The 57671-nt window shown below is 70.5% G+C and carries 48 protein-coding genes and 1 tRNA gene (1 of these 49 running past the window's edge); 27 read left to right on the top strand and 22 right to left on the bottom strand.

Annotation, left to right across the window (positions count from 1 at the left end; genetic code table 11):
- Positions 1-205: 205 nt before the first annotated feature.
- Positions 206-1588 carry an NADP-specific glutamate dehydrogenase gene (gene gdhA, locus JD276_RS01685; RefSeq protein ID WP_200113132.1) on the bottom strand — a complete coding sequence of 461 codons (1383 nt, stop codon included), beginning with the start codon at positions 1586-1588 and terminating at the stop codon, positions 206-208.
- A 54-nt stretch (positions 1589-1642) separates the two neighbouring features.
- The gene (locus JD276_RS01680) at positions 1643-2335 is read right to left on the bottom strand and encodes an iron-dependent transcriptional repressor DtxR (RefSeq protein WP_200113123.1); all 693 of its coding nucleotides are present in this window, start codon (positions 2333-2335) and stop codon (positions 1643-1645) included.
- 160 nt (positions 2336-2495) lie between these two features.
- Between JD276_RS01680 and serC the strand changes: the two genes are divergently transcribed.
- Positions 2496-3614 carry a phosphoserine transaminase gene (gene serC, locus JD276_RS01675; protein ID WP_200113121.1) on the top strand — a complete coding sequence of 373 codons (1119 nt, stop codon included), beginning with the start codon at positions 2496-2498 and terminating at the stop codon, positions 3612-3614.
- On the opposite strand, the gene JD276_RS01670 is transcribed toward serC, so the two are convergent.
- The 5 genes from JD276_RS01670 to JD276_RS01650 all read right to left on the bottom strand — a co-directional run bounded on the left by JD276_RS01670 (position 3611) and on the right by JD276_RS01650 (position 10580).
- A complete protein-coding gene (locus JD276_RS01670; RefSeq protein WP_233615164.1) occupies positions 3611-4579 on the bottom strand; it encodes a class C sortase in 969 nt (322 codons plus the stop codon). The two genes, serC and JD276_RS01670, sit on opposite strands and share 4 nt — an antisense overlap.
- Positions 4580-4584: 5 nt before the next feature.
- Entirely contained in the window at positions 4585-6021 is a 1437-nt protein-coding gene (locus JD276_RS01665; protein ID WP_200113119.1) for a SpaH/EbpB family LPXTG-anchored major pilin, read from the bottom strand.
- A gap of 130 nt (positions 6022-6151) precedes the next feature.
- On the bottom strand, positions 6152-9187 hold the full coding sequence (locus JD276_RS16275; RefSeq protein ID WP_200113117.1) for a SpaA isopeptide-forming pilin-related protein: 3036 nt from the start codon (positions 9185-9187) through the stop codon (positions 6152-6154).
- 297 nt (positions 9188-9484) lie between these two features.
- Positions 9485-10210 carry a DUF3027 domain-containing protein gene (locus tag JD276_RS01655; protein ID WP_200113115.1) on the bottom strand — a complete coding sequence of 242 codons (726 nt, stop codon included), beginning with the start codon at positions 10208-10210 and terminating at the stop codon, positions 9485-9487.
- Positions 10203-10580: a cold-shock protein gene (locus JD276_RS01650; RefSeq protein ID WP_200113113.1), complete on the bottom strand. Its 378-nt coding sequence runs from the start codon at positions 10578-10580 to the stop codon at positions 10203-10205. Before JD276_RS01650 ends, JD276_RS01655 begins: the two co-directional genes overlap by 8 nt.
- A 148-nt stretch (positions 10581-10728) precedes the next feature.
- Here JD276_RS01650 and JD276_RS01645 point away from each other — a divergent pair, with 148 nt between their 5' ends.
- Complete coding sequence (locus JD276_RS01645) at positions 10729-11007, top strand: hypothetical protein (protein WP_200113111.1); 279 nt, start codon at positions 10729-10731, stop codon at positions 11005-11007.
- A 15-nt stretch (positions 11008-11022) separates the two neighbouring features.
- Entirely contained in the window at positions 11023-12975 is a 1953-nt protein-coding gene (locus JD276_RS16270) for a helicase-associated domain-containing protein (RefSeq protein ID WP_200113108.1), read from the top strand.
- 7 nt (positions 12976-12982) lie between these two features.
- Here JD276_RS16270 and JD276_RS01635 read toward each other — a convergent pair whose 3' ends face one another.
- On the bottom strand, positions 12983-13942 hold the full coding sequence (locus JD276_RS01635) for a DUF2510 domain-containing protein (RefSeq protein ID WP_200113106.1): 960 nt from the start codon (positions 13940-13942) through the stop codon (positions 12983-12985).
- 279 nt (positions 13943-14221) lie between these two features.
- Here JD276_RS01635 and JD276_RS01630 point away from each other — a divergent pair, with 279 nt between their 5' ends.
- The 11 genes from JD276_RS01630 (at position 14222) to JD276_RS01580 (ending at position 27437) form a co-directional block, all read left to right on the top strand.
- A complete protein-coding gene (locus JD276_RS01630; RefSeq protein ID WP_200113104.1) occupies positions 14222-15892 on the top strand; it encodes a DNA repair helicase XPB in 1671 nt (556 codons plus the stop codon).
- A 119-nt stretch (positions 15893-16011) separates the two neighbouring features.
- Complete coding sequence (locus JD276_RS01625) at positions 16012-16764, top strand: DeoR/GlpR family DNA-binding transcription regulator (protein ID WP_200113102.1); 753 nt, start codon at positions 16012-16014, stop codon at positions 16762-16764.
- Positions 16765-16946: 182 nt separating this feature from the next.
- A complete protein-coding gene (locus tag JD276_RS01620; protein WP_200113100.1) occupies positions 16947-18473 on the top strand; it encodes a sugar ABC transporter ATP-binding protein in 1527 nt (508 codons plus the stop codon).
- Positions 18470-19525: an ABC transporter permease gene (locus JD276_RS01615; RefSeq protein WP_200113098.1), complete on the top strand. Its 1056-nt coding sequence runs from the start codon at positions 18470-18472 to the stop codon at positions 19523-19525. Before JD276_RS01620 ends, JD276_RS01615 begins: the two co-directional genes overlap by 4 nt.
- Positions 19526-19569: 44 nt before the next feature.
- Entirely contained in the window at positions 19570-20541 is a 972-nt protein-coding gene (locus JD276_RS01610) for a sugar ABC transporter substrate-binding protein (protein WP_200113096.1), read from the top strand.
- Between the two features lie 90 nt (positions 20542-20631).
- Positions 20632-21699, top strand: a complete 1068-nt coding sequence (locus JD276_RS01605) for a 2-hydroxyacid dehydrogenase (RefSeq protein ID WP_200113094.1) — start codon at positions 20632-20634, stop codon at positions 21697-21699.
- A 3-nt stretch (positions 21700-21702) separates the two neighbouring features.
- The gene (locus tag JD276_RS16265; protein ID WP_200113092.1) at positions 21703-23139 is read left to right on the top strand and encodes a xylulokinase; all 1437 of its coding nucleotides are present in this window, start codon (positions 21703-21705) and stop codon (positions 23137-23139) included.
- Positions 23140-23148: 9 nt separating this feature from the next.
- A complete protein-coding gene (locus JD276_RS01595) occupies positions 23149-23829 on the top strand; it encodes a FadR/GntR family transcriptional regulator (protein ID WP_200113090.1) in 681 nt (226 codons plus the stop codon).
- 93 nt (positions 23830-23922) lie between these two features.
- Complete coding sequence (locus tag JD276_RS01590) at positions 23923-25203, top strand: alpha-hydroxy acid oxidase (protein WP_200113088.1); 1281 nt, start codon at positions 23923-23925, stop codon at positions 25201-25203.
- A 47-nt stretch (positions 25204-25250) separates the two neighbouring features.
- Positions 25251-25952, top strand: a complete 702-nt coding sequence (locus tag JD276_RS01585; RefSeq protein ID WP_200113086.1) for a response regulator transcription factor — start codon at positions 25251-25253, stop codon at positions 25950-25952.
- A gap of 6 nt (positions 25953-25958) precedes the next feature.
- Positions 25959-27437: a sensor histidine kinase gene (locus tag JD276_RS01580; RefSeq protein WP_200113084.1), complete on the top strand. Its 1479-nt coding sequence runs from the start codon at positions 25959-25961 to the stop codon at positions 27435-27437.
- A 25-nt stretch (positions 27438-27462) separates the two neighbouring features.
- Here the strand turns inward: JD276_RS01580 and JD276_RS01575 are convergent, their stop codons facing one another.
- Positions 27463-28101, bottom strand: a complete 639-nt coding sequence (locus tag JD276_RS01575; RefSeq protein WP_200113082.1) for a TetR/AcrR family transcriptional regulator — start codon at positions 28099-28101, stop codon at positions 27463-27465.
- A 97-nt stretch (positions 28102-28198) separates the two neighbouring features.
- On the opposite strand from JD276_RS01575, the gene JD276_RS01570 reads away from it, so the two are divergent.
- The gene (locus tag JD276_RS01570) at positions 28199-28990 is read left to right on the top strand and encodes an SDR family NAD(P)-dependent oxidoreductase (protein WP_200113080.1); all 792 of its coding nucleotides are present in this window, start codon (positions 28199-28201) and stop codon (positions 28988-28990) included.
- A gap of 100 nt (positions 28991-29090) precedes the next feature.
- A complete protein-coding gene (locus JD276_RS01565; protein WP_200113078.1) occupies positions 29091-30146 on the top strand; it encodes a 2,3-butanediol dehydrogenase in 1056 nt (351 codons plus the stop codon).
- 21 nt (positions 30147-30167) lie between these two features.
- On the opposite strand, the gene JD276_RS01560 is transcribed toward JD276_RS01565, so the two are convergent.
- Positions 30168-30809 (bottom strand): response regulator, encoded by a 642-nt coding sequence (locus tag JD276_RS01560; RefSeq protein WP_200113076.1) that lies wholly within the window; start codon positions 30807-30809, stop codon positions 30168-30170.
- On the bottom strand, positions 30806-32140 hold the full coding sequence (locus tag JD276_RS01555; protein WP_233615162.1) for a sensor histidine kinase: 1335 nt from the start codon (positions 32138-32140) through the stop codon (positions 30806-30808). Before JD276_RS01555 ends, JD276_RS01560 begins: the two co-directional genes overlap by 4 nt.
- A gap of 111 nt (positions 32141-32251) precedes the next feature.
- Between JD276_RS01555 and JD276_RS01550 the strand changes: the two genes are divergently transcribed.
- Complete coding sequence (locus JD276_RS01550) at positions 32252-33034, top strand: ABC transporter ATP-binding protein (protein WP_200113074.1); 783 nt, start codon at positions 32252-32254, stop codon at positions 33032-33034.
- On the top strand, positions 33031-33918 hold the full coding sequence (locus JD276_RS01545) for an ABC transporter permease (protein ID WP_200113072.1): 888 nt from the start codon (positions 33031-33033) through the stop codon (positions 33916-33918). Before JD276_RS01550 ends, JD276_RS01545 begins: the two co-directional genes overlap by 4 nt.
- Before the next feature lie 225 nt (positions 33919-34143).
- On the opposite strand, the gene groL is transcribed toward JD276_RS01545, so the two are convergent.
- The 3 genes from groL to JD276_RS01530 form a co-directional block, all read right to left on the bottom strand.
- Positions 34144-35763, bottom strand: coding sequence for a chaperonin GroEL (groL, locus tag JD276_RS01540; protein ID WP_200113070.1), 1620 nt, complete (start codon positions 35761-35763; stop codon positions 34144-34146).
- Positions 35764-35958: 195 nt separating this feature from the next.
- On the bottom strand, positions 35959-36666 hold the full coding sequence (locus JD276_RS01535) for a LytR C-terminal domain-containing protein (protein WP_200113068.1): 708 nt from the start codon (positions 36664-36666) through the stop codon (positions 35959-35961).
- A 142-nt stretch (positions 36667-36808) separates the two neighbouring features.
- Positions 36809-37930, bottom strand: a complete 1122-nt coding sequence (locus tag JD276_RS01530; RefSeq protein ID WP_200113066.1) for a heme/hemin ABC transporter substrate-binding protein — start codon at positions 37928-37930, stop codon at positions 36809-36811.
- A 131-nt stretch (positions 37931-38061) separates the two neighbouring features.
- On the opposite strand from JD276_RS01530, the gene JD276_RS01525 reads away from it, so the two are divergent.
- Positions 38062-39129 (top strand): FecCD family ABC transporter permease, encoded by a 1068-nt coding sequence (locus tag JD276_RS01525; protein ID WP_200113064.1) that lies wholly within the window; start codon positions 38062-38064, stop codon positions 39127-39129.
- Positions 39129-39947, top strand: coding sequence for a heme ABC transporter ATP-binding protein (locus JD276_RS01520; protein ID WP_200113062.1), 819 nt, complete (start codon positions 39129-39131; stop codon positions 39945-39947). Before JD276_RS01525 ends, JD276_RS01520 begins: the two co-directional genes overlap by 1 nt.
- Positions 39948-40078: 131 nt before the next feature.
- Here JD276_RS01520 and JD276_RS01515 read toward each other — a convergent pair whose 3' ends face one another.
- Positions 40079-40987: an HtaA domain-containing protein gene (locus JD276_RS01515; RefSeq protein ID WP_307866385.1), complete on the bottom strand. Its 909-nt coding sequence runs from the start codon at positions 40985-40987 to the stop codon at positions 40079-40081.
- 185 nt (positions 40988-41172) lie between these two features.
- Entirely contained in the window at positions 41173-44784 is a 3612-nt protein-coding gene (locus JD276_RS01510) for an HtaA domain-containing protein (RefSeq protein ID WP_200113047.1), read from the bottom strand.
- A gap of 390 nt (positions 44785-45174) precedes the next feature.
- On the opposite strand from JD276_RS01510, the gene msrB reads away from it, so the two are divergent.
- Together msrB and JD276_RS01500 are read left to right on the top strand one after the other, a co-directional pair.
- A complete protein-coding gene (gene msrB, locus JD276_RS01505) occupies positions 45175-45690 on the top strand; it encodes a peptide-methionine (R)-S-oxide reductase MsrB (protein ID WP_200113045.1) in 516 nt (171 codons plus the stop codon).
- Positions 45687-46292, top strand: a complete 606-nt coding sequence (locus tag JD276_RS01500; RefSeq protein WP_200113043.1) for a nitroreductase family protein — start codon at positions 45687-45689, stop codon at positions 46290-46292. The genes msrB and JD276_RS01500 overlap by 4 nt, the downstream gene beginning before the upstream one ends.
- Before the next feature lie 15 nt (positions 46293-46307).
- Here JD276_RS01500 and JD276_RS01495 read toward each other — a convergent pair whose 3' ends face one another.
- On the bottom strand, positions 46308-47270 hold the full coding sequence (locus JD276_RS01495; protein WP_307866384.1) for a DMT family transporter: 963 nt from the start codon (positions 47268-47270) through the stop codon (positions 46308-46310).
- Positions 47271-47618: 348 nt separating this feature from the next.
- On the opposite strand from JD276_RS01495, the gene JD276_RS01490 reads away from it, so the two are divergent.
- Together JD276_RS01490 and JD276_RS01485 are read left to right on the top strand one after the other, a co-directional pair.
- Positions 47619-48269: an FMN-dependent NADH-azoreductase gene (locus JD276_RS01490; protein ID WP_200113041.1), complete on the top strand. Its 651-nt coding sequence runs from the start codon at positions 47619-47621 to the stop codon at positions 48267-48269.
- 67 nt (positions 48270-48336) lie between these two features.
- The gene (locus tag JD276_RS01485) at positions 48337-49368 is read left to right on the top strand and encodes an intradiol ring-cleavage dioxygenase (RefSeq protein WP_200113039.1); all 1032 of its coding nucleotides are present in this window, start codon (positions 48337-48339) and stop codon (positions 49366-49368) included.
- A gap of 11 nt (positions 49369-49379) precedes the next feature.
- Here the strand turns inward: JD276_RS01485 and JD276_RS01480 are convergent.
- The 3 genes from JD276_RS01480 to secA form a co-directional block, all read right to left on the bottom strand.
- Positions 49380-49455, bottom strand: a tRNA-Thr gene (locus JD276_RS01480).
- A gap of 33 nt (positions 49456-49488) precedes the next feature.
- Positions 49489-50454 carry a DsbA family protein gene (locus JD276_RS01475; protein WP_200113037.1) on the bottom strand — a complete coding sequence of 322 codons (966 nt, stop codon included), beginning with the start codon at positions 50452-50454 and terminating at the stop codon, positions 49489-49491.
- 73 nt (positions 50455-50527) lie between these two features.
- On the bottom strand, positions 50528-53344 hold the full coding sequence (secA, locus tag JD276_RS01470) for a preprotein translocase subunit SecA (RefSeq protein WP_200113035.1): 2817 nt from the start codon (positions 53342-53344) through the stop codon (positions 50528-50530).
- Positions 53345-53533: 189 nt separating this feature from the next.
- Here secA and JD276_RS01465 point away from each other — a divergent pair, with 189 nt between their 5' ends.
- Together JD276_RS01465 and JD276_RS01460 are read left to right on the top strand one after the other, a co-directional pair.
- Positions 53534-54016, top strand: coding sequence for a Fur family transcriptional regulator (locus JD276_RS01465; RefSeq protein ID WP_200113033.1), 483 nt, complete (start codon positions 53534-53536; stop codon positions 54014-54016).
- A 59-nt stretch (positions 54017-54075) separates the two neighbouring features.
- The gene (locus tag JD276_RS01460; protein ID WP_200113031.1) at positions 54076-55575 is read left to right on the top strand and encodes a catalase; all 1500 of its coding nucleotides are present in this window, start codon (positions 54076-54078) and stop codon (positions 55573-55575) included.
- Between the two features lie 92 nt (positions 55576-55667).
- On the opposite strand, the gene hpf is transcribed toward JD276_RS01460, so the two are convergent.
- Positions 55668-56300, bottom strand: a complete 633-nt coding sequence (gene hpf, locus JD276_RS01455) for a ribosome hibernation-promoting factor, HPF/YfiA family (protein ID WP_200113029.1) — start codon at positions 56298-56300, stop codon at positions 55668-55670.
- Positions 56301-56408: 108 nt separating this feature from the next.
- Complete coding sequence (locus JD276_RS16260; protein ID WP_200113027.1) at positions 56409-57176, bottom strand: ComF family protein; 768 nt, start codon at positions 57174-57176, stop codon at positions 56409-56411.
- 156 nt (positions 57177-57332) lie between these two features.
- Between JD276_RS16260 and JD276_RS01445 the strand changes: the two genes are divergently transcribed.
- A protein-coding gene (locus JD276_RS01445) for a lipase family protein (RefSeq protein ID WP_200113025.1) crosses the window boundary here: on the top strand, positions 57333-57671 show its start. The gene runs 924 nt beyond the window's last position; 339 of the gene's 1263 nt are visible here — the first part of the coding sequence; it begins with the start codon at positions 57333-57335; its stop codon lies beyond the right edge, outside the window.

Raw genomic sequence — 57671 nt, 5'->3', positions numbered from 1 at the left:
TTCGTTCTTCGTGTGCGAGGAACGGCCCGTCTGGACCTAAAACCTCCACCAGCGTAACCGAAGATTACGGAATTGTCACGCTGAGGTCACAAATGGGTCGCGAGTCGCAAAGATCGGCGGAAAGTCAACGCTCTTCGGGCTCTTCATCGCTCGATGTCAAGAGAAGATTGAACCTTTGGGAGCCCCGCCCGAGCCTCTCGCGGGCCTAGATCACGCCCTGCTCGAGCATGGCCTGCGCGACGGTCACGAACGCGGCCGAGTTCGCGCCGAGCACGTAGTCGCCGGGGCGCCCGTACCGCTCCGAGGCCTCGTAGGCGGCGTCATGGACGTCGCGCATGATCCGGTGCAGCCGCAGCTCGCTCGTGTCGAAGTCCCAGCGATCCCGCGCGGCGTTCTGGCTCATCTCGAGCGCAGAGGTCGCAACGCCGCCGGCGTTCGCCGCCTTGCCGGGCGCGAAGAGCACGCCGGCCTGCTGGAAGAGCTCGACGGCCTCGGGGGTGGTCGGCATGTTGGCGCCCTCGGCCACGGCGCGGACGCCGTTCGCGATGAGTGTGCGGGCCGCGGCCTCAGGCAGTTCGTTCTGCGTGGCGCAGGGGAACGCGAGCTCGCCGGGCGCGTCCCAGACGCTGCCCTCCGCGACGAAGCGCGCACCCGGGCGCCGCTCCGCGTACTCCGAGATGCGCCCGCGCTCGGTCTCCTTGATCTGCTTCAGCAGAGCCACGTCGATGCCCGCCTCGTCGACGACGTAGCCCGAGGAGTCGGATGCGGTGATCGCCCGGCCGCCGAGCTGCGCGACCTTCTCGATGGCGTAGATCGCGACGTTGCCCGATCCGGAGACGACCGCGCGGCGGCCCTCGATGCCCTCGCCCGCGCGGGCCAGCATCTCCTGCGCGAAGAACACGGCGCCGTAGCCGGTCGCCTCCGTGCGCACCTCGGCGCCGCCCCAGCCCTTGCCCTTGCCCGTGAGCACGCCGGACTCGTGCTGCTGGGTGAGCTTGCGGTACTGGCCGAAGAGGTAGCCGATCTCGCGGGCGCCCACGCCGATGTCACCGGCCGGCACGTCCGTGTGCTCGCCGATGTGGTGCGCGAGCTCGGTCATGAAGCTCTGGCAGAACCGCATGACCTCGGCGTCGCTCTTGCCGCGCGGATCGAAGTCGGAGCCGCCCTTGCCGCCGCCGATCCGCTGCCGGGTGAGCGCGTTCTTGAAGATCTGCTCGAAGCCGAGGAACTTGATGACCGAGAGGTTCACGCTGGGGTGGAACCGCAGGCCACCCTTGTAGGGCCCGAGCGCCGAGTTGAACTGCACGCGGAAGCCGCGGTTGACCTGCACCCCGTTGCTGTCGTCGAGCCACGGCACGCGGAAGATGATCTGCCGCTCGGGCTCCACCATCCGCTCGAGGACCCCGCCCTCCACGAACTCGGGATGCTCGGCGAGCACCGGGGTGAGCGTGTCGAGCACCTCGTGCACCGCCTGCAGGAACTCGATCTCGCCGGGGCTGCGCTGCTCGACGGTCTCGGCGACCGCCCGGATATACGCTTCGGGGGTGGGGTTGCTCAACGGTGACTCCTCAGAACTATCAAACTCCATCGTGCGCGCCCGCGGCAGGCGCGGACGGTGACATCGCTGCTCTCAGCGGAACAGCTACAAAGAAACAAAAATATGCGACGCGACCTCAATGGGCAGGTCGACCGCCTCTTCGATTCCCGTGACCTTGACGCGGACGAACCCGCCGTTCCGCGAGAATGCTGCGGTGTTGCCGGGGACGATCCCGGATTCCGCGAGCTGGCGCAGGAGCTCGGGATCCACCTGCGCCGATTCGGCAAGACGCCGGATGCGCGCGGTGAGGGTGTCGCCGCCGTCATCCAGCAGGGTGTCGAGGCCCACGACACCTGACTGGAACGATCCGGCCTGGGCCGAACCGAGTTCATCGAGCCCCGGAATGGGATTGCCGTACGGCGACTCGGTGGGGTGGTCGAGGATGTCGAGCAGCTTCCGCTCGACGCGCTCGCTCATCACGTGCTCCCAGCGGCAGGCCTCGTCGTGGACGTACTCCCACTCCAGGCCGATGACGTCGGCGAGCAGGCGCTCGGCGAGACGGTGCTTGCGCATCACGTGCACGGCCTTGCTGCGGCCGTCCTCGGTGAACTCGAGGCGCCGATCGTCGGTGACGACGACGAGGCCGTCGCGCTCCATGCGCCCGACGGTCTGGGACACCGTGGGGCCGGAGTGGCCGAGCCGCTCCGAGATGCGCGCGCGCAGCGGGACGATGCCCTCTTCCTCGAGCTCGAGGATCGTGCGGAGATACATCTCCGTCGTATCGATCAGATCCGTCATCGCCGCCTCTCAGCCGTCTGTGCCGTGCTCCAGCTTATCGCGATCCCGGAGCGGTCGTCGCGCGGGCCGTGGCCGGACCCCGGATCCGTACGCCGCCGACGGCGGATCAGCGCGGGGCCGCCGACGGATCCGGCTCGACGCGCGGATAGAATCGGTATCCATGGCCGACATCACCATCCCAGAGAACCTCCTGCCCGCCGACGGTCGTTTCGGATGCGGCCCCTCGAAAGTCCGCAGCGAGCAGCTCGAGTTCCTGAGCTCTCTGCAGCCGGGCGTGCTCGGCACCTCGCATCGGCAGGCGCCGGTGAAGAACCTCGTCGGCAGCGTCCGCGCGGGGCTCTCGGAGCTCTTCCGCGCACCGGAGGGCTACGAGATCCTGCTCGCGAACGGCGGGGCGACGACGTTCTGGGATTCAGCGGTGCACTCGCTGATCGAGCGCCGCAGCCAGCACCTCACCTTCGGGGAGTTCGGCGCGAAGTTCGCGAAGGCCGCCTCCGCCGCCCCCTTCCTCGAGGACCCCGACGTGCGCGCCGCGGAGCCGGGTTCGCGCTCGACCGCGGAGGCGGTCGCCGGCGTCGACGTCTACGCCTACCCGCACAACGAGACCTCCACCGGTGTCATGGCGCCCGTGCGGCGGATCCGCGGCGACGAGGGCGCGCTGACCGTCGTCGACGCGACGAGCGGCGCGGGCGGCATCGACTTCGACGCGAACGAGGTCGACGTCTACTACTTCTCGCCCCAGAAGAACTTCGCCTCGGACGGGGGCCTGTGGTTCGCGCTCGTCTCCCCCGCCGCGATCGAGCGCATCGAGCGCGTGGCCTCCTCGGGCAGGTACATCCCGGAGACGCTGAACCTCGCGGGCGCGATCGAGAACTCGCGCAAGGATCAGACCCTCAACACCCCCGCACTCGCGACGCTCGCGCTCATGGACGAGCAGGTGCGGTGGATCAACGCGCGGGGGGGTCTCTCCTGGGCCGCCGCCCGCACCGCGGAGTCGTCGGGCGTGCTCTACGACTGGGCCGAGGCGACGCCGGTCGCCACGCCGTTCGTGTCGGATCCGGACCACCGTTCCCAGGTCGTCGTCACGATCGACTTCGACGACTCGGTCGATGCGTCGGCGATCTCGAAGGCGCTGCGCGCGAACGGCGTCGTGGACACCGAGCCCTACCGCAAGCTCGGCCGCAACCAGCTGCGCGTCGCGACCTTCACGGCCATCGACCCCGACGACGTGCGGGCGCTCACCGCGTCGATCGACTACGTGCTCGAGCGCCTGAGCTAGGGCCTCCCGACCCACTCGACGGTCGGGGCGGGGTCGCTCGATTCCTCGGGATCGACGGCCGGCGTCGTGCGCCTCACGGCCGACCGACCCATCCACCAGACGTACGCGGCGAGCAGCACGACCGCCGCGGCGAGACCCACGGCCCACCACGGGAAGCCCGGGATCTCCGGCGACCTGCCCGCGTTCTCGATGTCGGCGATGGGGGTCGGGGTGACCCGCTCCCCCGTCACCAGGATGCGGTGGCTGTTGACGCCGAGCGGGGTGCAGGTGACGAGCGTCACGAGGTCGCGGCCGTACTCGGGTGTGAGGGCCTCGGTCTCATCGGGGTCGACGACCCTGGTGTCGACGACGCGGTAGGTGAGCACCTCGCCGAAGACCTCGATCGTGAAGGTGTCGCCCTCCTCGACCCGGTCGAGGCGGGTGAACAGGTCGGCGCTCGGCAGGCCGCGGTGGGCGGTGAGCACCGAGTGCCGGCTCTCGCCTCCGACGGGCAGCGCCGTGCCCTCGAGGTGCCCCACGCCCTTCGCGAGCGTCGCGTCGTCGGTGCCGTGGTAGATCGGCAGGTCCGCCTCGATGGCCGGGATCTTGAGCCGTCCCATGATCCCCGTGTCGGTGGCGTTGAGCAGCGAAGAGTAGTCGAACTCCGAGGGCGCGCCGCCGTCGCTGCTCGGCACATTCGCGCCCGCCGCGACGAGCGCGCCGCCCGTGAGCGCGTCGTTGTAGGCGCGCGCCCGCTCGATCTCGCCCTCGAGCCTGCTGTCGGGGCCCGCGGCGACGATCTCGTCGACGTCCTCGATGAGGCGCGACTGGTTGTACTGCGAGAACCAGCTGGCGGTGCTCGGGTAGAGCATCACCAGCACGCCGAGGAACGCGACGAGCCCGATCCCGAAAGAGCCCCACGGCATGCGCCAGCGGCTCCGGCGCACCACGGGGGTGGGCGCCGGAACCGCTGACGTGGTGGTCATTCAGATCACCGGTGGGCGCGAGCCCTGCGCACGGCCAGGGTGGCCGCTGCTGCGCCGATCAGGCCGAGGCCCACGAGGCCGAACGCCATGGTGCCGGTCGAGCCGGTGAGCGGCAGCTTCGGCCCCTCGACGGGCACGTTCGGGAACTTGACCGTGTGCACCCACTCGTTCGCCGCGGAGATCGTCGCCTCGCGCGGGGTGGAGTCGAGCACGTAGCCCGTGGGCGCCTTGGTCTCGTAGAGGCAGTACACCTTCGACCCCACGGCCTCGCCCGGGTTGGTGTTGCTGATCCACAGGATCCGCTCGAAGACGCCGTTCGCGTCGGTGGCACCGGTGGTCACCGGCGTGCCGACCGCGGGCGTCGGGCAGGTGCCGCCGGTCTGCTCGTAGACGGCGAACTCGGCGCCCGCGAGCGTGGCGGTCTCGTTCTTCGCCTGGTGCTTCAGCACCTTGAGCTTGCCCCAGTTGGTCTGCGGCTTGTCCGTCGGGGTGCTCGTGCCGTTGAGCTTGACCGAGGCCTCGTTCTTCAGCTCGCCGATGTGGCTGCCGTCGACCTTGGTCGTGAGCTTCACGACGAGGTCGCCGCCGCCCGTGCCGACCGTGGCGAGACCCGCCGGGGTGAGGGCGATCGTGCTGCCGCTCACGGTGTAGTCGGCGGGCGAGGTCAGGGGCACGCCGTCGTACGTCACGGAGGTGAACCCGTTGAAGACGTGGCCGGCCGCCGGGGAGTCCGTCACCTCGATCTGGCTGTAGGGGAACGCCAGCTGCGGCACGGGGACGGTGATGGTCCAGTCCACGACGGCGTCGGGCGTCAGCTCATCGGTGGCGCCGACCGTCTTGGTCGGGTTGACCGTGGTGAGCGTGTTCTTCGGGTAGGCGTCGACCGAGAAGTCCCACGAGTCGGCGGCTCCGTTCTGCCCCTCGACCGGCTGAGGCACCGTCACGAGGAAGGGGTCGGCGGGCGCCGTGATCATGTTGTCGCCGGGGTCGGTCTCGGTGACGAGGAAGAGACCCCGGAGGCCGGCGAAGGTCACCGAGCCGTCGGATGCGGTCGTGTCGGCGTCGGAGACGCCCGTGAAGCAGAAGCCCGCAGGCAGGTCGGGGGCGCTCGACTCGAAGCCGTCGATCGCCTCGGAGACGCTCTGCCAGCCGCCGGGGACCGTGAGGTCGATGGCGTCGCAGTCGCCGGCGGTGCCGGTTCCCACCTGCTGGATCGTGAACTCGACGCCCTCGAGCGGGGCGCCCGCCGGGTTGCCGTCGGTGCTCCGAGGGTCTTCGACGTGCTTGTGCAGCGTCAGCGTGCCGTCCTGGTCGGGCACGACGGGATATCCGCCGCCCCCTCCTTCCGTGGCCGATGCCGCTGCCGCCGATCCGGCCGCGCCGAGCACGGCGAGGGCGACGATGCCCGCGCCCGCCGTGAGGCGCCTCAGTGACTGTTTCATGTTCGTCTTCCTGTCCCTATGTGTGTTGCGGCCCGCCGCTTCCTCGAGCGGCGACTCCGTGTTCCCTATTGGTTCGTCCTGCGCCTCAGCGCCTGTTCGTCTCTGCGTCTGCTCGTGTCTCCGGCTCCGGTCATCCGACCTCCGAGATGCGGCGCTTCCGCAGCCACAGTGCTCCGGCCGCCAGCGCGGCGATCGCGAGCGCTCCGCCGCCGGCGAGCAGGATCTGATCCCTGCCGATGCCCCCGGTGAGCGGGATCTCGGGCCCCTCGGCCGGAACGTTCTCGAAGGCTCCGAGGTCCACGGTGAGACTCTTCCCCGACCCGATCCCGACCGTGAACGGGTGCTCGGTCGTGTCGAGCACGTGCCCCGGAGGCGCCTTCGTCTCGACGAGGGTGTAGTCGCCCCAGGAGAGGCCCGTCAGCTTGAACTCGCCTGCTGCGGGATCCTGGTCCCTGAAGGCTCCGGTCGGGCAGGTCGCGGCGGTGCAGTCGACGACCGTCACCCCGGCGGGCGCGGGCGCCCCCGGTCCCGTGAGCTTCCACTCCGACCCGGCGAGCGGCTCCTCATCAGGGGAGACCTTCGTCCAGGTGACCTCGCCCGGCTTGTCGGTGTTGGTGATCGTGCAGGTGATCTTGCCTCCCTTGGGGATCGCCACCTTCGCGGCGGTGACCGTCAGGGGCGTCGAGCCGTTCTTGCACTCCCAGGCACCGGCCGTGTAGCCGGCGGAGAGCGCGCCGCTCTCCGAGAGGGTGTAGTCGCCCGGCGTCACGACCCGATTCGTCACCGCCGCCTCGCCGGTCTTTCCGGTGACCCCGGTCGTCGCGCCGGTGGCGGTCAGCGTCCAGTCCGACACCTGGCTCGTGCCCCCGTGCGCGTTCTCCACCTTCTTGACCAGGGTGAGCTCGGCCGTGGGCGGCGCCTCGGTGTTCGTGAATGTGCAGTGGACCGCTCCCGAGCCGGCCGTCAGACCCGGCACCGTCACCGTACGACTCGCGGCGTCGAACACGGCATTGGTCGCGGGCGCTCCGTTCACGGTGCACTCGGCGCCGGTCAGCGTCCACCCGGCAGGCGGCGCGTTCTCCGTCAGCGCTACTCCGGCGCTCTGGTTGGACGAACTCGTGAACTTCAGGTTCCACAGCGCACGACCATTCACACCTGAACCCGTCGTCTGCGGCGAGGAGCCAGTGAGTGTCACCGCCGCAGCAGAGCCCGCCGACTTCTGCGCCCCGAATGTCCAATCCGGGACGTTGTTCGTCACGGTGCCGTTCTCAGCGACGGTCGTCTTGCTCACGGTAACCGGAAGGTTGCAGTTCGCGGCATCGATGATGTTCTTGATATACCCCTCAAGTTCGTCCCACTGCCCGACGTAGTAGTCGCTCCCCGCCGTCGGTCCGGAGATGACCCGCAGATTGCGATAGACATCGCCCTGCACACCCGGACCGACTCCGACGGTGGCGATCCTCACTCCAGCGTTCTTCAGCGCATTCGCCGACAGCACCGCTTCGTCGATCGACCGCACGGTGACGTTGTTGCCGTTCGGCGAGTCGTATCCGGAGGAGTTCGAAGCCCAGACCACGTTGGGCGCACCGTCGGTGATGAACAGCACGAGGTCGTAGTCATGGATCTGGTTCGCGGAGGCCAGGCGTCGATAACCCGCATCCCAGTTCGTGCGTTGCGTGCCGGGATTGCCGGTGTAGGTGGTGATGCTGCTCTTGATCGCGGCAGCGTCGGTGTCGACATTTCTGGGGGTGGGGGACTCCCAGTCGGACCCGCCGACGCGCACCGGCGACGTGTTACCGAAGGTGAACAGCGAGACTCTCGTTCCCGTTCCGACGAGACTGTCGATCATGCTGTTGAGGGAGTTGCGGTAGCCGGTGCGATAATTCGCGGTCGAGGACGAGATATCCATCTGGATGGCCACCTTCAGCCCCGGAGTGCACGTGGGCTGAATAGCCGGGTTGTTGAGCGGCACCGCCAGGCTGTCCGCTCGTGAGTAGTTTCCACTCGTCTGGTCCAGGCCCCTGTTGTTGCCGCTCCCTGGAATGACGTAGTCCCGGGTGCTTGCCAGGGAGACGGTGCGTCCGACGTAGTGGAACACGTCCTGAGGAGTCGTGTAGTCGTTCAGACGGTACTGATCGTTGGTGTAGCTGCTTCCGTTGGCGCTCTGCACCAAGAACCAGTTCTTGTTGTTCCCGCCCTGATTGTTGACGCCGGTCACCGTGATCACGCACGAGGAGGCTCCCGCGGCGACGGTGCACGAGAACGGGCTTGCCGTACCTGCCCGATAGGGGTTGCCGTTCGTGCCGTTTCCGAGAACATCGTGCAGCGTGTAGGTGATGCCATTCAGTCCGGTCGAGCTGCCCCGGATCGCTGCGGCATTCACGGTGATCGTTGCTTGATTCTGCGCTGCGAAAGGCGTTACCTGGGTCTCCTTCGTCTTCGGCTTCGCCGCGGCGAGCACGACGGCCTGCACCGGGTCCTCCGCCGATCCCGAGGCGGCGACCTGCTGCCACTCGGCACCGTCGGCGGTGAATCCGGAGGGAACCTTCGCGACGCGGACCCGATACGTCTCGCCTGCGGCCACGTCGTGGGTGGCGGCGGGGTCCTCGGCGTCCACTAGCTGCTTCACCAGGAACACCCCGGGCGCGGGGTCCAGGTCGGCGCCCGCGTAGCCGGCCTCACCCGTATTGTCGGCGACCGCCATGCCCAGTGCGTCGAGCCACTGGCCGTCCTCGCCGTCGTCCGTCGCCCCGTCGTTGCGCGGGCCCTGCAGATCGAAGGTCGCGCCGGCCACCGACGCCGACGCGGCGTCGGTCGCGCGCCAGCGCAGGTACGGCGGCTCGGGTGCGCTCTCGGTCTCCCCGGCGTCGGCCGGGGTCTGCTCCTGCGGCTCCGGCGCCGCGGGTGGCGGGGCGACGGGCTCCTGCTCGGGGGCCGGGGCGACCGGCGCCTCGGGCTCCGGCGTCACCGCCGGCGGCTCGGGCTCCGACGGCTGGGGCGCCGGCGGCTCCGGCGTCGGCTCAGGCTGCGGCGCCTCGGGGCTCTCGGGCTGCGTCTGCGCGCCCGGGGGAACCGGTGCGCTCGAAAGCTCCTCCGCCGCGGCGACGGTGGTGGCCCCCATCGCCGCCAACGAAAAAACCGCGAGCATCGCGATCGCCGAACTCACGGCTCCGCGCTTCATCCGCGTCGATGCATGCCGCCCGCGAGAGGCACCTCCATGCCTCTTCGCTCTGTCCGCCGGTGCCCCCAGGTGCTCCATCAGGTCCTCGCCTCCAACAATCGGAGGACACCGCGACACCGTTTTATCGCCGGCCTATCCCCTCCGCGCTCACGAGAACGCTATTGAGGGGACTCACATCGAAACATCCGTAGGAACTACGTAATCGCCTCCCGAGCACGCCGTTCGGAGGCACGAAAAGAGGCTGGGGCCACGAATCCGTGGCCCCAGCCTCTGCTGCGCGATCTACTCCTCGGAGTCGTCCGGCTCCCCGTCGGGATCGTCGTCGGACCCCTCATCGGGCTCGTCCTCCTCGGGGTCGTCGTCCGACTCCTCGAGGTCGTCCTCGTCGGAATCGTCGTCCGGATCCTCGTCGGAATCGTCGTCGGAGCCGCCATCGGAGTCGTCGAACTCGTCGTCGATGTCGACACCGTCGATCTCGTCGTCGTAGTCGCTGAAGTCGTTCTCCAGGAGGTCGTCCTCGGGGTCGATCTCGTCCTCGTCCGCGAGCTCGGCCGCTGCCTCCTCTGCCGCACTCGCCTCCTCGGCGGCCTGCTTCGCCTGGGCCTCCCGGTACTGGGCCAGGCGCACCGACCAGGGCACCCACTCCGGCGCGACGACGGCTCCCTCGCCGGGCAGCAGCTCGACCTCGAGCACGGTGACGGGCGACTCCTCGTCGACTCTCGCGAGGGTCGCGGCCCAGCGCCACCCGGGATAGCCCGGCAGACGGCACTCGAAGAACAGCGTCAGCACGTGATCCTCGTGCACCTCGTGACCGGCATCGCTCCCGATGCTGCGGGGGTCGGCGACCTCGGCGAGCGCCTCGCGCGCCTGCTCGCGCGCGTCGAGCAGCGCCGGATCGGCGACCGGCCGATCCGGCGGAACCGCGGCGTCCGTCCGGGTCGTGCTCCGCTCCTCGGAGGCCGCCTCGCGCTCGACCTGATCCTGCAGCGAGGCCTCCGGCTCAGACATCGAAGTCGTCCGCGACCCGGCGCAGCATCGTCGCGACCTTGCGCGACTGGGCCCGCTCGGGGTACTGGCCGTGCTTGAGCCTGCTGCCGAGCCCGTCGAGCAGCTTCACGAGATCCTCGATGATGATCGACATCTCGTCGGCCGACTTGCGGTTGCGCTTGGAGAGCCGGGGCGTCTCGAGCACCCGCACCGACAGGGCCTGGGGGCCTCTCCGCCCGTCCGCGACGCTGTACTCGAGGCGCGTCCCCGCCTGCACCTCGGCGTCACCGGGCAGCACGGAGGCGTGCAGGTAGACCTGCTGCCCGTCGTCCCCCTGGATGAACCCGAAGCCCTTCTCCTCGTCGAAGAACCTGACCTTGCCGTTCGGCATGCCTCGTCCCTTTCCCGTCGGCGGTCGGAGACCGCCCGTGATTGTCCGTGAGCGGGTTCGCATCGCTGCGCCCGCCGATCCCACCAGTCTACCGGCCCCACCCGAATCCGGCCGCTCCACCGAGCCCCGAGGCGGTATCCTTGAAAGGATGTCTTCCACGAGCAGCACCCCGTCCGCCCTCGAGCGGATCCTCGCCTATGCCACGCTGACGATCATCGCAGCCGCCGTCGTCTCCTTCTTCACGACGCTCATCGTCGGCCTGAACGATCGCGAGGCACTGGCGGGCGGCATCTGGCAGTTCGTCTTCGGCATCTCCTACATCGGCCTCCCGATCGGCCTCGTGCTGCTGATCCTGCTGCTCGCCATCAGCATGCGTCGCCGCAAGAAGGAGGCTTCGGCCGCGACGCCGCGCGAGAAGCGCCGGTAGAGATCCGGGCTGGCAGTGAGCGGCACACTCGCACTCGCGGCATCGCTCGCCGCGATGGATCGCGCGGAGCTCGAGAGGCTCGTCGCGCTCCGTCCGCCGCAGGCCGTGTCGGGTGTGCAGGATCCGATCGGCCTCGCGGTCGAACTGCTCCGCCCCGACTCGATCGCAGCCGCGGTCGAGCAGCTGAGCCGCTCCTCGATCGTCGCGCTGCTGCTCGCGGCGGATCCGGCCGACCTCGGAGCCGCCGACGGGCCGGATCCGGCGACGGCGAGCCGGGGGGCCTGGGGCGCCGATGCCGATGCCGATGCCGGCGCCGATGCGACCGCCGAGCTGCTGAGGCTCGGGCTGCTCGGCCTCGACGGCGGCTCCCCCGCAGCGCTCCCGGAGGTGACGAGCGCGGTCCGCTCGGCGCTCGACGCCGCGGGCGTTCCCCGCTCCGCGCTCCGCGAGAACCCCGGCGCGGCCCCGGCGGCGGACGCCGACGCGGGCTCCGAGCGGCCCGCCGGCGCCGACTGGTACGGCCCGGCGCTGACCGCCACGCAGCGGGCTGCGGCGATCCTGCGCTCGCTCGCGCAGCAGCCCGGCAGGATCAACCGTCGCGGCACCGTCGCCGTCGCCACGGCCAGGCACCTCGCCGAGGCGGCCCGCATCGACGCCGAGACCGCGGTGCGCACGCTCGACACGCTCGCCCTGGCGGGGCTGACGGCCCCCGCCGGCACGGTGGATCGGACGGGCGGTGACCAGCTGGTGGTCACCGCGGACGCGGCGCGCTGGCTGAGCCTTCCGCACGACGAGCGGTGGTGCGAGCTCGCCCGCGCGCGGGCGGGCTCCCTCTCAGAGCCCCTGCGCGTGGCGGTCTCGGCGTCGCACGGTGATCTCGGGCGCGCGGTCGGCGAGATCCTGCCGCACGAGTTCCCGCTGATGCCCGCCGCCGCACTCCGGGCCGCGGAGGAGTTCGCCCGGGCCGCCGAGGACCTCGGCATGGCGATGCAGGGCCGCTTCACGCCTCCGACCGAGCTCCTGCTCGCGGGAGACGACGAGGCCGCACGGCGAGCCGCCGCACGGGACATCCCCCAGCCGGTGCCCGGGGTGTACCTGCAACCCGATCTCAGCATCGTCGTCCCCGGCCCGCTCGCGCCGGCCGACGAGCAGGAGCTCTTCGCCGTCGCGGAGGTCGAGCAGCTCGGCGTCGCGTCCACGCTGCGCGTCACCGAGCCCGCACTCTCCCGCGCGATCGACGCGGGCGGCACCGTCGCCGGCATCCGCGCCCTGCTCACGCGGCTGTCGCTGACGGGCATCCCGCAGCCCCTCGACTACCTCCTCGACGACCTGTCCCAGCGCGTCGGCAGCATCGTCGTCCACGAGCACCACGGCGACGAGGGCCGCACCCGCGTCGTCGTCGCGCGGCGCGAACTGCTCGACGCCCTGCTCGTCGACCGCGCGCTGCAGCACCTCCAGCTCGTGCCGGATCCGGCCCGGAGCGCTCCGATCGCGTACTCCCGCCTGAGCCCCGAGCACGTGCTCACCGCGCTCGCCGACGCCCGCTACCCCGCAGGCACCCCGGACCCGGCCGGACCTCGGGAGCCGGCCGCCATTCGGGACCCGGCAGGACCTCGGGATCCGGCCGCCGCGATGAGGCCGACCGACGCACTGGACGGGGCGAACGCCTCGGAGGCGCCGGGCTCGGCGGACGCTCCCGCGCTGCCTCCCCCGCTCGCCGACCTCGTCGCACGCGTGCATCGCGCCGCCCGAACCGAACCTGGCGCGGGCGAGTTCTCGCGCCGCCTCGAACTCGCGATCCGGGATCGCAGTCCCGTGCTCGTCACGGCGGCCGCACGGGGGCAGGAGCGCACCTTCACCCTGCTGCCGGTCTCCCTGAGCGGGGGCCGCCTGCGCGCCACCGACCAGTCGGCGGGGGTCGAGCGCACGCTCCCCGTGGCGGCGATCACCGCCGTCGACCCGGCGTAGTCCGCGCTCAGGCGGCGTGCACCGGCGGATGCTCCGGGAGCAGGAACGCGGGCCTGCGCAGGCGGATCACCGGGAAGAGGATCGCCCCCACGACGCCCAGCACGATGCCCGCGATCAGCAGGAAGACCCCGGGCCACGGTGGCGGCTCGACCGCCGCGAGCAGGATCGCGCCGACGACGAGGGCGACGACGCCGAGCCCCGTCATCGCCGCCGCCATGATCAGCATGACGCGGTAGGTCCGTTCGCCGTTGAAGGTGGGGCGCACCCTCCCCGCCTGCGCGACGTAGTGCGCCCATCTCGTGCCCGACCACCACCGGCTCAGGCTTCCCGACACCGCGTACCAGCCCGCTCCCGGCCCCTCCGTCTGCCCCGGAAGCGGCAGCGCGCACTCCGGCGCCAGCGCGGTCGTCAGGGGTGCGGGCCTCGACCGCACGACGGATCCCGCGATCCCGGCGCTCATCCAGAACACGGCGAGCAGCAGCATCAGGATGCCGTTTACGGGGAACTGCCGCGACAGCCCTGCGAGGGCGAACTGCGCGAGCGCGATCATGAGGAAGAAGCCGCCGAAGACATAGCCAATGAGCGGCGGCTCCGTCGCGTACCAGTTCGCGCCCGGCTTGCCGTCGACGATGCGGTACGGAGTCCAGTGCCGATCGTCCCGCCAGCGGATCCCGCCTCCGCCCGGCACGTCGTACCACCCCATCGGGATCCCCTGCGCGGCCGCAGCCGCGGTCTGCGCGGATGCCGCCGGGGCCGGCGCAGGTCCCGCGGCCCGCGCGTCGGCGGCCCGGGGGCCGGTGCCGGGCGGAGCGCCGGTGCTCGGGTGGGCGTCGGCGGCCCGCGGATCGGCGCCTGCCGGAGCGTGCTGCTGGAGGATCTCCCGTTCGTGCTCGGTCCACCGGGTACCGTCCCACCAGCGCTCGCGACCGGCAACGCCCGCGTCGTACCATCCGGCCGGAATCTCCATGTCCGCTCCCCGTTCTCGACCGACACCCGACGATCGAAGGCCAGTCTATGGACCGGCGATGCAACCGAGTCGCTCGCCCCGCCCGCGCCGGTCTCGATCCGCCGGCTCACCCTTCACCCTCGCCCCTTACCCCTCGCGAATGGATGCCCGATCCGCGAGTGGATGCCCGTCTTGCGGCGGAGATGGCATCCGCTCGCGGATCGGGCATCCACTCGTGACCGGTATGCAGCGAGCGCGCACCGGGCGATCGCTCGGGCGCAGCGGGTAAAATAGTGCGCTATGACTCTCGGCCCCCTCATCGTCCAGAGCGACCACACCGTACTGCTGGAGGTCGCGCACCCCGACGCGGAGGAGGCGCGCCACGCCCTGGCCGTCTTCGCCGAGCTCGAACGCGCCCCCGAGCACATCCACACCTATCGGGTGACGCGCCTCGGCCTCTGGAACGCGCGAGCCGCGGGCCACACCGCCGAGGAGATCCTCGAGACGCTGAACCGCTACGCCAAGTTCCCGGTGCCGAGCGGCGTCGCGAGCGAGATCGAGGAGACGATGCGCCGTTACGGGCGGCTCACGATCGAGCGCCTGGTGCCCGACGACCGCACGAGCGAGCTCGTGCTGCGCTCCGACGAGCCGGCGGTGCTCAGGGAGGTCACCAGCGCGAAGAAGATCGCCCCGCTGCTCGGCAATCGCCTCGACGAGCGCACCTACCCCGTCGAGGCGTGGGCCCGCGGGCAGCTCAAGCAGGAGCTCGTGGCTCGCGGGTGGCCGGCGGAGGACCTGGCCGGGTTCACGCCCGGCGAGCCCTACGAGATCGAGCTCGACGAGGACGGCTGGCAGATGCGCGACTACCAGCACCGCGCCGTCGACGCCTTCCAGAGCGGCGGCTCCGGCGTCGTGGTGCTGCCCTGCGGGGCGGGCAAGACGATCGTCGGCGCCGGCGCGATGGCCTCGGTCGGCGCGAAGACGCTGATCCTCGTCACCAACGCGGTCTCTGCGCGGCAGTGGCGGGACGAGCTGCTGCGCCGCACCTCGCTCACCGAGGACGAGATCGGCGAGTACTCCGGCCAGGTGAAGGAGGTGAAGCCCGTCACCATCGCGACCTACCAGATCCTCACGAGCAAGCGGAAGGGCGCGTACGCGCACCTCTCGCTGCTCGACGTGCAGGACTGGGGCCTGATCGTCTACGACGAGGTGCACCTGCTGCCCGCGCCCGTGTTCAAGCTCACCGCCGACCTGCAGGCGCGCCGTCGCATCGGCCTCACCGCCACCCTCGTGCGCGAGGACGGCCGCGAGGGCGACGTGTTCAGCCTCATCGGGCCGAAGCGCTACGACGCGGCCTGGAAGGATATCGAGGCCCAGGGCTTCATCGCACCGGCCGCGTGCTTCGAGATCCGCGTCGAGCTGCCCGAGTCGGAGCGGCTCGAGTACGCGATCGCCGAGGATCAGGATCGGTACCGCATCGCGGCGAGCGCGTCGGTGAAGCAGACCCTCGCGAAGCGGATCATCGAGCGGCACCCGGGCGAGAGCGTGCTCGTGATCGGCCAGTACATCGATCAGCTCGAGGCCATGGCGGAGGCGCTCGACGCGCCGCTCATCACGGGCCAGACGCCGGTGAACGAGCGCGAGGAGCTGTTCCAGTCGTTCCGCTCCGGGGAGTCGCGGATCCTCGTCGTGTCGAAGGTGGCGAACTTCTCCGTGGATCTGCCCGACGCCTCCGTCGCGATCCAGATCTCGGGATCGTTCGGCTCGCGGCAGGAGGAGGCCCAGCGCCTCGGCCGGCTGCTGCGGCCGAAGGCCAAGGGCCGCACCGCGTCGTTCTACACCCTCGTCACGCGCGACACGGTGGATCAGGACTTCGCCCAGAACCGCCAGCGCTTCCTCGCCGAGCAGGGCTACGCCTACACGATCATGAACGCGGACGAGTTCGCTCCGGGATCCCGCACCGCCGCCTGAATCCGCCGACGGCCGGACTCGACCGAAGCCGCGTCTGTCGGAGACCGACCCCTCGAAGCCTGAGACTGCCGAACTCACAACATCTCACATGGTGTCCGAGCTTTGTAGAATCGATGACGATGACATCACTTGCCGCTGAGCAGCGCCGGGCCTGGCTGATCGATCGCCTGCGCTCGGACCAGCGCATCTCGCTCGCGGAGGCGGCGGAGGAGCTCGGCGTCAGCGAGATGACCGTGCGGCGCGACCTCGACACGCTCGAGCACGCCGGGGGCGGCATCCGCCGGGTGCGTGGCGGGGCCCTCTACACCGGTCCCGTGAGCTTCCGAGGCCGCGAGCGCTCCTACGCCGCGGAGAAGGCCCGCGTCGCCGAGAAACTCCTCCCGCTCGTACCGGACAGCGGCGTGATCGCGCTCGACTCGTCGACGACGATGCACCAGCTCGCGCAGCGCATCTCGGGCTCCGGCGAACTGGTCGTCGTCACCAACGGGATGCTCGCCTTCCAGGCGCTACAGGAGCGACCCGGACTCACCGCGATCCTCACCGGCGGCGCCGCGGACCGTCGCAGCGACTCGCTCGTCGGCCCGGTCGCCACCGCCTTCCTCTCGAACATCCGGTTCTCGACGTTCTTCGCATCGGCCGCCGCCATCGACGAGCACGGCTGCTACGAGAACACGCTGGAGGAAGCGGACATCAAGCGCGCCTTCGCCCGGTCCTCCTCCCGGATCGTGATCGGCGCGCACAGCGAGAAGCTCGGCAATTCGGCGACGGCCGCGGCGGTCTCCTTCGACCGGATCGACACGCTCGCGTCGGAGCTCGACCCCGACGCCCGCGAGCTCGCGCCATACCGCGCCCTCGTCCCCGAGATCCGCTAGTCGCCGCCCCTCTCGAACGCGACCTCGCCTGCCCGGCGCGCCACTGCGCACCGTGTCGCCGCGCTCTGCGCCGCGCATGCGACGACCAGTAGTTCACATCATTTGACATTTGCTCACAAAATAGAACATGATGTCTCCTGGCGATTGACACATCGATCACAGCGCAGTGAGGAGCTCCGGCGATGACCCCTTCGAACACGCCCGCGGCGGCACCGACGGAGGCCGGCCTGTCTCTTCGAGTCGACACGCTCGTGAAGGAGTACCCGGGCGTCCGCGCGCTCGACGGCGTCAGTCTCGACCTGCGCCCCGGCGAGGTCCACGCCATCATCGGCGAGAACGGCGCCGGGAAGTCGACCCTCATCAAGACGCTCTCGGGCGCGATTCAGCCGACGAGCGGAACGATCACCGTCGACGGCCGCAGCTTCGATCGTCTCACCCCGCAGCTCGCGCGCGAGCTCGGCATCGCCGTCATCTACCAGGAGTTCACGCTCTTCCCGAATCTCAGCGCCTCCGAGAACGTCTTCCTGGGCGAGTTCATCCGCAAGGGCCCGGTGCTCGACCGCAAGACCATGGCCGCGGAGTCGGAAGCCCTGTTCCGTCGGCTCGGCGTCCGGATCCCGCCCAACGCACTGGTCGAGACGCTGACCACCGGCTACCAGCAGATCGTCGAGATCGCGAAGGCGCTGTCCAAGGACGCCCGACTGCTCATCATGGACGAGCCCTCGGCACCGCTCACCGCCTCCGAGGTCGATGCGATGTTCGCGATCGTCGACACCCTCAAACGGGAGGGCATGACGATCGTCTACATCTCGCACCGCATGGACGAGATCTTCCGACTGTCCGACCGCGTCTCGGTGCTGCGCGACGGCGCGTACGTCGCCACACGGGACACCGCGGGGACGACGAAGAATGAGCTCATCTCGCTGATGGTCGGCCGAGAACTCAGCGAGGGATACCCGCAGCGCGATCACGAGACGGGCGAGGTGTCCCTCTCGGTGCGCGGGCTGACCGGTAACGGCGTGCAGAACATCTCCTTCGAGGCGCGGGCCGGCGAGATCCTCGGCTTCGCGGGCCTCATCGGCGCGGGGAGGACCGAGCTCATGGAACTCGTCTTCGGCGCGAAGAAGCCCGATTCGGGAAGCGTCGACCTGCACGGCAACTCGGTGCTCTCGGTGAACCCCATCCAGGCGATCCGCAACGGCATCGCCCTGGTGCCGGAGGATCGCAAGCGTCACGGCCTCGTGCTCGAGTTCTCCATCGCCCGCAACATCACACTCCCCTCGCTCAGAAGGCTCTCCCGAGGATCCGTGCTCTCCCCCTCCCGCGAGGCCGAGCTCGCCGACCGCTACATGAAGGAGCTCCGGATCAAGGCGCCGTCGAGCCAGGAGATCGTCGGCAACCTCAGCGGCGGCAACCAGCAGAAGGTGGTGCTCGCGAAGTGGCTCGCGACGAGCCCGGAGGTACTCATCTTCGATGAGCCCACCCGTGGAATCGACATCGGGGCGCGCCACGAGATCTACGCGATCATGAACCGCCTCGCGGAGGAGGGCAAGACGATCCTCATGATCTCGTCCGACATGGAGGAGCTGATCGGCATGGCCGACCGCGTGGTCGTGCTGCAGGAAGGGATCCAGCGAGGAACCCTCGACAAGGAAGACATCACACAGGAAGCCATCCTCACCCTGGCTTCAGAAGGAGAACTCGTATGACCTCGAACATCATGACGCGGGTTCACGGGCTCGGGATCGTACTCGTCCTGGTGCTCCTGATCGTCGCGTTCAGCATCATGTCCCCGAACTTCCTCGACGCGAACAACCTCTTCAACATCCTGCGACAGGTCACGACGCTCGGCATCGTCGCCGTCGGCTTCGCCTTCGTGCTGCTCACGGGCGGCATCGACCTCTCCGTCGGTTACCAGGTCTCGCTGTACGTCGTGGTCTGCGGCATGCTCATGTCCCAGTTCGACGTCCCGTGGCCGCTGGCGATCGTGCTCGTGCTCGTGCTCGGCCTGGGCATCGGACTCATCAACGGCCTCATCATCACGTTCACGGGCGTCGCACCCCTCATCGTCACCCTCTCGATGATGACGATCCTCAACGGCGTCAGCTACCTGCTGTCGAAGGGCCTGCCGATCTCGGGCTTCCCCCGCGAATTCTCGGTGCTCGGCCAGGGCTCGCTCGGGGTGATCCCGATCTCGGTCATCGTGCTCGCGCTCGTCTGGGGCATCGGCTACTTCATCGCCAACAAGACCTCGACGGGGCGCTACTTCTACGCGATCGGCAACAACGTCGAGGCGGCCCGCCTGTCGGGCGTGAATACGCGTCGCACCCTGCTGTTCGTGTACGCCGTCTGCGGCCTCTTCACGGCGATCGGCGCGGTGCTGCTGCTCTCCCGCCTCAACTCCGCGCAGTCGGCGACGGGCGCCGGCTTCGAATTCAGCGTGCTCACCGCCTGCGTGCTCGGGGGCGTCAGCGTCATGGGCGGCCGTGGAAGCCTGTTCGGCGCCTTCATCGGCGTGCTCATCGTCGGCGTGCTCGACAACGGGCTCGTGCTGCTGAACGTCAGCGAGTACGTGCAGCTCGTCATCAAGGGCGTGATCCTGCTCACCGCCGTGATCTACGACGCGATGTCGAAGAACTCGGGCGGCCGCAGGAAGCAGATCGGCGGCGTGTCGATCGGCGGCGGTAAGGGCGATCAGCACGACAAGACCGGGGAGCAGAACGCAGTGCCCGCGGGAACCGGGCCGGCCGCGACGGCCTAGGCGACGAAGACGTCATCCAGTCAGTCAATCGAAAGGAACACACCATGAAGAAGATCAGCGCACTGGTCGCCGCAGGGGCGCTCGTGTTCGGGCTCGCCGCGTGCAGCTCGAACAGCAGCGCGGACGTCCCCGATGCCGAATTCACCGTCGGCGTGACCTTCTCCGACCTGTCGAACCCCGTGTGGTCGGAGCTGGTGCAGGAGGCGCAGAGCTACGGCGCCGAGGAGGGCATCGCCGTCAACTACGTCGATGCGAAGGGCAAGTCCGCCGATCAGGTCACCCAGATCGAGAACTTCATCCAGCAGGACGTCGACGCGATCATCATCTGCGCCGTCGAGTCTCAGGCGCTCGTCGACGTGACGAAGAAGGCCCAGGAGGCCGGGATCAAGGTCGTCGGCTACACCCAGGTGCTCGAGAACTACGACGCGCAGTACCTCGTCGACGCCTACAACACGGGATACGCCAACGGCGAAGCCGCCGCGAACTGGATCACCGAGAACTACGGCGACGAGGAGGTCGTCGAGTGGGGCCTCATGGACCTCCCCGAGTTCCCCGAGATCATCGATCGGGCGAACGGCATCAAGGACGCAGTGGAGGAACTCGCCCCCAACGCCGAACTGGTGGCCACGAACTCCGCGCTCACGGCCGAGGACGGGGTGAAGAACGCCGAGAACTTCCTGCAGGCGAACCCCGACATGAAGATGATCGCCACCATCGGCGGCGGCGGGGCGCAGGGCGGCAACGAGGGCGTGAAGGCCAGCGGCATCACCGATTACGACTCCTTCGGCCTGTTCGGCATCGACGCGACCGAGATCGAGATCCAGAACATCATCAACGGCGATCCGCAGAAGTCCTCCGTGAGCCTCGGCGGCGGCAAGGCCCACGGCCGCACGCTGATCGATATCACGTCGGACCTGCTGAACGACGAAGAGGTCGAGAAGGACCAGTACATGCCGATCACCGTGATCGACGAGAGCAACGCTCAGGAGTACTTCGACGAGCACTTCGCCGACTAGGGCGAGCCCGGGGTGGGGCCGCCGCACGGCCCCACCCCTCCGCGCGGCGGCGCACCACGCACGATCCACAGGGAAACGAGGATGCACACGATGACACGAATTCTGGCCGCGGGAGACCTCTTCATCCGGGCTTCCCATCTGCGCGCCTCGCTCGAGAACGCCCTCGGCGACGACGCCGTCGAGATCCCCGAGATCGAGTTCCCCTGGCCGGACGAGCCCTTCGGACGCGTCGCCGAGGTCGACGAGGCCTCGGGCTCGGAGGACGAGCTCATCGAGGCGCTGACCGGTGCGACGGCCATCGTGACCCAGCTCGCCCCGATGACCGAACGCGTCATCGCCGCGTCTCCCGAGCTGCGGCTCATCGCCGTCTCTCGCGGCGGCCCCACGAACATCAATCTCGAGGCCGCCCGGGCCCACGGCGTCGCGGTAGCCAATGTGCCCGGCCGCAACGGCATCGCGACCGCGGAGATGACGATCGGCCTCGCCCTCGCGCTGCTGCGGCGGATCCCGCTCTCCCACGACACGCTGCTCGACCACGAGTGGCGCGGCGACTTCTACCGCTTCGACGCCGTCGGCGGTGAGGTCTCGGGCTGCACGATCGGGTTGCTCGGGGCGGGCGCGGTCGGCTCGCACGTCGCCGAGGTCTTCGCCGCCATGGGTGCCGAGGTCGTCGTGTTCGACCCCTACCTGCCGGACGGCGCGCTCGACGGCGTCGCCCGTCGAGCCGATAGCATCGACGAGGTGTTCCAGCAGGCCGACCTCCTCTCCGTGCACGCACGCCTCACGCCCGACACGGTTCGCATGGTGAACGCGGAGCGTCTGGCTCTCATGCGCCCCGGCTCGAGGCTCGTCAACGCCGCCCGAGGCGGACTCGTCGACTACGACGCCGTCGCCTCCGCGATCGAGAGCGGCAGGCTCGCCGGCGCCGCCTTCGACGTCTACCCCGACGAGCCGGTGGACTTCACCCATCGGATCTTCGAGCTCGCCTCGGAGGGCCGCGACATCGTGCTCACCCCGCACATCGCCGGTGCGAGCCGCGAGACCGCGATGCGCGCCGCCGACGGGGTCGCCGAGGAGGTGCGCCGGTACCTGGCCGGGGAGCCGCTGCTCCACCCGCTCGTCGAGCCCGCGAAGCCCGCGGCCACCCCGAGGAGCTGACGCGTGGCGGGGATCCTTCTCGGCATCGACGTCGGCACGAGCTCCGTCAAGGTCGTCGCCACGGACCGCAGCGGGCGCCTCGTGGCGGACGCCTCGGTGCGCTACCCGACGTCGACGAACGGAGCCGCCGCCGAGCAGAACGCCGAGGCCTGGTGGGAGGCGGTGCGCACGGCGACGGCGCGCGTGCTCGGTTCGCACACGGTCGTCGCCGTGTCCGTGACCTCGCAGGCGCCCACGCTCGTGCCCGTGGACGCGGGCGGGATCCCGACCTCTCCGGCCCTCACCTGGCTCGACCGCAGAGCGGACGCCGAGGCGAGGCGCATCGGGGAGCTCGTGCCCGGCTCCAGGAACGGAGCCGACCCCTTCTTCGGCACCGCGAAGCTGCCCTGGCTCGCGGCGAACCGGCCCGCGGCGCTCGACAGCGCCGAGCACGTGCTCGCCGCCAACGGCTTCATCGTGCGCCGGCTCTGCGGCGTGAGCGTGCTGGACGACACGACCGCGGCGCTCATGCAGGGCTTCGACGACGAGACGGACTCGTTCGACGACGCGCTCCTCGATGCCGAGCCCTCGCTGCGCCGCCTCCCCCGCATCGCCGCCGCCACGGATGTCGTGGGCGCCGTCACTGCGGAAGCCGCGGATGCGACCGGCATCACGCGCGGCGCGCCGGTCGTCGCCGGCGGCATCGACTCCATCGGCTCGGCGCTCGAGGCCGGTGTGCTCGAGGTCGGCGATCCCCTCGTAGACATGACCGGGTTCTCGAGCGTCACGATCCTGCCCGTCCCCCGCGGCACGCACGTGCCCGGCTTCATCCACACGCGGCACTGCGTGCCCGACGTCGACCTGCTCATCACCGCCCAGGTCACCGCGGGCGCGACGGTCGACTGGGTGAACGGGCTCGACTCGAGCATCGAACTCCGCGACGACGACCTGCTGCTCTCCAGGGAGCGGCCGAGCCGCCTGACGATGGTGACCAGCCTCGCGGGCGAGCGCACTCCCACCTGGAACATGCGCTCGCGCGGGGTGATCGACGGCATCGATCTCTCGACCGACGGGGCCGAGATCATGCTCGCGGCGATGGAGGGCAACGCCCAGGCGCTCGCACGCGACATCGCGACCGTCACAGCGGCGGGGTTCCCGATCGACCGCATGCTCTCGACCGGCGGCGGGGCATCCTCGCGGGCGTGGATGCAGATCAAGGCCGACGTGCTCGGGATCCGGGTCGACCGGCCCGCGAGCGGCCACGGAGCCGCTCAGGGCGCGGCCGTGCTCGCCGGCATGGCCATCGGCGCGATCGACTCGCCCGGCACTGTGCGCTCCCTGGGGCAGACGATCGAGTCGAGCTTCCTCCCGGATCCCGAGCGGACGGCCGCCTATGCGAGACGCGCCGAGCGGTACGCCGAGGTCGCGAGGCTGAACGAGACCCGCCGAACGCTGCGATAATCGGGAGCGATGAAAGCGCACGAGACGGTGATGGACTGGGTCACCGAGGGGCTCCGCAGCGGCCGCCTGCGCATCGGCGACCATCTGCCCGGGGAGCGGGCGCTCGCGGAGACCCTCGGGGTGTCGCGCGCGTCGATCCGGGAGGCGCTGCGCGTGCTCGAGGCGCTCGGCACCATCCGCACGGGAACCGGATCCGGCCCGACCTCGGGCACCGTCATCACGGCGGCGCCCGAGCAGGCGCTCACCCTCGCCCTCAACCTGCAGCTGGCGACGAGCCACGTCGAGCACGCGCACGTGTACGAAGCGCGGCTGCTGCTCGAGACCTGGGCGGCGGAGCACGCCGAGCACGCCTCGGGGGACTGGCCGGCCGTCGACCGACTGCTCGACCTCATGGACGCCCCCGGCCTTCCGGTGGCCGACTTCCTGCGACTCGACGCGGAGTTCCACGCGCTCCTCGCGCGGTCCGCCGGCAACCCGCTCATCAGCACGCTCATGGAGGCGCTGCGCGCCTCGATCGCCGAGCACACGCTCGCCGGCGCGGAGTCGCTGCCCGACTGGCACCGGACGGCGGCCCGCCTGCGCGGCGAGCACCGCGCCATCGCCGAGCGCCTGCGCAGCGACGATCCCTCGGGGGCATCCGCGCTGCTGCGCGAGCACATCGAGGGCTACTACCGCGAGACGGCGGGGTAGCCGGGGCGTCCTGCGTTGACGCACCGGGATCCTGCACCTACAATTCATGTGGTCAGACCACACCCCGCGCCACCCGTCGAAAGGCAGAACCCGATGAAGCGCCAGTTCCCGAAACCCGCCGAACTCCTCGAGCTCATGCAGTTCAAGAAGCCCGACCTCAACGCGAGGCGCCGCCGCCTCGAGGCCGCGCTCACGATCCACGATCTGCGGGCCATCGCGAAGCGCCGCACCCCGGCCGCGGCCTTCGACTACACCGACGGCGCCGCGGAGGGAGAGCTCTCCCTCCATCGCGCCCGCCAGGCGTTCGAGGACATCGAGTTCCACCCCGACATCCTGAAGCCCGCCGAGCGCGTCGACACCGGCGTCGAGATCCTCGGCGGCCGCTCCTCGATGCCCTTCGGCATCGCCCCCACGGGCTTCACCCGGCTCATGCAGACCGAGGGCGAGATCGCGGGCGCCGGCGCGGCGGGAGACGCGGGCATCCCCTTCACCCTCTCCACGCTCGGCACCACCTCGATCGAAGCGGTCAAGGCGGCGAACCCCGCAGGCCGCAACTGGTTCCAGCTGTACGTGATGCGGGATCGCGACATCTCCTACCGCCTCGTCGAGCGCGCGGCCGCCGCGGGCTTCGACACCCTCATGTTCACCGTCGACACCCCCGTCGCCGGGGCCCGCCTCCGCGACAAGCGCAACGGCTTCTCCATCCCGCCGCAGCTGAGCCTCAACACGGTGCTCAACGCGATCCCGCGCCCCTGGTGGTGGTTCGACTTCCTCACCACCCCGAAGCTCGAGTTCGCATCGCTCTCGTCGACCGGGGGCACGGTCGGCGACCTGCTCAACGCGGCGATGGATCCGACGATCTCCTACGACGACCTCGAGGTCATCCGCGAGATGTGGCCCGGCAAGCTCATCGTGAAGGGCGTGCAGAACGTGCCCGACGCCGTGAGGCTCATCGACGGCGGGGTCGACGGCATCGTGCTGTCGAATCACGGGGGCCGTCAGCTCGACCGCGCCCCGGTGCCGTTCCATCTGCTGCCCCAGGTCGTGCGCGAGGTCGGCCGCGACGCCACCGTCATGATCGACACCGGCATCATGAACGGCGCCGACATCGTGGCCTCGGTCGCCCTCGGCGCGAAGTTCGCCCTCATCGGCCGGGCGTACCTGTACGGCCTGATGGCGGGCGGCCGCACGGGTGTGGACCGCGCGATCCAGATCCTGCGCACGGAGATCGAGCGCACCATGACCCTGCTCGGCGTCTCGTCGCTCGAGGAGCTGGAGCCGCGTCACGTCACCCAGCTGAGCCGACTCACCCCCGTCGCCGGTCAGCGCGTCGGCGAGATGACCGTGGAGGAGCTCGGGCGGAGCGCCGAATAGCCGGTTATTTTCAGCCACTTCATAGCAAACGGTCAGAGACTGGAGGCATGAACACACAGCACAAGGGACCCCGGATCCTGATCGTCGACGACGAGCCCAGCATTCGCGAGCTGCTCAGCACCAGCCTGCGTTTCGCCGGCTTCGGCGTGCGCGCTGTATCGAACGGCGCGCAGACCATCTCCGCCGTCCTCGAGGAGGAGCCGGACCTCATCATCCTCGACGTGATGCTGCCCGACATGAACGGGTTCAGCGTGACCAAGCGCCTGCGCTCCGCCGGCTACACCGCCCCCATCCTCTTCCTCACCGCGAAGGACGACACCGAGGACAAGGTGACGGGCCTCACGGTGGGCGGCGACGACTACGTGACGAAGCCGTTCAGCCTCGACGAGATCATCGCGCGTATCAAGGCGATCCTGCGCCGCACCATCCAGGAGGACGAGGACTCGGTGCTCGCCGCCGGCCCGATCGTGATGGACCAGGACACCCACGAGGTGTCGGTGGAGGGCACGCCCATCGAGCTCTCCCCCACCGAGTTCAAGCTGCTGCGCTACCTCATGCAGAACGCGAACCGGGTGCTCTCGAAGGCGCAGATCCTCGACCACGTCTGGGAGTACGACTTCAACGGCGACGCGGGCATCGTCGAGTCCTACATCTCGTACCTGCGCCGCAAGCTCGACCCGCTCACGAGCGAGTCGCTGATCCAGACCAAGCGCGGCTTCGGGTACATGCTGAAGACCGAATCCAAGTAGGCGCCGGTGGCGAAGCGCACCCTCTCGGATCGCTGGGCGGACGTCGCGCTCCGCACGAAGATCACCGGGGTGACGGTGTTCATCCTCTTCCTCGGCCTGATCGTCGCGGGCGTGGGCACGCTGTCGCTGCTGCAGCCGCAGCTGCTGAACGGTCTCGACCGCGAGCTGCAGCAGCTCCGCAACGACCCGACCCTGGCGCTGCAGCCGGGGGCCGACTCGGGAGCGCTCACGCGGCCCGACGTGCTGAACGCCGGCCCGCAGTACTACGTCGCCGTGCTGAGCGCCGACGGCGAGGTGCTGTACGACAACGAGCGCACGATGCGGGTCTCACCCCCCACCGTCCTGCCCCTGTCGCTCGACTGGGTGGTCGAGAACGGGGACGGGGTGCGGCAGCTCTCGAGCCCCGAGGGCGTGAAGTGGCACTTCGTGACCACCCCCATCAGCGCCGACGGCGAGCCGCGCGGCACGCTGCTCATCGCCGCATCCACGGCCGCCGTCAACCAGGTGATGGCGAAGTACATCGTCATCTTCTCGGGGTTCGGGATCGCCGTGATCCTGCTCGGCGCCGCCCTCACGCGGATCCTCGTCACCACGACGTTCCTGCCGCTCGCCCAGGTCGAGCAGACGGCGCTCGAGATCTCGCGCGGCGACTTCTCGAAGCGCATCATGGTGGAGAGCCCGCACACCGAGGTGGGGCACCTCGGCGAATCGCTCAACGTGATGCTCGACCGCCTCGACGGATCCCTCGCCGATCAGGCGGCGACCATCGAGAAGATGCGGCGCTTCGTCGGAGACGCCGGCCACGAGCTCCGCACACCCCTCGTGTCGGTGCGCGGATACGCGGAGCTGTACCGCATGGGCGCGCTGCAGGACGAGGAGCAGGTGGGGCAGGCGATGGATCGCATCGAGAAGGAGGCGATCCGCATGACCTCGCTCGTCGAGGATCTGCTGGCCCTCGCGCGTCTCGACGAGCGGCGCCCGCTGCAGCTGACCAGCCTGAACCTCAACGAGCTCGCGCACGACGCGGCGCTGGACGCCGGGGCGCAGGCGCCCGACCGCGCGGTGACCGCTGTGGAGGACCCCGCCGCCCCCGTCGTGACGGGCGACGAGCACAAGGTGCGCCAGCTCATGACGAACCTGTTCGGCAACGCGCTGCGCCACACTCCCGAGGGCAGCCCCATCGAGATCGTCGTGTCGTCATCGTCGGACACGGGGATGTCGAGCTTCGAGATCGTCGATCACGGTGACGGCGTGCCGGAGCAGATCCGCTCCAAGATCTTCGACCGGTTCTGGCGCGCCGACAGCTCGCGCAACCGCGAGACCGGCGGCTCGGGCCTCGGGCTCGCGATCGTGCGGTCGATCGTCGATGCGCACGGCGGCCGCGTGAGCGTGCGGGAGACCCCGGGCGGAGGCGCGACCTTCCGCGTCGACCTGCCCTCCGCCCCGCCGCCCACCGACACCGTTCCCGTGATCAAGCAGGGCTGAGCGCCGACGGCCGGGGCGACGGGACCTATCGTCGGCCGAGCCACCACTCCGGGGACGCCGCGATGACCGCGGACGCGGCGGCCTCCGGTGCGTCGAGGTCGCCCGCACGCAGCCACTCCTCGATCGCGGCCACGGTGCCCGCGGCGGCGTATGCGACGAGCATCCGCGTGCGGGTCTCGTCGTCGAGGGAGCCCCCGCCGGGCGGCGGGGCGGTCGCGGCCGGGGCGGTCTCGGGCGGGATCGCGGCGGCCGGGGCGATCTCCGGGTGAGCATCGAGATGGGCGCGCAGCCCCTCCGAGAGGCGGTCGATCAGGATGTCGCGCACCGGTCCGATGAGGCGCGGGCAGAGAGCGTTGCGATAGATCGCGGCGTGCCGGGTGATGTGCTCGAGCAGCTCCCGCTCACCGTCGTCGAAGACCGTGCGGCCCGGGGGCGCGATCGCGGGCAGTGGCTCCGCGCCGGCGCCGAGCGCGCGCAGCTCCTCTCCGAGGAAGTCGGCGAGGAGCTGCACGGGGTCCGAGCCGTGCCGGTACACGGTATCTCGCGTGACGCCCGCGTCTCTCGCGATCTCGGCGACCGTCACCCGGCTGATCGGCTTCGCGGCGGCGAGGCGGTGCAGGGTCTGCCGAAGCTTGTTGCGCGTGCGCAGCTGTCTCGGATCCATTCCCCCATTCTATTTATCAGACAACTGCCCTATAGTTGGAGCTGCCGGGCTCTCCCGGATCGAGGGGCGACGGGGCCCGACGGAAAGGACGCGAACCGTGTCAGACAGATTTGCAGGAAAGGTCGCCATCGTCACCGGAGGCGTCTCCGGGATCGGGGCGAAGATCGCGGAACGCCTGATCGCCGAAGGCGGCTCCGTCATGATCGCCGACATCAACGAGCAGGCGATAGCCGGAATCGGCGACACGCTCGGACCGAACGCGGCCGGCCGCCGCACCGATGTCACCGATGAGCGCGACTTCGCCGCTCTCGTCGATGAGACGGTCGAGCGCTTCGGCACGCTCGACCTGGTCTTCAACGTCGCCGGCGGCTCGAAGTCGGGATCCCTCACCGACATCTCGTTCGAGGACTGGGATTTCACCGTGCGGCTGAACCTCTACAGCGCCTTCAACGGCACCCGCCTCGGCGCCCGCCAGATGCTCAGCGAGGGCAAGCAGGGCTCGATCGTGAACGTCGCCTCGCTCAACTCCCTCGTGCCGATGTTCTACGGGGTGGGCTACACCGCTTCCAAGGCGGGGACGGTGATGCTCACCAAGCAGGCGGCGCTGGAACTCGGTGAGGCGGGCATCCGCGTCAACGCCGTCTCGCCCGGACTCGTCTCGACGCCGCTGACCAGCGGACTGACGAGCATCCCCGGAGTGACCGAGGCATACGCCGAGCGGATCCCGATGCGCCGCCCCGCGCAGCCCGAGGAGATCGCCGCGGCCGCCCTCTTCCTCGCCAGCGACGACGCCTCCTACATCTCGGGGGACAACCTCGTCGTGGACGGCGCCTGGTCGACCTCCGGATACCCCGACCTGCGGCCGTTCCTCGGCGGCGCCGAGGGATAGGAACCGGCCCCCTGCCCCGCGACCGTCCGCCCGCCCTGCGGGCCCCGGTCTCACGGCGGCACCGATCCTCGAACCGAAACCGAACGAAGGAGCGATGAAGATGAAAGCAGCACGGTTCCACGCGAAGGAAGACGTCCGCATCGAGGACATCGAGGAGCCGACTCCCGGCCCCGGCGAGGTGAAGATCCGCAACGCCTACTCGGGCATCTGCGGATCGGACCTCCACATCTACTTCGCTCCCGAGTCCGCCGGGATCAGTTTCGACGAGCCGCACCCCCTCACGGGCTCGCTGCCCCCGCAGGTGCTGGGGCACGAGTTCTCCGGAACCGTCGTCGAGCTCGGCGAGGGAGTCGACTCGGTGCAGGTGGGCGACCGCGTCGCCGTGTGGCCGATCTACTACTGCGGCGAGTGCCCCGCGTGCGAGAAGGGAATGGTCAACGTCTGCCGGATGATCTCGTTCCACGGCGTCATGTCCAACGGCGGCGGGATGGCGGAGTACACCACGGTGCCCGCCTCGAAGCTCCACGTGCTGCCCGACGACGTCGACCTGCGCATGGGAGCTCTCGTCGAGCCCATGGCGGTCGCCTGGCACGCGGTGGAACGCAGCGGAATCGAGGCGGGGCAGACCGCCCTCGTCGCCGGCGCCGGGCCCATCGGCATCGGCGTCTGGTTCGCTCTGCGGGCGCGCGGCGTCGAGACGGTCATCGTCTCCGAACCCAGTGCGGAGCGCCGGGCCGCGATCGAGGGAGTGGGGGCGACGACGGTCGTGAATCCCGCCGAGGAGGATCTGACGGCGCGGGTGCAGGCCGAGACCGGCGGCCGCGGCGTCGACGTCGCATTCGACGCGGCCGGCGTGGGCGTCGCCGTGACGAGCGCCCTCGGCGAGCTGACGCCCGGCGGCGAGGTCGTGGTGGTCGCGATCCACGAGCGCCCGCTCGAGCTCATGCCGACGCAGCTCGTGATGTCGGAGACGGCGATCCGGGGCACACTCGGCTACCTGCAGTCCGACTTCGACGCGGTGATTCAGGCCATGTCCTCGGGCGGCTACACCTCCGAGGGGTGGGTGTCCGAGGTGCCGCTCGAGGGCGTCGTCGAGGCGATGATCGACCTGCGCGCGGGCAAGCGCATGAAGGTCCTGGTGCGAGCGGGCGCCTAGCCGCCGACGCCGGCCGCCTCCTCAGCGCAGGATCCCCTCGTGGAGCGCGCGCAGCACGGCCCTCGTGCGATCCCGGGTGCCGAGCTTCTGCAGGATCGTCGAGACGTGGTTCTTCACGGTGCCCTCCGCGAGGAACACCGCGGCGGCGATCTCGCGGTTGCTGTAGCCCTCGGCCATGAGGCGCAGCACCTCGAGCTCCCGTCCGGTGAGCTCCTCCACCGGCGATCCCGTGTCGACCGGCGACGGTCCGGAGCGGATCGCACGCAGCAACCGGTCGGTGATCGACGGTGCGATGAAGGTGCCTCCGCCCGCGAGCACGCTGACGGCCCGCGTGAGCTGCTCGAGCGTGACGTCCTTGAGGAGGTAGCCTCGGGCGCCGGCGTGCAGCGCCTGGAGCACGAGGGCGTCGTCGTCGAAGGTGGTGAGCACGAGCGCGGGCAGGTCGCTCCCGTCGTCCCGCAGCCGACGCAGGGTCCAGAGGCCGTCCCGGTGCGGCATCCGCAGATCGAGCAGCAGCACCTCCGGTCGTGTCTCGGCGACGACGGCGAGCGCTTCCTCTCCATCGCCGGCCTCGCCGACCACCTCGAGGCCGGCGAGCTCGAGCAGCGTGCGGATCCCCTGGCGCACGAGCGCCTGGTCGTCGACCACCACGACCCGGGTCATCCCGGGCTCCGTTCCGGCACCGGCAGTCGCGCGGTCACGCCGAACCCGCGGAAACCGGCCGTTCCGGCCGGCTCGACGGCACGGGCCGACGAGCCGGCAGGGGTCGACCCGGCGCCCGGGGTCGGTTCGGCGCCCGGGCTCGGTTCGGCGCCCGGGGCGGACCCGGCGCCCGGGCCGGACCCGGCGCCGCCTCCCATGAACACGGCGCTGCCGCCGAACCCCTCGAAGCGCTCGCGCAGCCCCAGCAGTCCGTTGCCGAGCACCGTCCCGCGCGATCCCCAGCCGTCGTCTCGCGCGCACAGCACGACGCCGTCACGGGTCCTCCGCACCTCGATCCTCAGCTCCCCGGCGCGCGCGTGCCGGATCGTGTTCGTCACGATCTCCTGCACCGCGCGCACCAGCAGCACGGTGCGATCCTCGTCGAGCCTCAGGGCGTCATCGACCTCGAGCACCACTCGCGGCTCGGTGAGATCCTGCACCACCCGCTGCAGCGTCTCGCGCAGCTCGCCCCCGTCGTTCCGCAGCTCGCCCACGGTCGCTCGCACGCTCGACAGCAGCTCGCGCGCCACACCGGCGGCCCGCTCGATGTGCGGGGCAGCGCCGTCGCCGCGCGGGGCGGCCGGGTCACCGGCCTCCCCCGTGTCCGCCGCCGCGCCGTCGCCTCCCGGCATCCGGTGCTTCGCCGCCTCCAGCTCGAGCGCCAGCACCGTCAGCTGGTGGCCGATGAGATCGTGCAGGTCGCGCGAGATCCGGAGCCGCTCGCTCGTGCGGGCCGAGTCCGCGAGCAGCACGGCCGCCGCCTGCAGATCCACGTGCGCCTCGGTCAGCTCCCGCCTCGCCCGCTGCTCGCGCAGCAGCGCCACCGAGCTCAGCAGCGACGCCGCCTGGATCAGCAGGTAGAACCCCAGCATGATCGAGATCTCCACGAGCCAGCCCGGCTCGCCCGACCTCGGGGCGAGAGCCCCGAGGAGCACGGCCAGATTGAGGACGATGAGCGCCCAGCCGACCCGGATCGGCACCAGGTACGGACTCACGGCGACCGTGATGACGAGCAGGATCGCCACCAGTCCCGCACCGCGCGCCCCCAGCACGAGCCCCCACGATGCGAGCACGGCGATCCCGAGCAGCAGCCCCGTGCGCCAGCCCGGGCTCCGCGGATCCTCACCGCTCCAGAGGGCGCCCATCATCGCGACGAGCATCAGGACGAAGAGCCCGACCCAGGCGAGGTGCGGGATCGCCGTCGGGGCGCCGAGCAGTACGGGACCGGCCGCGATGAGCATGACGGCGAGCATCGCGATTCCCGCCCAGAGCTCGGGATTGAAGCGGCGCATCCTCTCAGGGTAGAGCGCGCGGCCCGGGCGTGTACAGGTGCCGGAAGTCACGGTCGAGACGATGACGTCCGGCACGGGCGCCACGCGCAGAACCGCTCCTAGCGTGGAAGCATGGATACGGATCGGAGTGGCGACGCGGCGGTGCGCGTCGAGGGCCTGCACAAGCGGTACGGGCGCAAGATCGCCGTCGAGGACGTCAACCTGCGCGTCGGCTCCGGGGAGGTCTTCGGAATCCTCGGCGCGAACGGGGCGGGCAAGACGACGACGGTCGAGGTGATCGCCGGACTCCGCAGGCTGCGCCGGCGGGATCGCGGCACCGTGCGCGTGCTCGGCCTCGATCCGCGTCGGGATCGCGCGGCCCTGCGTCGAGTGCTCGGCGTGCAGCTGCAGAGCGCGTACCTGCACGGCGCCCTCACGGTGGAGGAGCTGATCGGGCTCTACCGGGGCTTCTACTCGGATCCGCGCCCCGCCGACGACCTCGTCGAGCTGGTGGGACTCGGGGGCCAGCGGCGCACCCGCTTCGAGCGGCTCTCCGGGGGTCAGCAGCAGCGCCTCTCCATCGCTCTCGCGCTCGCGGGGCGTCCGCGGGTCGTGATCCTCGACGAGCTCACGACGGGCCTCGATCCGCGGGCGCGGCGGCGGATGTGGGCCGCCATCGAGCACCTGCGCGGGGAGGGGACGACGATCCTGCTCGTCAGCCACGCGATGGAGGAGGTCGAGCGCCTCTGCGATCGCGTCGCGCTGCTCGATGCGGGACGCGTCATCGCGAGCGGCACCCCTGCGGCCCTCGTCGAACGATCCGGGGCGCGCGACCTCGACGAGGCGTTCGTGACGCTCACGGGCAGGCGCCCCGAAGACCCGTTCGAGGAGCACTCCGAGGAGGAGGCAGCATGAACCCGCCCGTCGACCGCGAGCACCGCGAGCACGATCACCTCGGCCGCGAGCACCGCGACCGTCACGACCACGAGCACCTCAGCGCGGACGCGAGCATCGCCGTCTCCGCGGACTCGGTCGAGAGCGGCGCCGCCCGGCGCTCCCCCTCGTTGGCGGCCTGGTGGCGCCTGTGCGTCTGCGAGGCGAAGATGACCGTGCGGGACACCGCTGGCCTCGTGATCCCGCTCGGCCTGCCGATCATCATCCTCCTGACCTCGGCGTCGACGGCGAGCACGGAGATCGTCGCGAACGGGCGCAGCGCGCTCGACCTGTTCGTGCTGCCGCTCGTCTCCGTCATGGTGGTCACCATGATCGGCGTGCTCAACATGCCGAGCTTCCTCGCCTACTACCGCCGCTCGGGCATTCTGCGCCGCCTCGCGACCACTCCCCTGTCGCCGCTCGCGGTGCTCGCCGCCCAGGTCGCAGTGAGCTTCGTGCAGGCGCTCCTCGGGATCGCCCTCGCCTTCGGCGTCGCCGCCGCCTTCTTCGGGGCGCGCCCGCCGATCCACGCGTGGACCGCGCTCGGAGTGCTGCTGCTGACGATGCTCGCGATGTACGGGATCGGCATGATCGTGGCCTCGCTCGCACCGACCCCGAACGCCGCGGTCGCGCTCGGACTGATCGGATTCCTCGGACTCGGAGCGCTCGGCGGCATGTTCGGATCCCGCGACGCCCTGCCCGGGTGGATGGCGACGGTCGGCGAGGCCCTGCCGTTCGGGGCGGGCGTCGAAGCGCTCTCCGCCGCGTGGGCCGGCATGCCTGCCGATCCGGCGCACCTCGTCAGCCTCGCCGTATCCGCCGTGGTCGGCGCGGCCGTGGCGGCACTCTTCTTCCGCTGGGAGTAGGTTCGCACGTTTCTCGGGCCCCCCGGGTGTTCGAGGTGTCTGAGCACCTGGGTGCCCCTCCCCCGGCGGGAGATCTGCCGTCAGCGGAACCGAAACCGGGGTTCTGCTTCCTCTGACGGCAGATCCGCCGCCGGCGGCTGGCAGCCGCCTACCGGGGCGGCCCGCACCCCGGGCATGCAAAAGCGGGGGCCGCGAAACACGCGACCCCCGCTCGAGTACGGACTCTTAGAAGTCCATGCCCGCGCCCGGATCGGCAGCCGCGGGGGCAGCCGGCTCGGGCTTGTCTGCGATGACGGCCTCGGTGGTGAGGAAGAGACCGGCGATCGAGCCCGCGTTCTGCAGGGCCGAACGGGTCACCTTGGCCGGGTCGAGGATGCCCTGCGCGACCAGGTCGCCGTACTCGCCGGTCGCGGCGTTCAGGCCGTGGCCGACGGGCAGGTTCGCCACGCGATCGGCGACGACGCCGGGCTCGAGGCCGGCGTTGAGCGCGATCTGGCGCAGCGGAGCCTCGATGGCGGTCTCGACGATCTTCGCGCCCACGGCCTCGTCGCCCGAGAGTTCGAGCGAGGCGAAGACGTCCTTGCCGGCCTGGATCAGCGCGACACCGCCGCCGGGCAGCACGCCCTCGTCGACAGCGGCCTTCGCGTTGCGGACGGCGTCCTCGATGCGGTGCTTGCGCTCCTTGAGCTCGACCTCGGTGGCCGCGCCGGCCTTGATGACGGCGACGCCGCCGGCGAGCTTCGCGAGACGCTCCTGCAGCTTCTCGCGATCGTAGTCGCTGTCGGTGTTCTCGATCTCGCGGCGGATCTGGGCCACGCGGCCCTGGATCGCCTCTTCCTCGCCGCCGCCCTGGACGATGGTGGTCTCATCCTTGGTGATGATGACCTTGCGCGCGGTGCCGAGCATGTCGAGGGTGGCGTTCTCGAGCTTGAGACCGACCTCCTCGGAGATGACCTGGCCGCCGGTGAGGATCGCGATGTCCTGGAGCATGGCCTTGCGGCGGTCGCCGAAGCCGGGGGCCTTGACGGCGGCCGACTTGAAGATGCCGCGGATCTTGTTGAGCACGAGCGTCGCGAGCGCCTCGCCCTCGACGTCCTCGGCGATGATGAGGAGCTGCTTGCCCGACTGGATCACCGGATCGACGATGGGGAGCAGGTCCTTGATGTTCGAGACCTTGCTGTTGACGGTGAGGATGTAGGGATCCTCGAAGACGACCTCCTGGCGGTCGGCGTCGGTGACGAAGTACGCCGACAGGTAGCCCTTGTCGAAGCGCATGCCCTCGGTCAGCTCGAGCTCGGTGCCGAAGGTGTTCGACTCCTCGACGGTGACGACGCCCTCCTTGCCGACCTTGTCGATGGCCTCGGCGATCAGCGCGCCGATCTGCTCGTCGGCGGCCGAGATCGAAGCGGTGGCGGCGATCTGGTCGGTGGTCTCGACCTCCTTGGCGTTCTCGAGCAGCTTCGCCGAGACAGCGGCGACGGCCTTCTCGATGCCCTTCTTCAGGGAGATGGGGTCGGTGCCGGCGGCGACGTTGCGCAGGCCCTCGCGCACGAGCGCCTGGGCGAGAACGGTGGCGGTGGTGGTGCCGTCGCCCGCGACGTCGTCGGTCTTCTTGGCGACCTCCTTGACGAGCTCCGCACCGATCTTCTCGTAGGGCTCGTCGAGCTCGATCTCCTTGGCGATGGACACACCGTCGTTGGTGATCGTGGGAGCGCCCCACTTCTTCTCCAGCACGACGTTGCGGCCGCGCGGGCCGAGGGTCACCTTGACGGCGTCAGCGAGGGTGTTCAGACCCCGCTCAAGGCCGCGACGCGCTTCCTCATCAAACGCAATGATCTTTGCCATGTATCGTCCCTCCCGGACGCTCGTGGTGGTGACCCGTTCGGGACACCGAAGCACTGAATGTCTTGGCACTCACCCATTCGGAGTGCTAAGACAATCTTGGCACTCACGCACGGGGAGTGCAAGCGGGGATGCTCGCGCTCAGCGAACAGCGGGCGACGGCCGGATCATGCGCGTCCGCGGCCGGGATGCCGCCGGCTACTGCACGGGCGCCTCGCCGCCCTCGGGCAGGGTATTCTCCTCGGGCGTCTGCCCCTCCTCGGGCAGCGCCTCCTCCGTGGGCGGAGCCTCGCTCTGCCCCTCCTGGGTCATCTGCTCCGCCTCCGCGATGCCCGGGCCCTGGTAGTCGGCGCCGAGCAGCACCACGAGGCGGGCCCCGTACTCCCCGTACTCCGGCGGCGCCTCGTAGGTGGAGAGGCCCCCGAGCTCGGCGGCGAGGCCCTCCGCGGCGGCCTCGTCCTCGGGCGCGGCGTAGAACACGGCGGAGATGTCGACGTCCGAGGCCGCCGCGTTGTCGGAGAGCACGATCTGCCCCCACCCGTTCGCCGTGATGACGCCGTCGACGCCGGCGGCGAGGTTCGGGATCTCGGTGCCGTTGAACACCGCGACGGTCGCCGCGGGGTCGAGCACGGCCTCCACCTCCTCGGACGCGGGCGCCGAGGGCCGCCCGTCGGAGAGGTGATCCACGCGATCGCCGCCGAGGCTCTGCACGCCGATGATGCCGAGGCCCGTCAGCAGCACGAAGCCCACCGCGGCCGCGACGAGGTACTGCCAGACGTACCGCTGCCTGGCGGCGAAGCGGTGCGCGCCGACTCGACCGCCAGCGGTGGGGCGGTCGAAGCGATCCTCCGGGTAGTCCTGGTGCGAGCCGCGACGCGCGTCGGCGTCGTCCTGTCCTTGCACCACGCTCTTCTCCTCCGGGTTCTCGCTGGGGCTGCCCGCGTATCGCGGGCGGCATAACCGCAGACCAGACTACATGCGGTCGCTGGCATCATCGTGAGTGCCGGCCGGGCGCCGCGCGGCGCCCGGCGGGCGACATCTCCGCCGTCTACAGCGAGTCTGGCGCGTAGATCGCGCGCGCGAGGCCGTCCATCACGTCGGGGATCCGGGTGCCTCCCGCGAACAGCAGGGTGTCGTCGACGTCGATGATGCGGCGCTTCTCGCCCGCCGAGGTCAGTCCGATGCTGGGCTGGGCCGCGAGCAGGCCGTCGACCCCGCCCGCACTCTCGAGTCCCTTGGTCATCACCAGGATCACATCGGGATCCGTCGCGATGAGGGCTTCGTCGGTCATCGGCTTCTCGCCGACCCATCCGATCTCCCGGGCCACGTCGACCGCCCCGATGGAGCGGATCAGGCTGTCGATCCCGCTCCCCTCCCCGAAGAGGTAGAAGATCCCGGTGCCGCGGACGTAGAGGAATGCGACCCGGGGCCGCTTCGCCTCGTCGGCGGGCACCAGCTCCGCGATCTCCTCCTCCTTGTCGGCGATCGCCTGGGTGAGCTCCGTCACGAGCTCCTCCCCCAGCGGAGCGACGCCGAGCGCGGCGGCGATCTCCCGCGCGGTCTGGTACGTCGTCTCCGGGTCCACGGCGCGCGTCACCATCACGACGGGGATGCCGGCGTCGCGCAGCTGCAGGACCACGTCGATCGGCCCGATGGATCCGTCGGTGAGGATCAGGCTCGGGTTCAGCCCGAGGACGCTCTCGGCGTCGATGGAGTGCCCGTCGCGGGTCACCACGGGCAGCTCCTCGAGGCCTGGCAGGTTCGTGGAGACGTCCCGCCCCACGAGGGTGTCGCTGAGCCCGTACGCGTGGACCAGCTCGGCCAGCGATCCGCTCAGGGAGAGCGCGAGCACCCGGGAGGTGTCGGTGACCTCGATCTCCGTGTCGCCCGACTTGTCGTGGGAGACCACGGTCACGGGGAGATCCGGCTCGGGTCCGTCGGCCACCGGCTCCATGGTGGGACCGCCGATGACGGCCGTCGTGGGGCCCTCGAGGGCGGTCGGATCCTCGGCTGGCGTGATCTCGGAGAGCGGCGGGAGCTGGACGGGCGCGTCCGCCGCCTCGCCCTGCACCGCCGCGCCGGTCTGGCAGGCCGTCAGCCCGAGACCGAGGAGGGCGACGATCGCGAGGGTCGCGGCCCTGAGCCCGCGAGCGGTACGAGAGCGCGGCATATGAACCCTTCGGGACGTGTTCGGCAAGACCTGGTTAGCCTACCCTAAGATAGGTATGAGGAACCCGAACGCGTTCCTCCAGCACCCGCCCCATTCGGCGACGCATCGCTCAGAAAGCAGCTTCAGCGCGTATGACATCTCGCAGCCAGGCCGCGTCCTCGCGGCACACCGCGACTGCGGTTGCGCTCTTCACGGCGCTCTCGATCGCACTCGTCGTGGCCCTCCTCGCCTCGGCCGGCACCGGGCAGCTCGCGATCCCGCCGCAGGAGGTGCTCGGATCGCTGCTGCACCGGGTGGGGCTCGACTGGCTGCCGCTGCCCTCCCACCCGACCGGCGACCAGACGCTCTGGGCGATCCGCTTCCCGCGGGTCGCCATGGCGGCGCTCGTCGGAGCGGGACTCGCGGTCTCCGGTCTGCTCATGCAGGCGATCTTCGGCAACCCGCTCGCCGAGCCGGGCGTGATCGGGGTCTCGTCGGGCGCGGCCGTGGGCGCCGGCCTGTGCATCGTGTTCGGCCTCACCGTCTTCGGGGAGTGGACGACGGCTGTGTTCGCCTTCGCGGCGGGCCTCGGCGCCACGCTCATCGTCTACGGCATGAGCCGCGCGGAGGGGAAGACCGAGGTCGTCACCCTCGTGCTCACCGGTATCGCCGTGAACGCGGTCGCCGGCGCCGCGATCGCCCTGCTCACCTTCCTCGGCGACACGCAGTCCCGCGAGCAGATCGTGTTCTGGCAGCTTGGCAGCATCGCGGGGAGCCGCTGGTCGCAGGTGCTCGTGGTGACGCCGGTGATCGCCCTGGGCCTCGTCGTCTCCTACGTCGTCGCCCGCAAGCTCGACCTGCTCTCGCTCGGCGAGCGGAACGCCCGTCACCTCGGCGTCAACGTCGAGGCTCTCAGGATCTGCGTGATCGTGCTGGTCGCCCTGCTGGTGGGCGCATCGGTCGCGTTCGCGGGCATCATCGCCTTCGTCGGCCTCGTGATCCCGCACCTCATGCGCATGATCCTGGGCCCCGCGCATCTACCGCTCGTCACGGCCTCGGCGCTGGGCGGGGCGCTCCTGCTCACGCTCGCCGATCTCTCCGCGCGCACGATCGTGCCGATGGCGGACATGCCGATCGGCATGCTGACCTCGCTCGTCGGCGGGCCGTTCTTCTTCTGGCTGCTGCGGCGCACCCGCAAGCGCAGCGGGGGGTGGGGCTGATGGCCGCCCGTCAGATCATCCTGCCCTCGCGAGCCGCCGCCGGGGAGGTCGTCTGCGCCGCCGAGTCGGTGCGCGTGGTGCGCGGCGGCCGGGCGCTGCTCGACGACGTCTCGCTGGAGGTGCGCGCCGGCGAGGTGCTCGCACTGCTCGGGCCCAACGGCGCCGGCAAGTCGACGCTGCTCAGCCTGCTCTCGGGGGATGTGGCCCCCGACGACGGATCGGTGCGGTTCTTCGGGCGCGAGATCTCCGACTGGTCGCTCATCGAGCTCTCGCGGCGGCGCAGCGTGCTGCTGCAGGACAACCAGCTGCTCTTCCCGTTCACGGTGCACCAGGTGGTCGAGATGGGCCGGGCGCCCTGGCGCCGCACCCCGCGCGAGGACGAGGACAACGAGGCGATCGCCGAGTCGATCCACGCCGCCGACGTCGCGCACCTCGGCAACCGCCGCGTGCCATCGCTCTCGGGTGGCGAGCGCGCCCGCACCGCGTTCGCCCGTGTCATGGCCGGCCGCACGGGCGTGCTCATGCTCGACGAGCCGACCGCGGCGCTGGACCTCGGTCACCAGGAGGCCGTCCTCGGTCTCGCCCGGGATCGCGCGCTCGCGGGCGACGCCGTGCTGATCGTGCTGCACGATCTCAACCTCGCCGCGGCGTACGCCGATCGGATCGCGCTGCTGCGGGATGGAGCGGTGGTGGCGTGCGACGCGCCGGATCGGGTGCTCACGGCGGAGATCGTGTCGGAGGTCTACCGCACGCCGGTCGAGGTGATCCTCCACCCGCTCACCGGCAAGGGGATCGTGCTTCCCCTGCGCGCGCTCTGAACGCTCGCCATACCGATCCCGCTCCGGATCCGCTCCGGATCCCGCTCCGACGGCGCCTCGCCAGGTGCGTCTCGCCGGTGGCGTCCGTCGGGGGCGTCTGTCAACTGCGCGCCCGTCGGTTGCGCGTCGAGCTAGCCGCCGGGGGTCTGCTCGGGATCCTGCGACGCTGCCGCCCCGTCGGGAGCGCCCGCGCCGGCGCTCTTGCCCTTGCCGCGACCCGCGATCAGCATGCCGGCGGTGACGCCGATGACGAGGATCGCGACCCCGCCCACGATGATGGGGATCCACGGGACCTGCTGCTGCGCGACCGGTTCGGCCGGCGCGGGTGCGGGCTCCTCCTCGTCGGGCTCCGCCGGAGCCGCGATCTCGACGGCGCCGAGCTCGCATCCGCTGACCGCGGCGGTGAGGCTGACCGGGTCCATCTCGTCGCCTGCGGCGTAGTCACCGTAGTCGCCGTTGAAGGCCGCCGCCCCCTCCGACGTGAGCCGCGTCGTCGCGCCCGAGATGGTGAGGGCGTCCCCCTCGGTCGAGAGCGCCTCGCCGAGTTCGATCTTCGCCGCTCGCAGCTGAGAGGAGGCGGGCGCCCCCTCCTGCGCGGTGTCGGTGGCCCCGAAGTCGAGCAGCAGGTACGCGGCATCCCCCTCGAACTGGATCGAGGGGTTGGCGAGGTCCATGGCGAGCGCGCCGCCGTGCCCGGTGAAGTGCACCCCGCCGGTGAAGGAGATGGTGCCCGATTCGAGGTCGCTCGAGAGTTCGCCGGCGTCGGTGCTCCAGATGAACTCGGGAGTCTCGTAGCCCGCACCGTTGTCGGTAGTCCACTCGCCGTTCGCGATGCTGCCGCTGATGTACGAGCGGAAGCTCTCCTTCACACCCCAGCGCAGTTCGGAGCTCGTCACGGTGCAGTCGGCGCTTGTCGTCTCCTCAGCCACCAGGGGCGCCGCCTGCGCCGTCGCGGGGGCCAGCAGCAGCCCGCCGCCGAGGATCGCGGCGCCGAGCAGGGCGCCCGTTCGTGCTGCACGGTTGAGGGGGCGGAATGTCACGGTGATGTCCTTTGTCTCGCTGTCGAGCGGTATCGATGCTGCAGTTCGGGGGCTGTTCGCATCCGACCGGCCCGGGATATCCGACTGGTCGAGCGGCGGTTCGGCGTCCCGTGTTCGGGATCCTCCCCGCCTGCCCCGGAGAGGGCCGCGGCCGGGGCCGGCCCGAGAGCCGGCCCCGGAACAGACTACGAGTTGTTGCGGCGCTGCACGACGACCAGGCCGCTCATGGCCCCGGCCACCGCGAGCAGGGCGATCGCGCCGGCCCACCACAGCCAGCCGGGTGCGCCCTCGGCGACGCCGGCGCTCTGCGGAGCCGACTCGCCGAGGCTCTCCGCGTCGAGCGCGGCGACCCGTTCCTTCGACCCGGTCGCGTCCTTCTCCTCCTCGGGTTCGACGACCTCGATCACGGCGCCGGCGTCGACGCTGCCCTGCAGGGTGATCGTGTGCTCGCCGAGCTCAGTGTCCTCGGGGAGGTTGCCGATCCAGCGCACCACGCCGTTCGCGTTCGCACCGGCCGCGTCGTCGAGCACCACGGGATCGGAGTAGAGCACCACGAGCACATCGCGCTCCTTCGACTCGAAGCCCGAGGCCTCGAACTCGATCTCGCCGCCGGGCACGATGTCCTCCGCGGGCGTGATCACCCGGATGCCGGTGGTCGCCGGCGGGGTCTCGGCTGCGGTGCGCTTCTTCGTCTCGGCGCCGACGCTCGTGGAGCCGTAGCTGGCTCCGCTCGCCGCCCCGACGGTGAAGCTGATCGGATCGATGGGCAGCGATCCTCCGCCGCCGTTGCCGCCGCCGCTGATGGCGCCCTGCACGGGGACGCCGCTCCAGGTGACCTCGCCGTTCGGCCCGACGGACTTGGAACCCGCGGCGAGGTTCAGGCCGTAGGAGTGACCGCCGGCCGAGATCGTGCCGCTGGACGCGCTCGTCACCGTGATGACGGGGTTGGCGTAGACCTCGTTGAGCTGGCCCTTGTGACCCGTGAAGGTCACGACGCCCGAGTAGCGCACGGACCCCGTCTGGCTGGTCTTGTTCCAGGAGCCCCCGGTCGCCTGGGGGAAGACGTACCCGCCCGGGCCCCCGCCGACGCCGGAGGTGCTGACGGTCCCCTTCGCGATCGGTCCGGTGACGTACGCGGCGAATCGGGACGAGACGCCCCAGGTCAGGGAGCCCGCCTGCTCGGCACCGCCGGTGACGGCGGGACGGGGCGTGGGCTTGGGCTGCGGCTTGACGACCTCGCGCGAGAACAGCTTGTCCCAGTCGGTCTGGGTGATGCCGAGCGCCGCGGAGCCGTAGATGTTCTGCGGGGTCGCCACGGAGTGCTGCTTCCAGACGAGGACCTCGTACCGCTTGCCCTCGACCAGCTTCGCGGCCGGAGCGTTCAGGTTCATCTTGAGCTTGCCCGCCCGCACCTCGGCGAAGGGCTCCATCGCGACGTAGTCGGCGGTCTCCTGGTCGACGAGCTCGCCCGCTGTGCCCTCCTCGATGATCGCGACGTAGGCGTTCTTGGCGTCGGCGGGCAGGTTCGTGCCCTCGATGCCCACCGTGATGTGCTTCCCGGGCTCCACCTTCGCGATGCGCGCCGAGATGTGGGTCTTGTCCGGATCCACGGGACCGAAGATCGCGTCCCAGTGCTTCTCCGAGACCTGGAGCGGCAGCACCAGGATGTTGGTCTCGGCGCTCGGGTTCGTGTGCCCCTTCCACACCAGCACCTCGTACTGCTTCGTGCGGTCCAGCTGGTCCGCGGGCACCGTCAGCGCCGGGTTGACCTCGCCCTCGGCGGGGATCGTGCGGATCCACATCGTGCCCCGGATGGTATCGGTCGTCGCGGACTCCGCCGTGCCCGCCTCGATCAGCCCGACGTAGGCCCCCTGCGGCAGCTCTGCGGGATCCAGACCCGTCAGCTTCGCCGTGAGCGAGAGCCCGGCGGCGGTAGCTGCGGTCACCTCTGCCTCGCCCCTCGGGCCGGCGGGCTGCGGCGGGAACACGTCGTCCCACTGCGCCTCGGTCACCTCCAGCGGCAGCACCAGCACGTTCGTATCGGCACCCGGATTCGTGTGCCCCTTCCACACCAGCACCTCGTACTGCTTCGCACGATCCAGCTGGTCCGCGCCCACCGTGAGCGCCTGGCTGACCGCGCCATCGCTCGGGATCGAGCGCACCCACTTCGTGCCGAGGATCGTGTCGATCGTCGCCGACTCGGCGCTGCCCGCCTCGATCAGCCCGACGTACACGCCGTTCGGCAGCTTCTCGGGGTCCAGTCCGGTCAGGTTCGCGGTCAGCGAGAGCCCCGCCTCGGACGCCCCGAGCACCTTGGCCTCGCCGGCCGGCGCGGGCGGGAACACCGCATCCCACTGCTCTTCCGTGATCTCGAGGGCTGAACTGCCGAGCAGCCGCTCGGGGGTCATGTTCCCGTGCGCCCGCCAGGAGTAGACCTCGTACTCCTTGGTCCGGTCGAGCTGGGCCGCCTCGAGCTCGATCGTCGCTTCCGCGACATCGCCGTTCATCATGCCCTTCCAGACGAAGGCGGCCTTGAGCCCCTGCCCTCCGGCGGCCAGTTCGTCCGACGTCCCCTTCTCGATCACCGAGAAGTAGACACCGGCGTCCGGCTTGCCGGTGTCCGGAACCTGGGTACCGTCGGTGCGCAGCGTCACGCCCTCGGCCTTGGCCGCGATGCTCAGCTCGCCCTCCGCCGCACTCGCGACGTCGGCGGTCACCGTCGCCTGCGGAGCGGCGGGCGGGAACACCGCGTCCCACTGCGCCTCGGTCACCTCGAACTCGAGCACCTTCACGATGTTCGCCGCCGAGGGGTTGGAGCGTCGCGGCCACACGACGACCTCGTACTGCTGCGATCGATCCAGCTGCTCACCGGGGATCGTCACCTCGGCGTCGAACTCGCCGCTTTCGGGCACGCTCTTCACCGATGCGGTCGCCCCGAGGAAGTCGCTCTGCGTCGCACCGTCCGCCGTGCCGCGCAGCACCACCCCGACGTGCACGCCGTTCGGCTGGGAAGCCGGATCGACCCCGGTCAGCGAAGCGGAGACCGTCAGGCTGTTCTCCGTCGCCGCGGAGACGGTCGCGGTGCCCTGAGGGCCGGCCGGCTCGGCAGCCTTGAACTCGAGTGGCGCCTTCGCGTCCTGGGAACGATCCTGCATCGCGGTGTGATTCGCGATCGTGTACATCGCCGTCGAACCCGCACGCTCCGTCACGGCCATCTCGACCTCGAACGAACCATCCGCCGCGAACTCGAGACCACGACCCGACCCGTGCTGCCACACGAGCTTCGCCCCATCAGCGCAGCCGTTGTTGATGAACGCGAAGTCGACCTCCTCGAGCGGAACATCCATGCACGTCGTCACGTAGATCGCCTGAGCAGGGTTGTACCCCGTGCCGCGCACCGTCACCGTGTCACCATCCGACAGACCCGACGACGGCGACACCGTCAGCGCCGGCTCCGTCGAGGCGTCCTCGGGCGCCGCGGGACTCTCCACCGCGGGCGCCTCAGCGGGGCTCTCTGCGGCGGGCGCCTCAGCGGGGCTCTCTGCGGCGGGCGCCTCCGGAGTGCTCGGGGCTTCGGGGGCCGCGGGCTGCTCCGGAGCGCCCGGGGCTTCGGGCTGAGTCGGCTCGGCGGGCGCCTCGGCCGGAGCCTGGGTCTCCGGTACGGTCTGCACCGTCTGGTCGCCGGGAGCGGCCTCCTCGGCAGACGCGGCGGGGGCCGTGAGCAGCGCGCCGCCCACTACCAGCGCCGAGGCGAGCAACGCGGAGAGCGCTCCGCGGAAACCCCTGTGTGCAGACATGCGATTCGCACTCCTTGTCGAGCGTTCGAAGGGCCCGGTTCGTGCCTCGCAGCGCGCTCCCGGACCCCTCATCGGATCGAACTGAGGTAAGGCATACCTCAGTTACCGCCTTCTAGTCTGATGAATATCGTCTGATGATGCAAGTCCGGAGTTTCCCGAGCCGTGTCCGCCGGCGTATTCACGCGGATCCCGGGGCGCGTGCACCCGCGAGCCCCTCGACGCCGCAGCCCTCTCCTCCAGCCTCCGCTCGGCAGTAGATGCTCAAAGATCGAGGATCCAGGACATCTACTGTCGAGCGCAGTTGCGCGGGTGGGGGCGAGACGGGTGCGGGGTGGGGACGGATCGCGGGCGTAGACTGTCGGCGTCACATCCCGCGACGAGGAGGTTCCCGTGAGCAAGCCGATCGACGCAGACGCCGACTACGAGGTCCAGCTGAGCGACAGCGAGTGGCGGGCGAAGCTCAGCCCCGAGGAGTACGCCGTCCTCAGGCAGGCCGGAACCGAGCGCGCGGGCACCGGCGAACTCCTCCACGAGGATCGCGACGGCCTCTACCGCTGCCGAGCCTGCGGCAACGAGCTGTTCGTCGCCGGCACCAAGTTCGACTCCGGATGCGGCTGGCCGAGCTTCTACGAGAGCGTGCGCCCCGAGGCGGTCGAGTACATCGAGGATCGCAGCCTGGGCATGGTGCGCACGGAGGTGCGGTGCGCCGCCTGCGGATCCCACCTCGGCCACGTCTTCCCCGACGGCTTCGGCACGCCCACCGGCAACCGCTACTGCATGAACTCGGTCGCACTCGCCTTCGACGAGGGCGCGGCTCCCGAGGACGACGCACCGCAGGGCGCTGAGCGCGCCGCGCCCGAGCGCACGGCGCCCGAGCGCACCGCACCCGAAGGCGACGCCGAGTGACCCGAGCGACCGGCGCCCCGGCAGCGCCGCAACCCGCTTCCGAAGCCCGTCGCGCGACCCTCGAGACCCTCCGCGGTCGCCGCTCGCACTCCAGGGTGACCGAGCAGGCTCCGAGCAGCGCCGAGCTCGCCGAACTCGTCTCCGCCATGTCCGCCGTCGCCGATCACTCCGGCCTGCGGCCGTGGCGCCTCATCGAGATCCGGGGTGACCGGAGGCGGATCCTGGGCGAGGCCCTCGCCGAGGCCGCGGGAGAGACGACCCCCGAGGGCGAGGAGCGGTACCTCGGGAAGGCGCAGCGCGCCCCGCTCGTGCTCGCCGTCGTCGTGTGCGAGCGCGAGAGCGAGAAGGTTCCGCGCTGGGAGCAGGAGGCCGTCGCGGCCGGCGTCGCCCACTACCTCGGCCTGCTGCTGCACGAGGCCGGCTGGGGCTCCATGTGGCGCACGGGCGTCCTCGCACGGTCGGCGCCCCTGCGCAGAGCCCACCGGCTCGCGAAGAACGAGGAGCTCATGGGGTGGCTCTACATCGGCGGGATCGCCGAGGGGCAGCAGCGCGACAAGCCGCGGAGGCCTCTGGATCCTGCCGAGCATCTCAGCTCGCTCTGATCGCTTCGCTCCGATCTACTCCGACGACGGCCGCCGCGGGCTCGGGCGCCCCGGGATCGCGGCGATCACGACGGCGGCCAAGGCGACGGCGGCGCCGATGAGCAGCCCGACGGTCACCCCGCCCGCGAGCGGCAGGCCGGCCTCGAGCAGCACCGCCGCGATCAGCTGCCCGGCGACGTTCGACATGCTGAGCAGCAGCACGCCCGCCGTGCGCACGAGGATCGTCGCCAGGGCGATGAAGAGCACTCCCAGCAGACCGCCGATGTAGAGCCAGGGAGACGCCGGCCACGCGGCCGGCCAGCCGCGGATCGCGATCGAGACGCCGGCGAGCACCGCCAGCAGGGCCGTGCCGACGACGAAGTTCACGAACGTCGCGGCGATCGCACTCCGGGCGGCAGCCCTGACCAGACCGTTGACCGCCGACTGCCACGCCATGCCGACGCCCGCGACCAGCGGGACGACCGCGAGCCAAACGGCGTTTCCTCCGCCGATGTCCGCGGAGACGGCGATCGCCACGGCCACGACGGCGAGCACGGTGCCGACGATCCGCTGCGGCGTCGGGTTGACCCGACCGCCCGGGCCCAACCCGATCCGGTCCATCACGAGGCCTCCGAGCACCTGGCCCGCGACGATGCCCACCGTGAACAGCGCGAGGCCGATAACCGACGCCACGAGCCCCTGGCTCAGCACGAAGAACGCCCCACAGGTGCCGCCCAGCAGGCCCCAGACGGGATAGCCGCCGCTGCGCACCTCCTCGCGCAGCCGGCCGAGCCCCGCGCGCGCGGCCGGCGAGCAGAGCGTCAGGATCGAGAGCAGCAGGAGCCCCGAGCCGAACGAGACCACCGCCGCCAGATAGCCGTCACCGATCTGCTGGCTCAGTCCGCCGTTGGCCCGCGACTGCACGCCGACCAGCATGCCCGCCAGGCCGGAGCCGAGCAGCGCCGCCCACACCGGAATGCTCGTTCTCGCGTTCGCCACCTGACAACCCTAGGCCATGCGGAGGCCTGTCACGGCGTACGGCGCCGGAATTCCGAGAGGCTCGGGGGCGGTCGGCCTCGAGGACGGCCCCGAGGCACGAAAGGCGCGACGGCGCGAGGGCAATTCCACCGCCCGGACTCCCTCGAAGGTCGCCGAGTGCGGGATAGTGAAGGGGGCGCCGCGGCGAACCGCCGCCGGCCGATCCGCACGACCCGACATCGCACGACCCGACATCGCACGACCCGACATCGCACGACCCGACATCGCAAGAACCTGAGGCTCCCGCCCGGGGACAGCCGCACGACCCGATCCACGAGACACCCGACCGATCCACGAGAAAGGCGCTCCATGCCGACTCTGCTGCACATCGACTCATCAGCATCCGGAGAGCACTCCGTCACCCGCATGCTCACCGGCGCGTTCGCCGAGACCTGGCGTGCGCGCGGGGACGACCATACGGTGGTCGCCCGCGATCTGCACGAGGATCCGGTGCCCCACCTGCGCACCGCGGCCCAGCACTGGCCCGAGCACCTGCGCGGGGGCGCGGAGATTCCCCGCGCGGCGGCGACCCTGCAGGATCGCCTCATCGACGAGGCGATCTCCGCCGACGTGCTCGTCGTGGGTGCGCCCATGTACAACTACGGCATGCCGTCCACGCTGAAGACGTGGCTCGACCTGCTGCACGTGCCGGGCCGCACCGCGCCCTTCGACACGGCGACGCAGCCGCTGCGGGGCAAGCCGGTGATCGTGGTGAGCGCGCGCGGCGGCACCGACGACGACGGGGCCTTCGAGCACGTCTTCGGCCCCCTGCGGCTGGCGCTCGGCGGTGGGCTCGGCATGGAACTGCGGACGATCGGCGTGAGGCGGACCCTGGCGTCGCTCCTGCCCGAACTGGGCGCCGACCTCGCCGCGGCCGAGCTCTCCCGCGCCACCGCGGAGATCCGGGAGATCGCCGCCGCGATCGCAGCGGCTCCCGGCGCCGCTCCAGCGATTCCATAGGCTCCCGATAGCTCGGCTCCGTACGGTCAGGGAAGAGCGCGACGCTCACCGACCAGAGGAGAACCCGATGACCTTCCCCGAACCCCAGTCCACGCCAGAGGGCCTGCGCTACGAGGGCCGACTCCTCGCTCACCAGGACGAGGAGGTCGTCGATCAGGGCCTCCGCTTCGACGTCACCACGCTGCTCAGCCGCCGCAGCGTGCTCGCGATGTTCGGGATCGGCGCCGCGAGCCTCGGCCTCGCGGCGTGCAGCAGCGGCTCGACGGCCTCCGCACGGGCGGCCGCCGCGGGAGAGATCCCCGAGGAGACCGCCGGCCCCTACCCCGGCGACGGGTCCAACGGCGTGAACGTGCTGCAGGACACGGGCATCGTGCGGAGCGACATTCGGCCGAGCATCGACGGCGGCGCGACCGCCGAAGGCGTTCCGATGACGCTGACGCTGCAGATCACGGACCAGGCGCAGGATCGCCCCTTCGAGGGCGTCGCCGTGTACGTGTGGCAGTGCGACCGCGACGGCGGCTACTCGATGTACTCCGAGGGCCTGGAGAACGTGACCTACCTGCGGGGCGTGCAGGTCGCCGATGCCGACGGGAAGGTGGCCTTCACGTCGATCTTCCCCGCCTGCTACTCCGGACGGTGGCCGCACATCCACTTCGAGGTCTACCCGGATCTCGCGTCCATCACGGACTCCGCGAACGCCATCGCCACCTCCCAGGTCGCGCTGCCCGAGGAGATCTGCTCCGCCGTTTACCGGCGCAGCGACTACCCGGAGTCCAGCCGGAACCTCGCGGGAGTGAGCCTGGAGAACGACAACGTCTTCGGCGACGACGGGGGCGAGCTGCAGATGGCGACGGTGAGCGGAGACGAGAGCAGCGGCTACGAGGTCGGCCTCGCGGTGCTCGTCGACACCCGCACGGAGGCCGGCGGCGGCGGATCGGCGCCCGGCGGCGGAGGATCGGCGCCCGGCGGAGGATCGGGCCCCGGCGGGGGATCAGCCCCCGGCGGTGCGCCCGGCAGCGCGCCCCGCGGTGCCGGCGGCGAGGGCGACCCGGACGGAGCCCCGCCGGAGGCGCCGGATGGCTCCGGCGCGACACGCTGACGCGTTCTTCGTGGAGCCGCCTGTCGGACTCGAACCGACCACCTGCGCTTTACAAGGGCGCTGCTCTACCGGATGAGCTAAGGCGGCGAGGGGCGGCCCGTCCGGGCCACCCGGGAAAGTCTACTCGGACTCCTCGACGTTGTCAGTCTCCTCCTGGGCCGCCGCGTCCTTCTCGACGTCGGCCTTCACCTTGAGCAGGTAGGTCTCGAGGTCGCCGTCGCGCTGCGGGTTCCACTGCTCGCCGTTGACGATGACGAGCGGGGTCGAGACGAGGCGCTGCGGCCCGCCCTCGGCCTGCAGCTGGCCGTTCGAGTCGAGCAGCTGCGCGCCGTCGGCGAGGCCGACGATGCCGGTCTCGGTGGCGGCCTTGGTGTTCGATGCGACGAAGTCGGCGAACGGCTTGTCGGCCACGCACTGCCGCAGCTCGCCGGTCGGCTCGGCGCCGGCCTGCTCGGCCTGCTCGAGCAGCTCGTCGTCGGTGAGGCCGGCGGTCTGTTCGGCGGGCTGCACATCGGCGCTGAGCAGGCGGGTGTGGAGTTCGAACGCCGCGTCGGGCTGCTGCTCAACGACGCAGCCGAAGAGGTTCGCGGCGCGCGTCGAGTACTTGGTGCCGAGCGAGGCGCCGTCGAGGAAGTTGATCGGGTAGACCTGCAGGGTGATGTCGCCGCTGCCGACGTACTGCTCGAGCATCGAGCCGAAGTTCTGCTCGAAGCTGCCGCAGGCCGGGCACATGTAGTCGACGTACACCGTGACGTCGAGGGGCAACTCGTCGCGGTTGACCTCGGGGGCCTGACGGTCCTCGCCCGACTCGAGCGCCGGGCCCTCGACGACCTGGAGATCCTGGCCGAAGACGACGCCGCCCGACGCCATGTTCCGGGGGCCCGGGCCCGCGGGCTTCATGGTCTGCATCAGCACGACGCCCACGACCGCCAGGATGGCGATGACGCCGAGCACCACACCGCCCTGGATGAACAGGCGGTTGCGCTTCTCGCGGCGCTTCTCCTTCTCGCGGGCGATCCTGGCCTGCTCGCGGGCCTGGTTGCGCCGCTCGTTCTTGGTGGGGCGAGGATTGTTCTCGTTCGCCATGCGTCTCTCCATCGGTCTCTGCTGTGCCGAGCTGCGCGATGCCGGGCAGCCTGCGTGTGGGGGAAGGCGGGGGCTACTGTCCGAATGCGCCGCGCTCGGGGTTCTTGCCCTGCTGCGCGGCCTTGCGCTCGGCCGCCTTCCGGGTTTCGGCGGCCTGGCGGGCGGCGACCTCCCCCGCCGAGGGCGCCTTCCTGCCGCCCTGGGCACCCGGAGCGCTCTTGGAGGCCTTCTTCCCCCGGCTGTTCTTCGCTGCCGGGGACGTGCCCGAGCCGGCCGGGTTCTGCACCTCGGCCTCGCCGTCCTCGCTGGGCGCCGTGTAGCTCAGCTTGGACTGGTCCGGGCCCTGCTCCTTCTCCAGGCCGCCGCCCTCGAGGTGGACGTGATCCTGCGGTCCCTCGGCCGGGCGCACCTGCACCTCGAGGTTGTAGAGCAGCCCGATCGACTCCTCCTTGATCTGCCCCATCATGCCCTCGAAGAGCTGGTAGCCCTCGCGCTGGTACTCGATGATGGGATCGCGCTGCGCCATGGCGCGCAGGCCGATGCCCTCGCGCAGGTACTCCATCTCGTAGAGGTGGTCGCGCCAGCGACGGTCGATCGTGGTGAGCACGACGCGCCGCTCAAGCTCGCGCATCGCCTCGCTGCCGAGGGTCTCCTCGCGCTTCGTGTAGGCGACGGCCGCGTCCGACTGGACCTCGCGGCGCAGGAAGTCGCGGTCGACGCCCTTTCCTCCGGCCTCGGAGACGATCTCGTCGACGGTGATGCCGACGGGGTAGAGCTGCTTGAGGTCGCTCCACAGCGCGTCGAAGTCCCACTCGCCCGTGGTGCCGTGCGAGTCGAGGATCGCGTCGATCGCCTGCTCGCGGAAGGTGAGCACGCGCGCCTCGATGTCCTCGCCGTCGAGGATCTGACCGCGGTCGCTGTAGATCGCCTTGCGCTGGCGGTCGAGCACGTCGTCGTACTTGAGCACGTTCTTGCGGATCTCGGCGTTGCGGGTCTCGACCTGGCTCTGCGCGCTCTGGATCGCCCGGGTGACCACCTTCGACTCGATGGCCATGTCGTCGGGGAAGCTGTCGCGGTTCATCAGCGCCGCCGCGGCGCCGGAGTTGAAGAGGCGCATGAGGTCGTCGGCGAGCGACAGGTAGAACCGGCTCTCACCCGGATCGCCCTGACGGCCGGAGCGGCCCCGGAGCTGGTTGTCGATGCGGCGGGACTCGTGGCGCTCGGTGCCGAGCACGTAGAGGCCGCCGACCTCGCGCACCTTCCCGGCCTCCTCCTCCACGGCGGCCTTGACCGCGTCGAAGACGCCGTCCCACTCCGCCTCGTAGCCCTGCGGGTCCTCCTCAAGGGAGAGCCCGCGGCTCGCCATCTCCTGCACGGCGAGGAACTCGGCGTTGCCGCCCAGCATGATGTCGGTGCCGCGGCCCGCCATGTTCGTCGCGACGGTGACGGCACCGAGGCGGCCCGCCTGCGCGATGATCGCGGCCTCCCGCGCGTGGTTCTTGGCGTTCAGCACCTCGTGCCGCACGCCCTTCTTGGCGAGCAGCCGCGAGAGGTACTCGCTCTTCTCGACGCTCGTGGTGCCGACGAGCACCGGCTGGCCCTTCTCGTGGCGCTCGGCGATGTCCTCGACGACCTGCGCGAACTTCGCCTCCTCGTTCTTGTAGATGAGGTCGGACTGGTCCTTGCGCTGCATCGGCTTGTTGGTCGGGATCGGGACCACGCCGAGCTTGTAGGTCGACATGAACTCGCCGGCCTCGGTCTCGGCGGTGCCGGTCATGCCCGAGAGCTTCTCGTAGAGGCGGAAGTAGTTCTGCAGCGTGACGGTGGCGAGCATCTGATTCTCGGCCTTGACCGGCACGCCCTCCTTCGCCTCGATCGCCTGGTGCATGCCCTCGTTGTAGCGACGGCCGGCGAGGATGCGGCCGGTGTGCTCGTCGACGATCAGCACCTCGCCGTTCAGCACGACGTAGTCCTTGTCGCGCGTGAACAGGGCCTTGGCCTTGATCGAGTTGTTGAGGAAGGAGATGAGCGGGGTGTTCACCGACTCGTAGAGGTTGGTGATGCCGAGGTAGTCCTCGACCTTCTCGATGCCGGGCTCGAGCACGCCGATCGTGCGCTTCTTCTCGTCGACCTCGTAGTCGACGCCGGGCTTCAGCTTGCGGGCGAGCTTCGCGAAGTCGGCGAACCACCGATTGGCCTCGCCCGAGGCGGGGCCCGAGATGATCAGGGGCGTGCGCGCCTCGTCGATCAGGATCGAGTCGACCTCGTCGATGATGGCGAAGAAGTGGCCCCGCTGCACGCGATCCTTCGCGCTGCCCGCCATGTTGTCGCGCAGGTAGTCGAAACCGAACTCGTTGTTCGTGCCGTACGTGATGTCGGCCTCGTACTGCTTGCGGCGCTCGGCGGGGTTCTGGCCCGCGACGATGCAGCCCGTGGTCATGCCGAGGGCGCGGAAGATGCGCCCCATCAGCTCGCTCTGGTAGCTCGCGAGGTAGTCGTTGACGGTGATGATGTGCACGCCCCTGCCGGCGAGGGCGTTGAGATAGGCGGGCATGGTGGCGACGAGGGTCTTGCCCTCGCCGGTCTTCATCTCGGAGATGTTGCCGAGGTGCAGGTTCGCGCCGCCCATGACCTGCACGTCGAAGGGGCGCAGGCCGATGGTGCGCTTGGCCGCCTCGCGCACGGCGGCGAAGGCCTCGGGCAGGAGGTCGTCGAGGGTCTCGCCCTTCTCGAGGCGGACGCGGAACTCGACGGTCTCGCCGCGCAGCTCCTCATCGGTGAGATCGGCGAAGGAGTCCTCAAGATTCGCGACGAGCTTGGCTTGCCGTTCGAGCTTCTTCAGGGTGCGTCCCTCGCCTACGCGAAGGAGCTTCTCGAGGACTGTTGCCACGTCTTCTCTCCTGTACCGTACGTGGGCCGCCCGGAGGTCGAGCGGCCGAGAGTTGCCAGAATGCGACAACGCTTCAGCTTAGCAAGGCGGCGTGTCGGCTGGCTGAGCGGGACCTCCGACCCCCGCGCGGCCCACGGGACTTCATCAGATGTTCTTTTGATTCATTCAAAACAACGCTAGAATCGGAGCGTGACCACGACGCGACCCCTCTCGAGCACGGCCGAGCGCCTGCACGACGCGGGCCTGCGCTCGACGGCCCCGAGGCGCGCAGCCCTCGAGGCGCTCGCCCCCGGCGGGCACCTCGATGCATCCGAGATCTTCGAGGCGGTGAAGAGCGAGCTGCCCGGCACCTCGCTGCAGGCCGTCTACGGCGTGCTCGGAGCGCTCACCGAGGCCGGCCTGGTGCGCAAGATCGAACCCGGCGGCAGCGCGGCGCGCTACGAAGCCAGGGTCGGCGACAACCACCATCACATGGTGTGCCGCGAATGCGGTCGCATCGAGGACGTGCAGTGCGCGATCGGAGCCGCCCCCTGCCTCGTGCCGAGCGAGGATCACGGCTTCACCGTCGAGGCGGCCGAGGTCACCTTCCTCGGCACCTGCCCCGACTGCCGCGCGGCCGACGCCGCTGGGGCGGCCGAGACCGACGACGCCGGCAGGGCGTCCGGCGCCTGACGCCCCGATCCCGCGCACCAGACTCACACACTCCCACCCACTCCCAGAGAAAGGACACTATGTCCGAGCAAAAGCTGACCACGACCGAGACCGGTACGCCGATCGCCAGCGATGAGCACTCCCTCACCGTCGGCGCCAACGGCCCCACCGTGCTCCACGACCGCTACCTCGTCGAGAAGCTCGCGCATTTCAACCGCGAGCGCGTGCCGGAGCGCAACCCCCACGCCAAGGGCGCAGGCGCCTTCGGCGAGTTCGTCGTCACCGAGGACGTCTCGCAGTACACCCGCGCGGCGGTGTTCCAGCCCGGCGCGAAGAGCGAGACCCTGATCCGCTTCTCCTCCGTCGCCGGCGAGCAGGGCTCCCCCGACACCTGGCGCGACGTGCGCGGCTTCTCCCTGCGCTTCTACACGACCGAGGGCAACCTCGACATCGTCGGCAACAACACCCCGACCTTCTTCATCCGCGACGCGATGAAGTTCCCCGACTTCATCCACTCGCAGAAGCGCCTCGGCGACTCCGGCCTGCGCGACTCCGACATGCAGTGGGACTTCTGGACCCTCTCGCCCGAGTCGGCCCACCAGGTCACCTATCTGATGGGCCCGCGCGGCCTGTCGAAGACCTGGCGCCACCTCAACGGCTACGGATCGCACACCTACCAGTGGATCAACGCCGACGGCGAGCGCTTCTGGGTGAAGTACCACTTCATCTCCCAGCAGGGCGTCGAGCCCATGTCCCCCGCCGACGCCGAGCGCATCGCCGGCGAGGACGCCGACTTCTACCGTCGCGACCTCTTCGACTCGATCGCGGCCGGCGACTACCCGTCGTGGGACGTCTACGTACAGGTCATGCCGTACGAGGAGGCGAAGACCTACCGCTTCAACCCCTTCGACCTCACCAAGACCTGGTCGAAGAAGGACTACCCGCGCATCAAGGTCGGCACCTTCACGCTGAACCGCAACCCGGTCAACTTCTTCGCCGAGATCGAGCAGGCCGCCTTCTCGCCCGGCAACCAGGTGCCCGGCACCGGCATCTCGCCCGACAAGATGCTCATGGCCAGGGTGTTCTCCTACCCCGACGCGCAGCGCCACCGGATCGGCACCAACTTCAACCAGCTGCCGGTCAACCAGCCGCATGCCGCCGAGGTGGACAACTACATGCACCAGGGCAACATGCAGTACCACTTCCCGCCGGCCGCCCACCGCGTCTACCACCCGAACTCGTTCGGCGGCGACGGCGGACCGGCCGCCGACCCGCAGGCCGGCGTCGAGGCGAGCTGGGAGTCGGACGGCGAGCTGGTGCGCACCGCCTCCACGCTGCGCAGCGACGACGGCGACTTCGTGCAGCCCGGCATCCTCTACCGCGAGGTCTTCTCCCCCGAGGAGCGGGAGGGCTTCCACCAGGTGCTCGGCGGCCAGGCGCAGGCGATCACGATCGATGAGATCCGCGAGCGCTTCTTCCAGTACTGGACGAACGTCGACGCAGGCCTCGGCCAGATCCTTCGCGACGGCTACGCGCAGGGAGCGGTCGAGCCCGCGACCGACTCGCACGAGAACACGTGAGCCGGAGGTCGTGACACGACGAACGGGGCCGATCCGCACGGATCGGCCCCGTTCCCGTCTCGGCCGACGGTTCGGCGCCGGCCTCGCCGACGCTACCCCTCGAAGAGCGAGATGACGCCGTAGTTCCAGCCCTTGCGCCGGTAGACGACGCTCGGCTTGCTGGTCTCGACGTCGACGAAGAGGAAGAAGTCGTGGCCGACCAGCTCCATCTGATCGACGGCCTCATCGACCGAGAGCTTCTCCGCGGGGAACTCCTTGGTGCGGATGACGACGGGGCTGTACTGCTCCTCGTTCTCCTCGGATCCCGCGACGGGGATCGCACCGGTGGCGACCGCCTGCAGGGTCTCGACCGACGCCGGCGTGATGTCGACGCCGCCGAAGTCGCCCGCCGCCGCCTGGCTCAGCGAGGTCAGGCCCCGCCCCTTGGACACCTTGCGCCTGTCCTTCATGCGGCGGATGCGCTCGAGCACCCGGCCGTACGCGACATCGAACGCGGAGTACTTGTCGCCGCCCGTGGACTCGGCGCGGATCACCGGGCCCGGGCCGATCACGGTGATCTCGACGCGATCCCCGTTCTGCGGACTGCGATCGCTGAGTCGCGAAACACGCACCTCGAACGACTGCGCCTTGGGCAGCAGCCCCGCCACCTTCTCGGTCTTCGAGTCCACGTAGTTCTCGAAGCGATCGGTGATACCGACATTCCGTCCGCGGATGTTCACGTCCATGGTGACCTCCCTGGTGACTCAGGCGGGTGGCCTCTGAGGGGCGCACCGTCACGCCTTTCACGAACTGTATCGCCTCGAAAGCGGACGGTGCCACTCCTCCGACGAAGTTCACACGTTCGGGTGTGTCGAGCGGCGCACCTCGCAGAGGGCCGCGACCGCGAGCACTCGCGCTCCCGCCCGCTCGAGCGCCCGGCGGGCCGCGGCGACGGTGGCTCCGGTCGTGATGACGTCGTCGACGAGGACCACCTCCCTCCCCCGCAGCGCAGCGGCCAGCCGGGAGCGGACGGCCACCAGCTCCGCGTTGCGCCGGCGCTCGTCGGCCGTGAGGCCGACCTGGCTGGAGCGCCCTCGCAGCGTCCGCAGCGCCCGCATCCTCCGGACGCGGCTTCCCGGCCTCTCCGCGCGGAGGCCTCGGAGCGCGGCGTCGACGAGCACCTCGACGTGCCGAAATCCCCGCTCGCGCACCCGCCCCGGTCGGGAGGGCACCGTCACGACCACGGGAGGCGGCCCGCCGCTCGCGAGTTCGAGCGCCGCGGCGATCGGGGCGCCGAGCCGCCTGCCGAGATCCCGAGCGAACCCGGTGCGGCCTCCGTGCTTCAGAGCGACGAGCATCGAGCGCACGGGACCCTCGTACGGGCCGGCCGCCCACGCGACCGGCCCGTGCGACGGCCCGGGCAGCTCACGGCGCAGCAGGTCGACCGGCGCGCGGACCTCGGCGAGGCAGGCCGCGCAGCAGTCCCGGTCGGGAGCCCCGCAGGCGACGCAGCAGGTCGGCCACACGAGCGCCGCGAGATCGTGCAGCAGCGCTCGGATCGGCGCCTCGCCGCGCACCGCACCGCGCGCGGAGCCGCGCACCGCACCCTGTTCCGCACCCACGCCGTCAGTCTGCGCCCCTCTCCGGGACCATTCGCGGTTCTCCACAGGGATGACCCGACTCGGGGCGCGAACGCGCTCTGCCGGCGGCTCCCAGGCTCGACCGCGGCGCCGCCGTAGAATCGAAGATCTGCACCGGCGCACCGGTGCGGACGCCCCGTGACCCCAGTCCGAAAGCAGATGCCGAGCACGCGATCCAGCCCCGACCTCCCCGCGCTTCTCGAACGGAAGGCCCGGCGACGTCGGCGACGCCTCATCACGGTGCAGACGCTGCTCCTCGTGCTCATCACCCTCGTCTGGGCCTATCAGACCGACGTGCGGGCGAACCTCGAGAAGCGGGAGGCCGCCGAGATCTCCGTGAACGTGCACGGCGAGCCCGCCGATCCCGCGCACGACTCGTCGGCCGTCGTCTTCTTCGACGGCTTCGGCACCTACGACGCCGATCACCTCTCCGACACGCTCGCCGCCGGCTACAAGGAGATCCTGGACGGGGAGACC

The sequence above is a fragment of the Leucobacter chromiisoli genome (genome assembly GCF_016522505.1).
GTDB lineage: Bacteria > Actinomycetota > Actinomycetes > Actinomycetales > Microbacteriaceae > Leucobacter > Leucobacter chromiisoli.
This window is presented reverse-complemented; position numbering and strand designations above follow the sequence as displayed.

Excerpts from the sequence above, each read along its gene's own strand:
- JD276_RS01550 (WP_200113074.1), top strand. The coding sequence starts at position 32,252 with ATGGATACGGATCGGAGTGGCGACGCGGCGGTGCGCGTCGAGGGCCTG.
- JD276_RS01620 (WP_200113100.1), top strand. The coding sequence starts at position 16,947 with ATGACCCCTTCGAACACGCCCGCGGCGGCACCGACGGAGGCCGGCCTG.
- groL (WP_200113070.1), bottom strand. The coding sequence starts at position 35,763 with ATGGCAAAGATCATTGCGTTTGATGAGGAAGCGCGTCGCGGCCTTGAG.
- JD276_RS01585 (WP_200113086.1), top strand. The coding sequence starts at position 25,251 with ATGAACACACAGCACAAGGGACCCCGGATCCTGATCGTCGACGACGAG.
- JD276_RS01530 (WP_200113066.1), bottom strand. The coding sequence starts at position 37,930 with ATGCCGCGCTCTCGTACCGCTCGCGGGCTCAGGGCCGCGACCCTCGCG.
- hpf (WP_200113029.1), bottom strand. The coding sequence starts at position 56,300 with ATGGACGTGAACATCCGCGGACGGAATGTCGGTATCACCGATCGCTTC.
- JD276_RS01560 (WP_200113076.1), bottom strand. The coding sequence starts at position 30,809 with ATGACCCGGGTCGTGGTGGTCGACGACCAGGCGCTCGTGCGCCAGGGG.
- JD276_RS01605 (WP_200113094.1), top strand. The coding sequence starts at position 20,632 with ATGACACGAATTCTGGCCGCGGGAGACCTCTTCATCCGGGCTTCCCAT.
- JD276_RS01680 (WP_200113123.1), bottom strand. The coding sequence starts at position 2,335 with ATGACGGATCTGATCGATACGACGGAGATGTATCTCCGCACGATCCTC.
- JD276_RS01595 (WP_200113090.1), top strand. The coding sequence starts at position 23,149 with ATGAAAGCGCACGAGACGGTGATGGACTGGGTCACCGAGGGGCTCCGC.
- JD276_RS01545 (WP_200113072.1), top strand. The coding sequence starts at position 33,031 with ATGAACCCGCCCGTCGACCGCGAGCACCGCGAGCACGATCACCTCGGC.
- JD276_RS01490 (WP_200113041.1), top strand. The coding sequence starts at position 47,619 with ATGCCGACTCTGCTGCACATCGACTCATCAGCATCCGGAGAGCACTCC.
- JD276_RS01645 (WP_200113111.1), top strand. The coding sequence starts at position 10,729 with ATGTCTTCCACGAGCAGCACCCCGTCCGCCCTCGAGCGGATCCTCGCC.
- JD276_RS01565 (WP_200113078.1), top strand. The coding sequence starts at position 29,091 with ATGAAAGCAGCACGGTTCCACGCGAAGGAAGACGTCCGCATCGAGGAC.
- JD276_RS01665 (WP_200113119.1), bottom strand. The coding sequence starts at position 6,021 with ATGAAACAGTCACTGAGGCGCCTCACGGCGGGCGCGGGCATCGTCGCC.
- JD276_RS01650 (WP_200113113.1), bottom strand. The coding sequence starts at position 10,580 with ATGCCGAACGGCAAGGTCAGGTTCTTCGACGAGGAGAAGGGCTTCGGG.
- JD276_RS01615 (WP_200113098.1), top strand. The coding sequence starts at position 18,470 with ATGACCTCGAACATCATGACGCGGGTTCACGGGCTCGGGATCGTACTC.
- JD276_RS01635 (WP_200113106.1), bottom strand. The coding sequence starts at position 13,942 with ATGGAGATTCCGGCCGGATGGTACGACGCGGGCGTTGCCGGTCGCGAG.
- JD276_RS01475 (WP_200113037.1), bottom strand. The coding sequence starts at position 50,454 with ATGGCGAACGAGAACAATCCTCGCCCCACCAAGAACGAGCGGCGCAAC.
- JD276_RS01520 (WP_200113062.1), top strand. The coding sequence starts at position 39,129 with ATGGCCGCCCGTCAGATCATCCTGCCCTCGCGAGCCGCCGCCGGGGAG.
- JD276_RS01670 (WP_233615164.1), bottom strand. The coding sequence starts at position 4,579 with ATGACCACCACGTCAGCGGTTCCGGCGCCCACCCCCGTGGTGCGCCGG.
- JD276_RS01575 (WP_200113082.1), bottom strand. The coding sequence starts at position 28,101 with ATGGATCCGAGACAGCTGCGCACGCGCAACAAGCTTCGGCAGACCCTG.
- serC (WP_200113121.1), top strand. The coding sequence starts at position 2,496 with ATGGCCGACATCACCATCCCAGAGAACCTCCTGCCCGCCGACGGTCGT.
- JD276_RS01655 (WP_200113115.1), bottom strand. The coding sequence starts at position 10,210 with ATGTCTGAGCCGGAGGCCTCGCTGCAGGATCAGGTCGAGCGCGAGGCG.
- JD276_RS01555 (WP_233615162.1), bottom strand. The coding sequence starts at position 32,140 with ATGCGCCGCTTCAATCCCGAGCTCTGGGCGGGAATCGCGATGCTCGCC.
- JD276_RS01525 (WP_200113064.1), top strand. The coding sequence starts at position 38,062 with ATGACATCTCGCAGCCAGGCCGCGTCCTCGCGGCACACCGCGACTGCG.
- JD276_RS01590 (WP_200113088.1), top strand. The coding sequence starts at position 23,923 with ATGAAGCGCCAGTTCCCGAAACCCGCCGAACTCCTCGAGCTCATGCAG.
- JD276_RS01485 (WP_200113039.1), top strand. The coding sequence starts at position 48,337 with ATGACCTTCCCCGAACCCCAGTCCACGCCAGAGGGCCTGCGCTACGAG.
- gdhA (WP_200113132.1), bottom strand. The coding sequence starts at position 1,588 with ATGGAGTTTGATAGTTCTGAGGAGTCACCGTTGAGCAACCCCACCCCC.
- JD276_RS01460 (WP_200113031.1), top strand. The coding sequence starts at position 54,076 with ATGTCCGAGCAAAAGCTGACCACGACCGAGACCGGTACGCCGATCGCC.
- JD276_RS01630 (WP_200113104.1), top strand. The coding sequence starts at position 14,222 with ATGACTCTCGGCCCCCTCATCGTCCAGAGCGACCACACCGTACTGCTG.
- JD276_RS01625 (WP_200113102.1), top strand. The coding sequence starts at position 16,012 with ATGACATCACTTGCCGCTGAGCAGCGCCGGGCCTGGCTGATCGATCGC.
- JD276_RS01510 (WP_200113047.1), bottom strand. The coding sequence starts at position 44,784 with ATGTCTGCACACAGGGGTTTCCGCGGAGCGCTCTCCGCGTTGCTCGCC.
- JD276_RS01610 (WP_200113096.1), top strand. The coding sequence starts at position 19,570 with ATGAAGAAGATCAGCGCACTGGTCGCCGCAGGGGCGCTCGTGTTCGGG.